The 57,671-nt window shown below is 41.9% G+C and carries 46 protein-coding genes (1 of these 46 running past the window's edge); 13 read left to right on the plus strand and 33 right to left on the minus strand.

Annotation, left to right across the window (positions count from 1 at the left end; all coding sequences use genetic code 11):
- Window positions 1-397: 397 nt before the first annotated feature.
- The 5 genes from B5X60_RS17460 to B5X60_RS17480 all read right to left on the minus strand — a co-directional run bounded on the left by B5X60_RS17460 (window position 398) and on the right by B5X60_RS17480 (window position 5,015).
- Window positions 398-1,285, minus strand: a complete 888-nt coding sequence (locus B5X60_RS17460; RefSeq protein WP_079704030.1) for a hypothetical protein — start codon at window positions 1,283-1,285, stop codon at window positions 398-400.
- A gap of 148 nt (window positions 1,286-1,433) precedes the next feature.
- Window positions 1,434-1,796: a hypothetical protein gene (locus B5X60_RS17465; protein ID WP_079704031.1), complete on the minus strand. Its 363-nt coding sequence runs from the start codon at window positions 1,794-1,796 to the stop codon at window positions 1,434-1,436.
- Window positions 1,797-1,801: 5 nt separating this feature from the next.
- Window positions 1,802-1,951 carry a DUF5989 family protein gene (locus tag B5X60_RS18350; RefSeq protein WP_170878492.1) on the minus strand — a complete coding sequence of 50 codons (150 nt, stop codon included), beginning with the start codon at window positions 1,949-1,951 and terminating at the stop codon, window positions 1,802-1,804.
- 28 nt (window positions 1,952-1,979) lie between these two features.
- Window positions 1,980-3,845: a carbamoyltransferase family protein gene (locus B5X60_RS17475; RefSeq protein WP_079704033.1), complete on the minus strand. Its 1,866-nt coding sequence runs from the start codon at window positions 3,843-3,845 to the stop codon at window positions 1,980-1,982.
- A gap of 42 nt (window positions 3,846-3,887) precedes the next feature.
- Window positions 3,888-5,015, minus strand: a complete 1,128-nt coding sequence (locus tag B5X60_RS17480) for a GDSL-type esterase/lipase family protein (RefSeq protein WP_079704034.1) — start codon at window positions 5,013-5,015, stop codon at window positions 3,888-3,890.
- Window positions 5,016-5,327: 312 nt separating this feature from the next.
- Here B5X60_RS17480 and B5X60_RS17485 point away from each other — a divergent pair, with 312 nt between their 5' ends.
- The 11 genes from B5X60_RS17485 (at window position 5,328) to B5X60_RS17535 (ending at window position 21,840) form a co-directional block, all read left to right on the plus strand.
- Entirely contained in the window at window positions 5,328-6,692 is a 1,365-nt protein-coding gene (locus B5X60_RS17485) for an O-antigen ligase family protein (RefSeq protein WP_079704035.1), read from the plus strand.
- Between the two features lie 28 nt (window positions 6,693-6,720).
- Window positions 6,721-7,848 carry a glycosyltransferase family 4 protein gene (locus B5X60_RS17490; RefSeq protein WP_079704036.1) on the plus strand — a complete coding sequence of 376 codons (1,128 nt, stop codon included), beginning with the start codon at window positions 6,721-6,723 and terminating at the stop codon, window positions 7,846-7,848.
- A gap of 63 nt (window positions 7,849-7,911) precedes the next feature.
- On the plus strand, window positions 7,912-8,892 hold the full coding sequence (locus B5X60_RS17495) for a GDP-mannose 4,6-dehydratase (RefSeq protein WP_079704037.1): 981 nt from the start codon (window positions 7,912-7,914) through the stop codon (window positions 8,890-8,892).
- 434 nt (window positions 8,893-9,326) lie between these two features.
- The gene (locus B5X60_RS17500) at window positions 9,327-10,076 is read left to right on the plus strand and encodes an acyltransferase (protein ID WP_079704038.1); all 750 of its coding nucleotides are present in this window, start codon (window positions 9,327-9,329) and stop codon (window positions 10,074-10,076) included.
- Window positions 10,077-10,530: 454 nt separating this feature from the next.
- Window positions 10,531-12,438 carry an asparagine synthase (glutamine-hydrolyzing) gene (asnB, locus tag B5X60_RS17505; protein WP_079704039.1) on the plus strand — a complete coding sequence of 636 codons (1,908 nt, stop codon included), beginning with the start codon at window positions 10,531-10,533 and terminating at the stop codon, window positions 12,436-12,438.
- Window positions 12,435-13,583, plus strand: coding sequence for a glycosyltransferase family 4 protein (locus B5X60_RS17510; protein ID WP_170878493.1), 1,149 nt, complete (start codon window positions 12,435-12,437; stop codon window positions 13,581-13,583). Before asnB (B5X60_RS17505) ends, B5X60_RS17510 begins: the two co-directional genes overlap by 4 nt.
- A gap of 512 nt (window positions 13,584-14,095) precedes the next feature.
- Window positions 14,096-15,220 (plus strand): DUF1972 domain-containing protein, encoded by a 1,125-nt coding sequence (locus tag B5X60_RS17515; protein WP_079704041.1) that lies wholly within the window; start codon window positions 14,096-14,098, stop codon window positions 15,218-15,220.
- Entirely contained in the window at window positions 15,217-16,614 is a 1,398-nt protein-coding gene (locus B5X60_RS17520) for an undecaprenyl-phosphate glucose phosphotransferase (RefSeq protein WP_079704042.1), read from the plus strand. The genes B5X60_RS17515 and B5X60_RS17520 overlap by 4 nt, the downstream gene beginning before the upstream one ends.
- The gene (locus B5X60_RS17525; RefSeq protein WP_079704043.1) at window positions 16,604-18,322 is read left to right on the plus strand and encodes a capsule assembly Wzi family protein; all 1,719 of its coding nucleotides are present in this window, start codon (window positions 16,604-16,606) and stop codon (window positions 18,320-18,322) included. Before B5X60_RS17520 ends, B5X60_RS17525 begins: the two co-directional genes overlap by 11 nt.
- Before the next feature lie 133 nt (window positions 18,323-18,455).
- Window positions 18,456-20,786 carry an SLBB domain-containing protein gene (locus B5X60_RS17530; protein ID WP_079704044.1) on the plus strand — a complete coding sequence of 777 codons (2,331 nt, stop codon included), beginning with the start codon at window positions 18,456-18,458 and terminating at the stop codon, window positions 20,784-20,786.
- 1 nt (window position 20,787) lies between these two features.
- Window positions 20,788-21,840: a hypothetical protein gene (locus B5X60_RS17535; protein WP_079704045.1), complete on the plus strand. Its 1,053-nt coding sequence runs from the start codon at window positions 20,788-20,790 to the stop codon at window positions 21,838-21,840.
- A 519-nt stretch (window positions 21,841-22,359) separates the two neighbouring features.
- Here the strand turns inward: B5X60_RS17535 and B5X60_RS17540 are convergent.
- A complete protein-coding gene (locus B5X60_RS17540; RefSeq protein ID WP_079704046.1) occupies window positions 22,360-23,292 on the minus strand; it encodes a glycosyltransferase family 2 protein in 933 nt (310 codons plus the stop codon).
- Window positions 23,293-23,393: 101 nt separating this feature from the next.
- Here B5X60_RS17540 and B5X60_RS17545 point away from each other — a divergent pair, with 101 nt between their 5' ends.
- Both B5X60_RS17545 and B5X60_RS17550 read left to right on the plus strand, forming a co-directional pair.
- Complete coding sequence (locus B5X60_RS17545; RefSeq protein ID WP_079704047.1) at window positions 23,394-24,548, plus strand: glycosyltransferase family 4 protein; 1,155 nt, start codon at window positions 23,394-23,396, stop codon at window positions 24,546-24,548.
- On the plus strand, window positions 24,548-25,792 hold the full coding sequence (locus B5X60_RS17550; protein WP_079704048.1) for a flippase: 1,245 nt from the start codon (window positions 24,548-24,550) through the stop codon (window positions 25,790-25,792). The genes B5X60_RS17545 and B5X60_RS17550 overlap by 1 nt, the downstream gene beginning before the upstream one ends.
- A gap of 809 nt (window positions 25,793-26,601) precedes the next feature.
- On the opposite strand, the gene B5X60_RS17560 is transcribed toward B5X60_RS17550, so the two are convergent.
- The 27 genes from B5X60_RS17560 to B5X60_RS17690 all read right to left on the minus strand — a co-directional run.
- The gene (locus B5X60_RS17560; RefSeq protein WP_079704050.1) at window positions 26,602-28,269 is read right to left on the minus strand and encodes a capsule assembly Wzi family protein; all 1,668 of its coding nucleotides are present in this window, start codon (window positions 28,267-28,269) and stop codon (window positions 26,602-26,604) included.
- A complete protein-coding gene (locus tag B5X60_RS17565) occupies window positions 28,266-28,946 on the minus strand; it encodes a hypothetical protein (protein ID WP_079704051.1) in 681 nt (226 codons plus the stop codon). Before B5X60_RS17565 ends, B5X60_RS17560 begins: the two co-directional genes overlap by 4 nt.
- Window positions 28,943-30,565 carry a capsule assembly Wzi family protein gene (locus tag B5X60_RS17570; RefSeq protein WP_079704052.1) on the minus strand — a complete coding sequence of 541 codons (1,623 nt, stop codon included), beginning with the start codon at window positions 30,563-30,565 and terminating at the stop codon, window positions 28,943-28,945. The genes B5X60_RS17565 and B5X60_RS17570 overlap by 4 nt, the downstream gene beginning before the upstream one ends.
- A 16-nt stretch (window positions 30,566-30,581) precedes the next feature.
- Window positions 30,582-32,549 carry a polysaccharide biosynthesis protein gene (locus B5X60_RS17575; protein ID WP_079704053.1) on the minus strand — a complete coding sequence of 656 codons (1,968 nt, stop codon included), beginning with the start codon at window positions 32,547-32,549 and terminating at the stop codon, window positions 30,582-30,584.
- 117 nt (window positions 32,550-32,666) lie between these two features.
- Complete coding sequence (locus tag B5X60_RS17580) at window positions 32,667-33,797, minus strand: DegT/DnrJ/EryC1/StrS family aminotransferase (protein ID WP_317043763.1); 1,131 nt, start codon at window positions 33,795-33,797, stop codon at window positions 32,667-32,669.
- Window positions 33,787-34,410, minus strand: a complete 624-nt coding sequence (locus B5X60_RS17585; protein ID WP_079704054.1) for an acetyltransferase — start codon at window positions 34,408-34,410, stop codon at window positions 33,787-33,789. The genes B5X60_RS17580 and B5X60_RS17585 overlap by 11 nt, the downstream gene beginning before the upstream one ends.
- Window positions 34,411-35,016 carry a sugar transferase gene (locus B5X60_RS17590; RefSeq protein ID WP_079704055.1) on the minus strand — a complete coding sequence of 202 codons (606 nt, stop codon included), beginning with the start codon at window positions 35,014-35,016 and terminating at the stop codon, window positions 34,411-34,413.
- Window positions 35,009-36,250 carry a glycosyltransferase family 4 protein gene (locus tag B5X60_RS17595; protein ID WP_079704103.1) on the minus strand — a complete coding sequence of 414 codons (1,242 nt, stop codon included), beginning with the start codon at window positions 36,248-36,250 and terminating at the stop codon, window positions 35,009-35,011. Before B5X60_RS17595 ends, B5X60_RS17590 begins: the two co-directional genes overlap by 8 nt.
- Window positions 36,247-37,929: an alginate lyase family protein gene (locus B5X60_RS17600; protein ID WP_221406280.1), complete on the minus strand. Its 1,683-nt coding sequence runs from the start codon at window positions 37,927-37,929 to the stop codon at window positions 36,247-36,249. The genes B5X60_RS17595 and B5X60_RS17600 overlap by 4 nt, the downstream gene beginning before the upstream one ends.
- Before the next feature lie 190 nt (window positions 37,930-38,119).
- Window positions 38,120-39,214, minus strand: coding sequence for a non-hydrolyzing UDP-N-acetylglucosamine 2-epimerase (gene wecB / locus B5X60_RS17605; RefSeq protein WP_079704056.1), 1,095 nt, complete (start codon window positions 39,212-39,214; stop codon window positions 38,120-38,122).
- A gap of 6 nt (window positions 39,215-39,220) precedes the next feature.
- Window positions 39,221-41,335, minus strand: coding sequence for a bi-domain-containing oxidoreductase (locus B5X60_RS17610; RefSeq protein WP_079704057.1), 2,115 nt, complete (start codon window positions 41,333-41,335; stop codon window positions 39,221-39,223).
- A gap of 2 nt (window positions 41,336-41,337) precedes the next feature.
- Window positions 41,338-42,171, minus strand: coding sequence for a class I SAM-dependent methyltransferase (locus B5X60_RS17615; protein WP_079704058.1), 834 nt, complete (start codon window positions 42,169-42,171; stop codon window positions 41,338-41,340).
- A complete protein-coding gene (asnB, locus tag B5X60_RS17620) occupies window positions 42,164-44,050 on the minus strand; it encodes an asparagine synthase (glutamine-hydrolyzing) (protein ID WP_079704059.1) in 1,887 nt (628 codons plus the stop codon). Before asnB (B5X60_RS17620) ends, B5X60_RS17615 begins: the two co-directional genes overlap by 8 nt.
- Before the next feature lies 1 nt (window position 44,051).
- On the minus strand, window positions 44,052-45,125 hold the full coding sequence (locus B5X60_RS17625; protein ID WP_079704060.1) for a glycosyltransferase family protein: 1,074 nt from the start codon (window positions 45,123-45,125) through the stop codon (window positions 44,052-44,054).
- Window positions 45,125-46,228 (minus strand): N-acetyl sugar amidotransferase, encoded by a 1,104-nt coding sequence (locus B5X60_RS17630; protein WP_079704061.1) that lies wholly within the window; start codon window positions 46,226-46,228, stop codon window positions 45,125-45,127. Before B5X60_RS17630 ends, B5X60_RS17625 begins: the two co-directional genes overlap by 1 nt.
- Complete coding sequence (locus B5X60_RS17635) at window positions 46,225-46,992, minus strand: AglZ/HisF2 family acetamidino modification protein (RefSeq protein ID WP_079704062.1); 768 nt, start codon at window positions 46,990-46,992, stop codon at window positions 46,225-46,227. Before B5X60_RS17635 ends, B5X60_RS17630 begins: the two co-directional genes overlap by 4 nt.
- A complete protein-coding gene (gene hisH / locus B5X60_RS17640; protein WP_079704063.1) occupies window positions 46,985-47,605 on the minus strand; it encodes an imidazole glycerol phosphate synthase subunit HisH in 621 nt (206 codons plus the stop codon). The genes B5X60_RS17635 and hisH overlap by 8 nt, the downstream gene beginning before the upstream one ends.
- A complete protein-coding gene (locus B5X60_RS17645; RefSeq protein ID WP_079704064.1) occupies window positions 47,602-48,711 on the minus strand; it encodes a DegT/DnrJ/EryC1/StrS family aminotransferase in 1,110 nt (369 codons plus the stop codon). Before B5X60_RS17645 ends, hisH begins: the two co-directional genes overlap by 4 nt.
- A gap of 4 nt (window positions 48,712-48,715) precedes the next feature.
- Window positions 48,716-49,186 (minus strand): acyltransferase, encoded by a 471-nt coding sequence (locus B5X60_RS17650; RefSeq protein WP_079704065.1) that lies wholly within the window; start codon window positions 49,184-49,186, stop codon window positions 48,716-48,718.
- Window positions 49,179-50,198, minus strand: coding sequence for a Gfo/Idh/MocA family protein (locus B5X60_RS17655; RefSeq protein WP_079704066.1), 1,020 nt, complete (start codon window positions 50,196-50,198; stop codon window positions 49,179-49,181). Before B5X60_RS17655 ends, B5X60_RS17650 begins: the two co-directional genes overlap by 8 nt.
- Window positions 50,199-50,274: 76 nt before the next feature.
- The gene (locus B5X60_RS17660) at window positions 50,275-51,294 is read right to left on the minus strand and encodes a hypothetical protein (RefSeq protein WP_079704067.1); all 1,020 of its coding nucleotides are present in this window, start codon (window positions 51,292-51,294) and stop codon (window positions 50,275-50,277) included.
- Window positions 51,291-52,418, minus strand: a complete 1,128-nt coding sequence (wecB, locus tag B5X60_RS17665; protein WP_079704068.1) for a non-hydrolyzing UDP-N-acetylglucosamine 2-epimerase — start codon at window positions 52,416-52,418, stop codon at window positions 51,291-51,293. Before wecB (B5X60_RS17665) ends, B5X60_RS17660 begins: the two co-directional genes overlap by 4 nt.
- 10 nt (window positions 52,419-52,428) lie before the next feature.
- Window positions 52,429-53,853 (minus strand): hypothetical protein, encoded by a 1,425-nt coding sequence (locus B5X60_RS17670; protein WP_079704069.1) that lies wholly within the window; start codon window positions 53,851-53,853, stop codon window positions 52,429-52,431.
- A gap of 39 nt (window positions 53,854-53,892) precedes the next feature.
- Window positions 53,893-54,669, minus strand: a complete 777-nt coding sequence (locus B5X60_RS17675) for a glycosyltransferase family 2 protein (protein WP_079704070.1) — start codon at window positions 54,667-54,669, stop codon at window positions 53,893-53,895.
- Between the two features lie 73 nt (window positions 54,670-54,742).
- Window positions 54,743-55,705 carry a class I SAM-dependent methyltransferase gene (locus B5X60_RS17680; RefSeq protein WP_079704071.1) on the minus strand — a complete coding sequence of 321 codons (963 nt, stop codon included), beginning with the start codon at window positions 55,703-55,705 and terminating at the stop codon, window positions 54,743-54,745.
- A gap of 39 nt (window positions 55,706-55,744) precedes the next feature.
- Complete coding sequence (locus B5X60_RS17685) at window positions 55,745-56,926, minus strand: glycosyltransferase family 4 protein (protein WP_079704072.1); 1,182 nt, start codon at window positions 56,924-56,926, stop codon at window positions 55,745-55,747.
- Window positions 56,926-57,671, minus strand: partial view of a class I SAM-dependent methyltransferase gene (locus B5X60_RS17690; protein ID WP_079704073.1) — the 3' portion only. Its footprint extends 25 nt past the window's final position; the window shows 746 of its 771 coding nt (coding positions 26-771); its start codon lies off the right edge, out of view; its stop codon occupies window positions 56,926-56,928. Before B5X60_RS17690 ends, B5X60_RS17685 begins: the two co-directional genes overlap by 1 nt.

Below are 57,671 nucleotides of genomic sequence, written 5' to 3' on the forward strand. Positions count from 1 at the left end.
ACCCGACTTTTATTACGCGCTTGCCTAAAATATCATCATGTTGTGCAACGGTCACTTAGGTCAAAAAGTATGCAAAAACCCCACCGCTGCGCCTGGCGCTATTAAAGCTTCTGCTGTGGCTTAGACTGTGGGTACCGCACCAGCCAATGCGGATTGACGGTGAACGGAGATTCAGTGGTTTGGCCTAAGAAACGTACACATAGCTTAGCTGGTGTAGAGGGGCTGGCCTGCGGCCCGCAGCCAATGTTTAGCGAGCGCGTTAGGCGCACAGTGTCCCCCGCTGGCGGGGGTAGGGGGTGGATGAACACATATAATACGGTAGCGGGTAGCTGCCTTAGTTGTTATTCAAGTCCTGCAAGTCCGCAGATTTGATCGGAAAAAATGAAATTAAATTCGATTACCTCCTTTTAAACCTCAATAAAACCGGATGCAAAACCCTAAAAACCCTTCCGGGCAAAACCATTTTTAAAATAAGCACCCAACTATGCCTTTGATAAATAACCTGGAAATCCCTTGCTATAAAATTTTTAAAACCACGCTTGATAATTTCATGGTTAAATGGAATGTGTTCACATATAGCTTCAAGCTGGTTTAAAGGGTTAGCTACGGTTTTGTAATGCAGATTCTTAATTGCCTGGTAATTGTAGACACCAACGCCACCAAAGGCCGAGATTACGGGATAAAAGGATTTTTTTTTAAGATTTTTATTAATTGATTTAAACGTTCGGGCCTGTGAGTCCCGCGAATGGCTAAACTCTCCCTCATAAGGATATTCCCACACGGCAAATATGTCATAGTACACCCTGGATAAACCAAAAGGAGTTTGCTTTACACTTACACCATTAGAGAAAATAGCACCTGTTTTATCATCAAAATGATTAATAACATCCAGCAGGCCTTTTATAGATATATCAATTATGTCGATATCAATTATTATCACCAGGTCAATGGGGTGAACGATTTTGCTGATGTGCTCCAAATAAAAATTCCGGTAGCGCGCCATTTTCTCAATCCGCCCGAAACTAGTCCAGGGATCTACCTCGACATCTTTTTTATCCGGAATAGTTTTGGTCCCAAAATCATTAGAAATTATAGTAACGTCTTTGAAATTGGCCTGCCACTCCGCCAGTAAGCTTTTAGTTCCATCTACACTGTCGTTTTCCACCACAACAACTGCAGACCATGAAAAGTGAGTTCTTAGCTCCTCGATCAAAGGGATATTGTTCCTCAATGAATCTTCGCAATCTCTTGCAAGAGCTGCAATTACAATGTTTTTACTGATCATTAAGCTCTCCTATCCGATTTCCAGCCGCTAGCTATCGGCTTTGCGTTCTGTGCAAAACCCTGCGCTCTCTGTGGTTGACCTTCCGTCCAGCCGTCGGAAATCCATCAGACTTCTGACCTCTGACTTCCGACCTCAGTCCTCAGATCTCCTACCACACATTTTCCAAACTCTCCTTTGTATATGTGAAGTTTCGATCTTTAAAATAAGTTTGTGCACCTGGCTTAAGACGGATCCCGTTCTTTTTACCAAATGCTCGGGATAGAAATGAAAGCGGCAGCAATACCACCACGTAAACGACAGTAAGTAAAACCTTGCTCATAACATAGCCCATCACGTGAGCAAGTTTCATCCATGCCCAATGTATTTTACCTGCAAGAAATGGGATAAATAGTCCTGCAAATGCAAGAATTCCCGCTGCAAGCAGCAAGTAAGCATTCTGACTTAGCCAAAAAAATATACCCAGCGCAAAAACCAATACCAGGATGGTTTCTAAATGCTTTTCCCTGTTCATCTGCTTTAAAATAAAGTATAGATAAACGGTGCAATTGCTGAACCTCCGCCGAGTACAAGTAAAGCTCCAATCAATAACAGAACAACGATCAGTGGTGCTAGCCAAAATTTTTTCCTGGCTTTCATAAAGCCCCACATATCAGTAAGAAAATCCATAGTATTATTTTTAAAAGTGATTTTTGTTTTAATCGAGAGAGAACTCATTTCTCCAGTCATCTTTTTCCTTCCATTCAGGTTGATCCTTTTTATCGAAAATGAAATTACCTATAATAAGGTAATCCATATCAGTTCGCATAAAGCAGCGATATGAATCTTCCGGAGTATTAACGATGGGCTCTCCGCGAACATTAAAGCTCGTGTTAACCATAACCGAATAACCTGTTATTTTTTTAAATTCATTCAGCAGCTTCCAAAACCTTAGATTTGTTTCTCTATGAACGGTTTGTATTCGGGCTGAGTAATCTATGTGAGTGATTGATGGAATATCACTTCTTAGAAAATATAACTTATCAAGTAATTCCTTTGCGTCGAAATTAGCGGGATAAGGGATTCTCCGGCTCTCTTTAACCTTTTTTACGAGCAACATATAAGGCGAATTTCCCTCATGCTCAAAATATTCGCTGACATCCTCGATAGGTACTACCGGGGCAAACGGGCGGAAACCTTCTCGATATTTGATTTTCAGATTCAGTTTTTTTTGCATTTCGGGATTTCGTGCGTCGGCAATAATGCTTCGTGCTCCCAGGGCTCTGGGACCGAATTCCATTCTCCCCTGGTGCCAGCCTATTATGTTACCATCAGCAATCAATGCGGCAGCCTTTTCCACAAGAGCATCTTCTGTATCAAATTGCTTGTATGGTGCACGGTATTTTTTTGCGACTGAAAGAATCTCCATATCAGAATGCTCAGTCCCCAGATAGGAACCCTTTAAAGCGTCAAGCTTAGCAGGATCAACCTTTCTTTCATTGCCATAATAAATATAATGGGCAGCGTATGCTGCTCCTAAAGCTCCTCCAGCATCTCCGGCTGCAGGTGTGATAAAGATCTCTTTGAAAATTTTTGCATCATCCAGCTTCCCATTCGCCACACAATTAAGTGCTACGCCACCCGCCATACACAGGTAATCAGCATTTGTTAGCTTTTTTGCTTCCTTACCAAGGTTAAGCACAACTTCTTCGGTTACTTGCTGGATTGCCAATGCAAGATCGCAATGATTTTGTTCAAGCAAAGATTCTGAATCGCGACGCGGAAATCCGAACAGTTGTTCCCATTTGTCATCATACACCATTCTTAACCCTGTCGCATAATTGAAATAATCCTGATTAAGGAAGATCGAACCATCTGCTTTTACTTCAACAAGATTGTTCTTGATAATATTTACAAAACGCTCTACCTGTTGAGAATTAGGATTACCGTAAGGTGCAAGGCCCATTAGCTTATACTCTCCGGAATTAACTTTAAAACCGCAGAAATATGTGACCGCAGAGTAAAGCAATCCCAGGGAATGAGGGAAGTCGAGCTCCTTTAAAATAGTGATCTTATTACCTTCTCCAAGACAAATCGACGCCGTGGCCCATTCACCTACACCGTCTATCGTCAGGATAGCGGCCCGATCGTATGATGATGGATAGAAAGCACTTGCAGCATGGGATAAATGATGCTCAGGAAACAGAAGTTTTACCTTCTTTCTGTCAACTTTCTCAATGGTATCCAATGCTTCCCATATCAGTGTTTTCAGAAATAACTTTTCTTTTAGCCACACCGGCATCGACATCATGAATGATTTCAATCCTTTCGGCGCATATGCATAATAAGTTTCTAATAAGCGTTCGAACTTCAATAAAGGCTTATCGTAAAAGACTACTGCATCTACTTCATTAATTGAACGACCAGCATATTCAAGACAAAAACGGGCGGCATTTACTGGAAAGTCAGGATCATGTTTTTTACGGGTAAAACGCTCTTCCTGTGCGGCTGCAATTACTTCTCCATCCTCTATAATAGCAGCTGCAGAGTCGTGATAAAATGCGGATATACCAAGTATTAACATTATGCGGTTTTATAGATTAATATTTCAGAAACAAAGAGACAATTAATTTACCGCTTGTTGATCTGATAAAATGTATTCACTGATCTTTTGCCCCATCATCTTATGGGTTTCTGCTGAAATGTGTCTGTGCCCACTTTTAACATGAATTAACGATAGCTTGCTGTAATCACTGATCATATTATCATAGTTAAACAATGTGTCGCAATTGTTTTTTACATCAGACACCATATTTTTTGAGATGGAGGATTTGGCTGGTGCATCTGGATCCAACTGGGGGATATCAATAATAATTAATTTAATTCCCTGTGCTTTACAATAAGTATAGAACCGGCTTATCAATTTTTTCATCAGCTCTTCAGAATATTTGGTATTGGCATTAGATGCAATAGCCAGTTCAGTGTCCTTACCCGCAGCAGCCTTTTGATTCTGTTTTTTATAAAAGTCCCACACGGTATTAAACGCAAAGCCATAGAGATACGATTTTTCTCCTAACCATCTGAATATACCATATTTATAGAGCTTATTCTGAATACTCACGCCCGGAATATATTCATGATTTTTAACCAGTAAAGAATCACCCCTGAGTTCAAACAGATCAGATCTCATATTATCTTCAAAATCATTTCCGAAAAGAGCTACCACTACATAGTCTGGTTTATATTTATACCCTTCATTTTCCAAAAAGACTAATTCTTCGGCCGTGCTGAATCCTGAAACACCAGCATTGATAACTGTGCCTTTCAAACCATTCTTATTCAACATCTTTTCTGCAACACTTGAAAAAGTTTCATTCTGGTTTACTTCATAGCCTTGCGTATGCGAATCACCCAACGCGATAACCCGGATCTCTCCCGGCTCCTTTTTGTAATCAATATTTTTATCGTTTCTAAATCCTTTATTGTTGGTTTTAAAATGGAAAGTGCCATCATAGCTTGTATGGGTGAAAGTCATCTCAGGTCTTACCCGTCTGATCTTAAAGTCTCCATATACAGCATCCGTATGATATCGCGGGAACAATACCATCTCCTTTTTATACAACAGCCTGATAATTCCCTCCCCAATCAACAAACCTATAATTATAGATATACTAAACATCAAAAGGCCTCCAAAAAAAGACTTTAACCTATTTTCTTTGCCAGATTCTGATTGTGAGGGCTTTTGTTTTTGCATACTGTTTTCTCGTCACCAAAAAAGCCGCAACGCTAAATCATTGAATTCCAGATTATAATTAGTCTGAAAAACAATATTTATTTGTTGGAACTTAACCTTTTTTCAAATTTTAAAAATAGATAAATTATTGTGTATTCTTTTAATAGCGCAGCTTATCTAATCAGCAAATTTATCTCAAGAATCAATTAAACTACGCATTGCGGAAGTCTTGATTCTTGGTTCTTTGTTCTTAGTTCAATTTTGAGTAGCCAAATATTTCCCTCAGCCTGATGATTTAATGTACTTTTATGCCGGAATTAGTTCCAATCTCACATGTTTGTATTTCCGCTTATTTATTTTTCTGCTTTTCTAAAAGCGATAAAGGATATTTTTAACAAGAATCCTCAGGGCGGGATGTTATTTATCATCTTCGGACTGCCCATTTACATTACCACACTTTCAATTCTTAATCAAACAGGGTATAAATCACTCGTTTCTGTATTTCAGCCTTTCAAGGAAATAATAATCATCGCCATGCTGGCCACTGTACTATGGGGCTTAAAAGAAAGGATCCGATTCCACGTCATCGATTATTGCATAGCAGGATACCTCTTGTATACAGCCTTATATATTTTTATCCCCCTGGGAGATTTCGGCTTCATGGAACGGATATTAGCTTATAAAAACACGTCATTTTTTCCATTAATCTATTTTGCAGGGCGACTGATAGATCCCCGAACTTTACAGATAAGAAAGTATTTCCACTTTATTCTCATACTTGCAATTTCCGCAGCATTACTGGTTATTTACGAGGCCGCATCCGATCAGCACTTTCAATCCTCAACCGGATATTCTGAATATGTTTCTATTTTCGGGCAGGAGCCAGAGGGAGATTATGGTTTGACATGGACTTTTCAACGAGACTCGGATGGGCTCAAGCGATTTGCCAGTTTTTTCTCTGATCCGCTGGAACATGCCTCAGCTACATTACTTTCCATTTGTGTTATCGCCGCTTTGTTTACCAATAAAAATAATGCTTTTAATCCAAGCAGGCTTGGCACAATAGCCTTAGCAGCATCTTGTATTTCTTTATTTTTTACCCTTTCCAGGTCATCAACTGTCAGTTATTTTGGGATCATTTATGTTTATGCCTTAATAACTCATAAAAAGTATATTCTACATACCGCCCATGCACTTATTGCATTGGGCTTTATCTACATTGGTATTCTCCTGGAAAATACAGATCTGTACGAGTATATATTAACAACAGTGACGCTACAGGAAGCGTCGGCAATGGGACACTTAATCGCATGGATTGAAGGTCTCACAGCAATTGCAAGCAACCCTTTGGGGCTCGGGCTCGGCATGTCTGGACGAGTAGCAACTGCGCAGGGGTCTACAATTGGGGGAGAAAACCAGTTTATTGTTCTTGGTGTACAGGTGGGTGTTGTCGCTGTCCTGCTTTACATCTTCATTCATTTCGCAGTAATTGCTTACGCCTACAAATGGTTCCGGCACCTTGAGGGCAAAGAAAGGATGGTAGCTTTATGCATATTCCTGCTGAAGGTCGGCATTACCCTGCCTCTTTTTACCGCCAGCTTGGATTCTTTTTCATATTTAACTTATATGAATTGGTTCCTGTCAGGAATTTTTGTTAACATGATCATGAGAAAGGAGAGGGTATATTTTAAGAATTAAATTATGTTTGCACTTTTTACCGATACTAATGCCTGAGAAAATAATTGTTGGAGTTGATATCCGCGATTTGAGAATTGCGAAAACAGGTGGGAAGACATACCTTGAAGAAATTAGCAAGCAATTCAAAACAAAGAATTATGACTGTAAATTTATATTTTTCGATACCACGATTCCTGTATACACCGGAAAATATAAGTTCTTCAAGCTCATCGAACATATTCGATTCTTTACCTGGAAGCAGGTAATTTTACCAATTAAAGCCTGGATCAATAAGTGTGATATCCTTTTTTGCTCTGATTATTTTTCGCCATATTTTTCCCCTGGCTTTAAAACGGTTGTGGTATTTTATGATTCCTTTTTTTATGAATATCCCTCCCATTACAATTCACAATGGTTACGGATTTTCAAAACATTGGGCGTCGGAGCTGCAAGGCGGGCAGAAAAAGTCATTACAATTACTGAATACACGAAAAAGCGGATCGCTCATTTTACCGGAATTAACCCGGAGAAAATCATAGCAATACACCTTGCTCCTAAGGGTATGGCAATAGCCGAACCCGACCCGTCCTACACACCCTCCCTCCATATTCCATCCTCAAAATTTATCCTGCATGTAGGCACCCTTGAAAAGCGGAAAAATCTTGTCAGACTGATCGAGGCCCTAAAGCTTTTGCATAACGAGGGATACACTGATTACTCATTAGTTCTTGTAGGCCAACCCAGTCCAAAAAATGATATGGATGGCAGTGCTGAAATTAACGAAGCAATCATTAAACATGGACTCCAGGATAGCGTCCTTCTTTCAGGTTATGCAAGTGATAACGACCTCGGATATTTTTATAAGAATGCAGAAATGTACGCTTTTCCTTCAATTAATGAGGGTTTTGGTCTTCCGTTATTAGAGGCATTTCATCATAAAATTCCAGTTATAGTCGCCGATAATACGTGCCTGCCGGAAGTAGGTGGTGAAGCGATCTTGTGCTTTGACCCCTTCGACACTAAGGATATCGCTAATAAAATGAAAATGATTATTAATAATCCTGCATTGCACGAAGATCTTGTGAGACGTGGCATTGAACGGTTGGAATCCTTTTCATGGAGCAGCAATGCCGACCAGTTAGTGAAAATTTTTAAAGGCATAGTCAATAAAAATTAGCATTTTCGTAAACTTTACCTGTTTTGGCGTGTTTATGCCTAATAAAACATTAAAACGATTAGTTTGAAGAAAGCTTTAATTTGTGGAGTTTCCGGCCAGGACGGTTCATATCTTGCCAAATTTCTCTTAGAACAAGGATACCGTGTTTATGGCGCTTCGCGGGATGCACAAACTTCATCCTTTATTAATTTAAGGAAGCTTGATATTAAAGATGAGTTAAACCTCATCTCCCTTAATATAACCGACTTCGGTAATACTCTTGAATGTATAAATAAGATCAAGCCTGATGAGATCTACAATCTTGCAGGCCAGAGTTCTGTAAGGCTTTCTTTTGAACAGCCCCATGAAACGCATGAAAGCGTTAGCACCGGAAACCTCAATCTTCTTGAAGCCATACGATTCAGTAACTTACCCATTAAGCTTTACAATGCCGGGTCAAGTGAATGTTTTGGTGACACGATCATACCTGCAGATGAAAGTACGATCTTTCATCCCCGAAGTCCTTACGCTATTGCAAAAGCGACAGCTTTCTGGCAATTAGATAATTATCGCGAAGCATATAACCTGTATGCCTGTACGGGGATTCTATTTAATCATGAATCACCACTACGGCCGGATCACTTTGTCACAAAGAAGATCATCACAGCAGCTTGCAGGATCAGTCAGAATAAATCCCGGAATCTAAGTCTTGGGAATATCAATATTGAACGCGACTGGGGCTGGGCTCCTGACTACGTGGAAGCCATGTGGCTGATGATGCAGCAGGATCAGCCGAAAGACTATATCATCGCTACCGGGCAAAGTCATACGCTGAAAGAATTTATCACCATCGCTTTTAACACGTTAAATCTGCACTGGGAAGAACACGTGGAGATCGACGAAGTCTTACGCCGCCCTACGGATCTCCAGATCGGCCGGGCGAATCCTGCTAAAGCAAATGAGGAGCTTAACTGGAAAGCAAAATTTGGTTTGAATGATATCATTGAGAATATGATTGAAGATGAGCTGGTTTCTTCGTTTAAATCGCCTACTTCGTATTTATAATCAAAGGTTGAGCGCTTCGCGCTTAGCTGCCGGCATATTTTAAACGCAAGAACGCAAAGTTTTCGACCTTCTTACTGTGGCTGCTTCGCATCCATTGTCTTGGCGACAGTTTTTACCACTGAGAGCACGGAGAAAAGGCACAGAGAGCACAGAGAAAAATGGCTATACTTTTTATTACCGGTGAAATACCTCTATTCTGAGTGTAAGCCTTCGTCTACTCCGTGGTAAAACCCAAAAATTCTCGGCCTCTGCATGCACTCTGCGAACTTGGCGTTAAAGCTTAGAGCGAAGCGAAATCATCAAACGCAAAGCCAGACTCCGACAATAACGTTCATATCTGCACCTCTGTGCTCTCCGTGTAAAACTCTGTGCCCTCAGTGGTAAAACCTACAGCCAGCCTTTCAAAAAAATATTCATAGTTTTGCCAACATTCTATGAGATCGGAAACATCTTTCCTGCACAGCTATAAGTTTATCCTCAACCGTTTCCCGGCCGAATGGAAGACCCGGGATATATTAACCACCTTCTTTCGCCTCTCTTCTTTTTACATCCGCGGGATGTGGGAACGCTTATTCTTTAAAAGCTCCAGCGGCTGGGTTCTGGTCGGTAAAGGTGCGTCTATTCGTTATGCACGGCACCTGAGTACGGGCCGCGATTTTATTGTTGAGGATTATGCCGAAGTCAATTGCATGACGTACAGGGGTATTGTTGTGGGCGACCGGGTTACTATAGGCAAACACGCTATTATCAGGCCTACAAATATTTACGGTTCAGCAATTGGCGAGGGACTAAAAATTGGGAACAACTCCAGCATCGGCCCTTACTCGTATATTGGATGTTCTGGATTTATAGAAATCGGCGACAACGTGATGATGTCACCAAGAGTGAGCATATATGCCGAGAATCATTTATTTGACGACCCTAACCTTACAATAAAAGAACAAGGGGTTAAGCGTGAATTTGTTAAAATTGAAGACGACTGCTGGATTGCGGCAAATACAATTATACTCGCTGGGGTAACAATAGGCAAAGGATCAGTGATAGCGGCCGGAAGCGTGGTTACCAAGGACGTTCCACCTTATAGTATTGTGGGTGGGGTGCCGGCGAAGGTTATTAAAAATAGGAAAGCGGTTGACGGTGGACGGTGGACGGTTGAGAGTGGAGAGTTAAGAGTTGAGAGTTGACGGGTGAAAGAGGAAGGTTGAGACGGTTTCACCGGCCGATGCTGCCTGTACCTGCAACTGTATTCGCTTGAGGTTCCTCGCTCCGCTCGGAATGACGGGTCATTTTTTTAATAGAAGGGAGAAGAAGCGGGCTTCTTCTCCCTTCTATCTTCTCCCAAAAGCGTTCGCCGTCATTCCGAGCGAAGGGAGGAACCTAAAAATGGGTTCAAATTGTCTTTAAGAAATAACGCGTCCTCCGATTGGACAGCGCAATTACCTCGTGATCATCCCGGGGTTGCCAAACATTTTATATAACAGAAAAGTCAATGGGTACAAGAAACGAGACATCAAAAACCATAGTGGAAACTCCACAACACCCGGGCCCAGGTCTTTGCTCTTTGCTCTTTGTTCTTTATTCTCCTATTTTCGCCTCGTTCTCAACAATCCATAATATTTCACCCTCCACCTCCCTCCCATGTGCGGTATAATCGGTGTCATTTCTAAAAAGGATATTCCTGATTTCAACGCAGAATATTTTGAGCCCCTGAACCGCGCTTTGGATTATATGGAATACAGAGGGCCTGATAACAAGGGACTTTGGAGCGATGAAGGGATATGCCTCGGCCACCGCCGCCTTTCAATAATTGACCTGTCGGATGATGGTAATCAACCATTCCACTATAAAGATGACAGGTACATCATCGTTTTTAACGGCGAGATCTATAATTACCAGGAGCTAAGAGATGATCTCGCCAAACTTGGCCACCACTTCAGCACGGAATCAGATACCGAAGTCATTCTCGCTGCCTTTATTCAATATGGGGAAGATTTTTGCAATAAATTTCGCGGGATGTTCGCTCTGGTCATCTTCGATCGACAGGAGAAGCGGGTTGTATTTACAAGAGACCGCCTGGGAAAGAAACCCCTTTTCATTTTTGAAGATGAAAACGTGATCATCTTTTCTTCAGAGATCAAGTTCTTCCATGCTTTTAATATCCCACTTGAGATAAATCCAGACAGTGTTCTTAACTTTCTATCATTACAATACATCCCCGGACCGGCTACGATCTACAAGAATATCCGGCAGCTTAAGCCCGCTGAGCTGCTGATCTATGACCGGCATAACAATAAAACTTCTGCATCTTCCTATTGGAACATGTTTGATTATGTTGGTAAAAGCCAGGCAATGCCTGAAATCGCGGAAATTGATGCTCTGCTTGAAGAGAGTGTCAAATACCGCCTCGTGGCAAATGTCGATATTGGGCTCCTCCTGAGCGGCGGTATAGATTCTTCCTTGCTTGCCACCTATATGCATCAGCTCGCAGGGAATAAGGTCAAGGCTTTTAACGTCGGATTTTCTGATAAATCCCTCGATGAGTCTGATTATGCAAAACAGGTTGCCAGTTCAATGGGGCTCGACCTAATCACGCTCAATGTGGAGGATATAAGCCCGGATAATTTCATTGAATCAATCTATCATGGGGATCAGCCACTCGGCGACTCAGCGATCATCCCTACCTACCTAATCGCTAAATCGATAAAGGAACATGTAAAGGTTGTGCTCTCCGGGGAGGGCGCCGACGAACTTTTCCATGGTTATGATCACTATAATTACGAAAAATACTATTACGGCTTGGGTAAGATTTCTTTCGATAGTGCAGCATCACTGCTTCAAATCATATCCGCTTCAGGCATAAACAAACTGGAAAAAGTAAAGAATAAATTAAAGAGTATAAAATCATTTAAGAAGGATACCGGTGTGTCCCGATGGACTTCCATTTTGAGTCCGGAACTTACTAAGGGATTTATCGGTACAAATCAGCGTCTCAGTGATTCGTATGAGCACCAATTCCACAGCTTTCTGCAGGATTTTCAAAAAAGTGCAGGAAAATTAGAATCCAGCCTGATGCTTGACCTGCTAACCTGGCTGCCCGACGACCTGCTGGTGAAAACGGATAGAATGATGATGGCTTGCAGTGTTGAAGCCCGAACTCCCTTTCTTGATCACAAGCTGGTTGAGCGAGTTCTCGCCTCGTCAGGGGATTTCAAACAGAGCCTGTTTCAGTCGAAAAACTATCTACGACAGCTGCTAAAACAGAGGCTTCCGGCCTCCGTAGCGGACATGATTTCAAAACGCCCAAAACAGGGCTTTGAGACTCCAAAAGTAAAATGGTTAAATGCGAACCTATCAGATATATCTTCGCTGTTGTTTTCTGAGGAAAATCTCAGGGCGAACCCCTACCTCAATAATAATAGGGTGTCTGAATTATGGAATGACTTTAAAAAACAGAAGGCCGGCATAAATAACCGCTTAATTTGGAATATATTCTGTTTCCTGGAATGGTACCGGCAGCACGAAAACAAATTTGGGTTGAAAGGATGAGTAAACGAGTATTATTAATTGGACATAGCGGCGATATGTACGGTGCGAGCCGTTCACTTGCAAAGCTAGCCCGCATTTTGGATAAGGAGCACCATGTTTTTGTCATGCTTCCTGAACGCGGGCCTTTGTATGATGTTTTAGCATCCATTATTCCCGCCAACCGGATCATCCTGTATCCCGAGCTGTATATTTTTACCCGGAAATCTTTCAAATTAAAATTCATACCTGGTACGGGTGTTAAATTTGTGAAGAATGTTGTGGCGATCAGGAATATGATTCGCAAGCATCGAATCGATATTGTTCATACAAATTCAGGAGTTGTGCCCGCACCAGCTCTGGCAGCGAAGCTGGCCGGAATAAAACATCTCTGGCATATCCGGGAATGGTTTGGCGATTTTAAAAAATTCTGGCCTCAGTATTCGGCTTATATGATAAGCCTTTCCGATAAGATCATCTGTGTTTCGGAAACGATGGCATCCCAGTTTAATAACACTGGAAAAATACTTAGCATTTACAACGGCTTTCCCATGCCGGAGATCACAACAAAACCGGAGATAAGTCCCGAACTGCAAAATTCGCTGAATGATGCTGATCTTATCCTGGGCTGCACGTCCCGTATCAGGCTCATCCGGAAAGGCCAGGAATTCCTTATCGAAGCCATAGGAATGCTGGCTAAAAAGACCGGAAAGAAAATAGACCTGGTATTAATAGGCGACTATGTTCCGGGGTATGAATTTGAACAGAGGATCATAACAAACCTTATCCAAAAGCATGATCTTGAAAAACATATTCATTTCTTAGGTCATTTAAAAGATCCACTCCCATATTATTCCTTATTTGACGTCTTTGTGCTTCCATCGGGGGAACCGGAGCCATTTGGCGGGGTGGTTATGGAAGCTATGAGCATGGGTCTGCCAATCATCGGCTCCAATTTAGGGGGTACCACGGAGCAGGTAAAAGATGGATGGAATGGGTATCTCTTTGAGAATAGAAATCCGGATGATCTGGCTAATAAAATCGAATTATTCCTTATGGATAAAGAAAAACTTAAGGTTTTTGGAGAAAGGTCAAAAGAGAGGGTGGTTGAAATGTTTAGTTTAGGTTTGCATGAGAGGAGGATACTTGAGCTGTATAATTCACTATAGTACATGCCAGACGCATATTTAAACCTGCCTGCCGGCAGGCAGGCGCAAAGAACGTAAGGATTCACTCCGAGTACGCAGAGAATTTTTGAACACGGAGAACACAGAGATTTTTCACAGAGGGCACAAAGAATAAAACCATACGACTCAGAACCTGCCTACTGGCGGGCAGGCAGGGTAAACCGAGCAAAGCGTTTATCAATTCTCTCCGTGCTCTTCGTGTCTTCTCAGTGCTCTTGGTGGTAAATTCACACAGCGTTTAGAAAATTCTGCGCTCTTTGCGTCTACTCTGCGGTCTCTGCGGTAAAAAATATTTCACTATACCGGCGCGAAGCGCCCTTCACTTCCATAACACAATTTATTTCGGTACTTTTACCCCCATCAAAATCAGTGTCATCCGATAGCTAGCAGATCCTCATCAATGATACCAGTTATGACCTTCACAATCTCAGTTCTTAATTGCACGTTTCGGTCGTTGTACACTTTCCCCAACAACAAACACTTCTAATTTTCAAATGAAAGTATCCATTATCGGTACCAGAGGATATCCTTATGTTTATGGTGGTTTTGAAACTTTTGTTAAGGAATTAAGTGAACGGCTTGTAAAACAAAATGTGGAGGTTCATATATACTGCCAGCGGGATCTTTTTAAAGAAAAACCGGAGCAGGTCAATGGAATCCATCTCCATTATATCCCCACTGTTCAAACTAAGTCCTTAAATCAGCTAATCCATTCTTTTCTATCGATAGTTCATGCAAGCTGTAGCACTGGAGATGTTATTCTCGTAGTGAATTTAGCGGCGGGTCCGATGGGCTGGATACCAAAGATCACCGGGAAGAAAACAATAATGAATGTGGATGGCCTCGAATGGCTTAGGCCCAAATGGAAAGGCCTGGGTGCCTGGTATTTCAAGTTTGCTGCTCGCCTTGCAACCAAACTATATGATGTGATTGTGACTGACGCAAACGCAATGCGGGAGGTGTATTTAAACGAGTTTAGCACTGATTCGACGGTTATCGCTTACGGTGCGCCAGAATTTAAAAAGGCAGATCAATCACTGCTGTCACTATTTAATCTGTACCCCAATGACTATTACCTCATTGTTGGGAGATTGATCCCTGATAATAATGCAGATCTGATCGTCAAGGCTTTCGCCCGGGCGAACTCAGCAAAAAAACTGGTCATTGTTGGAGATGTACCTTATCGGGACAAATATGCCGAGGACCTCAAGAAATACGAGACCGACAATATCCGTTTTGTTGGATATGTGAAAGACAGTAATGAGCTGATGGCGTTATACCAGAATTGCTTCGTGTATGTGCATGGCCATAAATATGGAGGGACAAACCCGGCAATGCTAAAAGCCATGTCTAATAATTGTGCTATACTTGCACTGGATACTGTTTTTAACCGTGAAATGCTTAACAATGGTGAATTTGGCGTGTTCTTTGAGGAAAGCGAGCAATCTGTAATAAATGCGATGGCCTTAATTGAATCGGAACCAATACGCGTACAATCATTGCAGAATAAAGTCGCTGAAGGCTTAACTGATAAATATAACTGGGATGCGGTTACGCAATTGTACAGGCAGCTGATGGAAGATCTTTCCAATAACAAAGAGAAAAGCAATTCTCTATGACGAGACCTTACTTTTTATACAATAGCTTAAGATACCTGATCGATACGCCGCTGCTGATCATTGCGTTTTTGCTGGCTGATCACTTTTCGTACACCCAGATTGCAGATGGTTCAAATCCATTTCTATTTCCACTGATATCCATTATTTCCTGGTATATAGCCGCCCAGGTTTCCCGTCTTTACACTGATTTAAGGTCCAATAAATTTGCCGAAGAGATCATTTACATAATAGTAACCATTATCCTTTTTGCAATATTGCTTACCTCATTTCTCTTCTTTTTCAGGAATAATATTAATCTGAATAATTATTTTCTTGCCATATACTTTCCATCATTATTTTTATTGATTGTTCCCTTCAAGTATATCCTCAGGAAATACCTGCATGCTGTTTTTTACAGTGGAAAGCTGCAGGAACAGATTGTACTTGTCGGATCAACCCCGGCCGCTAAAGATTTTTACGACACCATAACTCTTCATACGTATTACGGTTATAAATGCATCGGCTTTTTAGATGACGACAAGACCAAAATGAATGGCTGTCCCTACTTAGGAAAAATCGAGGATCTGAATTCCATCCTGGAGAATAATGAAGTGGCGGAAGTGATCATTGCGCTCCCCAATTCAAAACATCAGCAGATAAGTGCAACGATCGAGATCTGCGACTTTCATGCCACCCGGCTCAGAATGATTCCCGACCTTTACCTGTATGCAGCCAGTAATATCAGCATCAACACAATCGGCCTGCTACCGGTAATAAATTTACGCTCACTTCCCCAAGACCGCTGGACCAATAAATTACTAAAAAAAGCATTTGACGTTAGCTTCGCTTTATCATTTTTCATCCTGATTGGCTGGTGGTTCATGCCGCTGATAGCCTTAATGATAAAATTGACATCAAGAGGGCCTGTATTCTTTAAACAGGAGCGTTGGGGACTGAATAATAAAAAAATAATCTGTTATAAGTTCCGAACTATGTACCACGGCAGTTCAGAAACAGATGAGAAGGGCGGCTTTTTACAGGCCACAAAAAACGACAGCCGGGTAACGCCTATAGGTAGATTCCTGAGGGAGTGGAACATCGATGAATTTCCCCAGTTTTGGAATGTTCTATTGGGCAATATGTCGGTAGTAGGCCCAAGACCACATGTAACACCACTGAATATCTCATCCATCCAGCATGTAGATCGATACATGCTCCGACACCTTGTTAAGCCGGGAATCACAGGCTGGGCACAAGTCAATGGTGCCAGGGGTGAAACTTCTGCTCCTGGTGCGATGCAGCGACGCGTTAATTACGACCTTTACTACATTCACAGCTGGACATTTTGGATGGATTGCCAGATTGTACTTCAAACCGTTATCAATACCATCAAAGGAGATCAGGATGCATATTAAGAAGAAATTCAGCTATCAGCTATCAGCTATCAGCTATCAGCCCTCAGCCTTCAAGTTTGTGTTTTCAGCATTCCTGTTTCAGCTCTTGACTATTAGCATTATCCTTTTAGAAACAAAAAGCTCGACGGCCCAAATAGTTTGGGAAGACCCTAAAAATTCTATTCATCAGTTTTTATCCAGACAGGCCCAGAAAGGTAATATTGAGATTACGGATTTCATACTTCCGTTAAGCCGAAAGGAAATTGCTGCAGATCTAGCTATCCTGAAGGATTCAGTGCACAAATTGTCTGCAACTGAACAAAAAGAGCTGGACTTCTACCTGCGGGAATATTCAGAATTCAGCGGGCGGCCAGATGACACCACAACTTTCTTAAAAAAGGACCCGGCCGGCCGATGGAGGTTCCTCTCTGTCGATACCCGGGATTTCCTGGTGCGAGGTGATCCTGTAATAAGCCTCGAAACTATCCAGGGCAGAGAAAAAAGCATTATAAAGAATGCTGCAGGTATCCGCTTCTGGGGCCATGTCGGGAAAAGATTCGCGTTCCAGGCATACTTTGCAGACATCACCGAAACAGGTAAAGGGATAGACACGGTTAAACAGTTTACAAACGAAACCGGTATCGTACGGACTGCCAATGTAAATCCAGATGCCAAAACTTTGAATTATACAGAGCTACGGGGAAACCTTGCTTATAACTGGAATAATGGTTCTGTCAGTTTTGGAAACGACCAATTGCTTTACGGTTATGGCGAGAACGGCCGGATCATCTCCTCCGATAAAGCGCCAGCCTACCCTTTCCTGCGCCTTGATTACCAACCCTTGAAATGGTTCCGCTTTCACTATGCTCATTCATGGCTGCAATCAGGTATCGTAGATTCAAATAAAAGCTACCCAAAAGGAAATACGATCTATGGTGATGAACGGGAAATTTACCGACCCAAATTTATGGCTACCCATAGCTTTAACTTCTTTCCATTAAAAGGCCTCGCTTTGAGTATCGGCGAATCAATGGTGTATAGCGACCGCCTGGATGTAGGATATCTCATACCTGTAATGTTCTTCAAAGCATACGACCAATATGCCAGCAGGTATAAGATCAACTCCGGATCTAACGGACAATTTTTCTTACACGCGAGCTCCCGGAATCACATTCAGCGAACGCATTTATATGGCGGCCTTTTCATCGATGAAATCCGTCTCTCAGAAGTTTTTAATAAGGCTAAAAGCAGGAATCAAATAGGATTTAACCTGGGTGCTTCGGTCACGGATGTGCTTATTCCCTATTTAACACTGGGCATTGAATACACCCGGATCAATCCATTCGTTTACCAGAATTTAATTCCTGCCCAGACATACAGCCATCAAAATTATACTCTGGGAGACTGGATCGGGCAAAATGCTGACCGGACGACGGCCTGGGTGAAATATAATCCTATGCCGCGCTTAACGACCAGCATCCAGCTCAACTACACCCGCAAAGGCGAAGACGGCAGCCTGGAAAACCAATATTATGCCGAACCGCAGCCCAAATTTCTTGCGGGCAATGTGACTACTCAGAAGCAAATGCTTATCGAGGTTAAATACGAGATCATCAACCAGCTGCGGGTCAGAGGATCATACCTCAAACAGGCCGGGATAATCCGGCCGGCAATGCAGCCGAAAGCGGTAGCGAATGAGATTAGGTTGGGAATTTCGTATGGGTTTTAGACGCCCAATCTCCCCCGCTGGCGGGGGTAGGGGGTGGAATACGTTTAAACTGACAAACAATCACCCAGTTCGCGTTAAATGCATAAGCATTTAATAATTATATTTGCATTTATCATCAATTAGAATTGCTTTCATGCGCATCAAATTCATTCTTTATATACTTCTTGCCGGACTGATCTTTTCCTTTCAGCCCGCATCAGCCCAAAGCTTCTCCCTCGACCAGATCCAAAATGTAAAAGTAAGCCAGCTATCGGATGCTCAAATAATCGAGGCATGGAAGAAAATCCAGGAACTGGGCCTGTCTGAACAGGATGCCTATAAATTAATGGAGCAGAAGGGCATGGATCCAATAGAGGTGAATCTCTTTAAGCAGAGAGTGAGTCTTTTAGGTTTAAATAAAAGTGGCGCTAAAGTAACAAGCGGTCCTCAAAAGCCTGATATTGACTTCCGACGGGATACTGTTATAATTGCGCAGAAACCAGTTGCAGTTCCGCCTGCGAAAGTCACAGCCGATGCTCCTCTTAGCATCTACGGTACTGATTTCTTTAATCAGGCAAACCTCAAATTTAATCCCGATTTCAATGTCGCTACTCCCAAGGGTTATGTTATTGGCCCCGGAGATGAACTCATTATTCTTTTAACAGGTTTAAATGAAAGCACGCAAAGAACGAGGGTCAGCCCGGAAGGGAATGTCCAGGTTCAGTATGCAGGTATTACCTATGTTAATGGATTTACCATTGAGCAAGCTACAACCCTTCTCAGAAATAAAATGGCGAGGATATACCCGGCTTTAAATGGCGGCCAGACTCAGCTTGCAGTAAACCTCGGCAATACGCGGACAATCAAAATTACACTTGTTGGAGAAGTTAAAACACCTGGTTCATATACTATCTCTTCCTTGTCTACCCTTTTTAATGCCTTATATCTATCAGGAGGACCAAATATCAACGGAACGCTCCGAAACATAGAGATCATTCGTAATAATAAAGTCTACCGAACAGTGGACTTTTATGCCTTTTTGCAGAACGGCTTGCTTGACGGAAACATCAGGTTGCAGGACCAGGACGTAATTAACTTCCCCGTTTACCAGAAAAGAGTAGCAATCGACGGTGAGGTGAAACGTCCAGCCATCTACGAACTTAGAGCAGAAGAACAGCTAGATGACCTGATTCGCTATGCAGGCGGATACACCGACATAGCCTACCGTAGTATAGCTAAGATCGACCAGATCAATGAACTGGAGAGAGAAGTCAAAGATATCCCATCTAATCTTTTCTCTAATTTCGTGCCGCGCAATGGAGATAAGGTAACGATAGGATCTATTCAAAACAGGTATGCTAACCGGGTTGTTCTTGAGGGAGCCGTCAACCGCCCTGGACCTTATGAATTAAGTGCGGGTCTTAGTCTTGCCGCTTTGCTAAAAAAAGCTGAAGGATTAAAACCGGAGGCTTATATGGAAAGAGGCTACATAAAAAGAACACTGCCGAATCTAGATAAGGAGCTTATTCCCTTTGTGCCATCAGACATAATTAATGGCCGAACGGACATTCCTTTACTAAGGGAAGACTCGATTGTAGTGCAGAACCGTGCTGAATTTATGACGGATCAGTATGTAACTATTGGCGGAAATGTCCGGAACCCCGGACCAGTAATCTACAGAAAAGGCATGAAGCTTGCAGATCTGATCGCTATTGCCGGTGGCCTGAATGAACAGGCTGCAGGTCACCGGGTTGAAATTGCAAGGATCATTAAAAATAATACCGATAGTGTCGCCAACCAGCTTGTTGAAACATTCAATGTCGATCTGACCAGCAGTAACCAAGACCTGGAGCTGCAGCCTCTTGATTATGTCACGGTTCCCCGACTGGTAAATTTCAGGCCACTGGGCAATATCAGTATAAGGGGCGAAGTTTTGTTCCCCGGAGAATACGCAGTCCAGAAAAGGGATGAAACGGCCCAGGACTTTATACAACGGGCAGGGGGACTAAGTCCTTACGGATCGTTAGAAAGTGCACAGATCTACAGAAATGGTGTACGGGTCAATCTTGACCTGACGAAATTAAATGTAAACGACAAGAGCAATATTCTCTTACCGGGCGACAGTATTTTTGTGCCAAGGATCATCTCCTTTGTACAGGTGTCCGGCGCAGTTAATAATCCGCAATACATTAGCTACCTGGGCAGCAGGTTTAAATATTATATAAATGCAGCGGGAGGAGCTTTAGAGGATGCCCGGCTTAAAGGAGCGTTCATTCAATATCCGGACGGCTTAAATAAGCCCGTTCGCAATTTCCTGTTCTTCCGCATCTATCCCTCAGTTAAACCTGGCAGTACGATTTCCGTCCCGAAAAAGAATCCGGATTTGAAACTTAAACTAGGGTTCGCTGAAATATCAGGTATAATTTCCGCCATTACCGGGCTTGTGGGCTTGATTGCTATCGTTTATACCAATACTAAACCCTAAGATGAAGCAGGATCAGTACCCTTACGAACCGGAATTTTCTTTCAAGCAGGTTATACTTAAACGCCGGGAAGATCTCCAGCTGCTTTGGAAACACCGCTACACGTTGATTATCGTCGGGATCATAGGTGCCGGTTTGGGGGCGTTATACGCCTGGACGCGTCCTATAACGTATACCGCGAAACTGACCTTTGTCGTGGAAGAAGGCGGAGCGGGAGGAGGTTCCCTTTTATCCGGTCTTGCAGGCCAGTTCGGAATTGATATCGGGGGTATGTCCGGCACTGGGGGTGTCCTGGCGGGTGATAACGTGCAAGAACTGTTGCGCAGCCACAAGATGATTAAAAACACCCTGCTGACGCCATTTGGTGAAAAAAGTACCTTAAGCCTTGCGGATAAGTATGCGGAAAGCGCTGAGATGAGTAAGCGCTGGGCAGATAAATATAATAGCGGTAAAACGATTCGATTTCCCGTAGACGACAGCAAATACAGCCGGCTGCAGGATAGCCTCCTGCAGGTCATGGTAAAACAAATTACAGAAGAGGAATTATCAGTCGCCAAAACGGATAAAAAATTAAGTTTCTTCGCGGCATCTGTTACGATGGCTAATGAGCAAGTCGCACAACTCTTCACGACCCGATTGATCGATCAGGCAACACGGTTTTACATCGATACCAAAACCCTCAGGCAGCGTACCAATGTAAACCGCTTACAGACCAGGGCAGATAGTATCGGAAGATTACTAAACCGCAAAACATATTCAGCATCCGCAGCGAACAGTATTCTGCTGGATGCAAACCCAGCTTACCCAACTGCTAACGTTGGAGTGGAATTAAAAGAGCGGGATAAAATGGTCCTCCAGACCATCTACGGAGAAATTGTAAAAAATCTTGAAATTAGCCGAACGATGCTGATCCAGGAAACTCCTACCTTCCAGATCGTGGATGAACCGGAATTGCCGCTTAAAAAGAACAGGACGGGGTATTTAAAGTCTGTTGTATTGGGGGGGCTGATACTGGGGTGTTTGTATGCGTTGTATTTGATGTTGTTTAAAAAGTAACATCAAACGAGCTACCGCTCGGAATTTTAAACCGGCCGGCAGGCAGGCGCAAAGGTTTTTAGAGGTTCCTCACTTTGTTCGGAATGACGACACGATTTTTTTATGGGGAGAGGGGGTGGGAATGAAGCTGCGCTTCATTTCCACCCCCTCTAATAATAGACTAGGCCCGTCATTCCGAACTAGTCTTGCCGGAGGCAGGCGCAGTGAGGAATCTTCTGTCAAGTTAAAATTTTTAAGGGTTCTGTTGAAATGCGATTCCCGCTTCGAGGGAATACGTGTTAATTAACCACTGAGGGCACAGAGGAAACACGGAGAACACGGAGTACTTTTGTTCTCATTTAAATCTCTGTTTAAACTCGGTGTCCTCCGTGCCTGCCTGCCGCCAGGCAGGTTAAAAACTCTGTGCTCTCTGTGTTAAAAACTATCAGAAATGAGATTCCCGCTTTCGCGGGAATGACATGACTAGGTTGGGAATTTAGGAGATTCCAGCTTTCGCTGGAATCTGAGTTCCCCCTTTTGTTACTTCCACTTCCCCCTAAAAAACCCCCTCAACCCAAGCTTCATCTCCAGGTAGCTCTTACCCTTAAGTTTCAAAAATTTTAAGATCAACTTTTCCTGCTCCGGATCAAGTTTATCAGAAAAAGTCTCATAGAACTTCCCAACACAATCAAACTCCCTTTCAAAAAGATCATTATTTTTAAAAGCAGAGCTGATTTCTGATCGAATCCTTCCAAATCTAGTTTTCTTCTCAAGCCCCAGCAAATCAGTCGCATTATTGTTATGCCTTCGGTAATGTATCAATGCCTCGGGTACCTGGGCAACATTTCCAAAACTATACGCAATCAGTGCTATCCAGGTATCATGGGTAATGTGCTCTCCTCTCGGTATCGTTTTAAAATACTTCACCATTTCAGGGTTCATCAGCATGGTACACCCATTTACAAATCCGCCAAAAAGCAGAGTATTTAAACAGTGCTGATATCCATCCTGGCCCAGTTCATTGCGAAAAGATGTATTCAAAAGTTTCCCAGCCTCATCAACAAGAATCAGGTCCGAATAAACCATTGCCGGGGTACCACTTTCTTCTGTAGCCTGCATAGCTCCCATAGCCGCTTCAAGTTTGCGGGGCAGCCAGATATCGTCCTGGTCTGAAAGTGCTATATAATGGTCTTGTTGCGCCATTGAAACCGCGTTCTGGAAATTTCCGACATAGCCCAGCCTTTGCTCATTGACATGGAAACGCAGCAGCCCTTTAGCCTGATACTTTTCAAGGATCTCCGTAGTACCATCATCAGAGGCATCATCACTAACTAAAATTTCGGCGGGAGATAAGGTCTGTGCGAGTATAGAATCTAATTGTTCTTCAAGATATTTTGCACCATTGTAAGTTGCCATAGCAACGCTAATGGGAGGGCAAAACTTATAAGGTGAGGACGGTTGATCCGTTGACATTTTGATCGAAATAAGACTTGTGATACGTCCGGCATTAGTTAAATTGCAACGGAAAAATACCTCCCAAAAATAAGAATTAAATTAAGCTTGCCGGGATCTCAATGACGTCTAGAAAATCATTTGTTACCATCTTTCCGGAAGCTGAAAATTTCCACCTTGTAAAAGATGTAGGCCAAATTCCCTTTTTTATTGGTAAAAATGACGAATATGATGCTGAACTGATCACTTATAAGAACAATCCCGACTATCCTTACTTAGAAGATGAAGTAAAAGGATTAAAGCTAACATTTATAAAAAACGCTGGGCGATATTTCTCTCATCACAAGGCTATCCTTAAATTTCTTCTCTCCTCATCTAAACGGATCGACATCTTAAATCTTTTCCATTTTAAAAGAGAGAACGTTCTGTACCTGTTTCTTTATAAAAAGCTTAATCCAAAAGGAAAAACTTACGTCAAACTGGATATGGACATCTTGTTCTTCAAGAATTACAACAGCTTTTTCTTTTCGCATTACCGCTTAAAAAACCTTCTCTTAAAAAGATTGGCGCGCGTTCATTTCAAGCTGACCGACCTGTTTTCTGTAGAAACAGATGAAGCCGCGGAATACCTGGTAAACGTGTATCCTGAATTAAAAGATAAACTGATCTGCATCCCTAACGGCATTGATGATGACTATATCGATCGCAATGTCACCCTAAAAACCTTTGAGCAAAAAGAGAACATTATACTGACCGTGGGAAGGATCGGGACAGAACAAAAAAATACAGAATTGTTTCTCGAATCGCTGCGAATTGCAGATCTGAGGGATTGGAAGGTCTATATTATCGGACCTGTGGAAAGGACTTTTGATCCCTATATAAAATCGTTTTTTGAGGATAATCCCGTCTTGAAGGAGAAGATCATTTTCACCGGCAACATTACGGACAGGACAGAACTGTTTGAATGGTATAACCGCGCAAAGATATTTTGCCTGAGCTCACGCTATGAAGGTTTCCCGATAGCATTTTCAGAAGCGCTGCATTTCGGCAATTATATCATAACAACGCCCCTTTCGAGCTCATCTTTTGTCACTGATCGTGGAAGAACAGGAAGCGTAGCGGGCGGAAACCGATTCGAGTTTGCAGCGGCTATTAACAGAACACTGGTACCTGGATTTCTGAATGCAGAACGCTACCAGCAGATACGCAGTTTTTCAAAAAATAAGCTATGCTGGCCGGAAATCGTTAAACGAATCCTCACACAGCTCGAGAATTAATGCAAAAGCAGTTACTAAAAGATTCAGCGGTTTATTTAAGCGGGAGTATAGTCGTCCAGGTAATGGGATTTGCCGGACTTGTATGGTTAATGAACTATTTGCCTGTAGCAGAATACGGTAAATATATTTACATCGTCGAATTTATCTCAATCTTTGCCTTTTTTGCAGATGGAGGTTTTTCTCAGTCGATCGTCAAGGAGACAAGCCAGAACCCGGCGGAAATACAGAATATCTACAATAGAGCCCAGTCCTCACAGATCCTGATCAGCATCATCATGCTCCTGCTGATCATCGTGGTTTCCTTTCCGCTCAACTCAACGGAAGATTTTATTTTCCTGGTCATTTATGGGCTCAGCGTGGTGTTATCTGCTTATTTTGCCCCAATGCTGGCCATCCTGGTAGCATCTGGCCGCAAGGACCTTATATTTTACAAGGACGTTGCCCTGAGCACCTTGAAGCTAATCTTTATGGGCCTGGGCATCCTATTCAAACAACCGGTCATCTATTTTATCTTCCTTGGTTTTCTTAATTGCCTGGTGCTATTGCTCCTTCATTTTTATATTAAATGGAAAAAAGAGTTCATTTATTTTTTTAGAAACAAAGTTGACCTGTCGAACAGTCTCGCGTTTATGAAGCAGGGACTTTTATTCACTACTCTAATGGCTGCGAATATCATCTACAATAAGATAGACATTGTCATGCTCGAAAAAATGAGCGGCAGCGTGGAAGTAGGGTATTATTCCGGAGCCACCCGTTTCATTTACCCTTTCATGTTCATTTCCACCGCATTCATGACTGCCATCTTCCCTAGCCTGGCAAAACACTCGAAAAACACGGAGAATTTTAAAAAGATCCAGTATCTGGCGCTTTATTACCTCGGCGGGATTGGCATTCTTCTCAGCACTACGCTGTTCTTCGGCTCGGATATTATTTTCAGTACCTTCTTTGGAAATAAATATGATGAATCGATACCGGTCTTTAAGGTTTTGGTATGGTACCTAGCAATAGTATTTATCTACGGCTCTATCAGCAATAGCCTGGTTGCACAGGACAAGGTTAAGTTCCTGGTTTACCTGAACCTGCTTATGATTGCGGTGAACGTCGTGATCAACCTGATGCTTATTCCGGTTTATGGGGCTTTGGGGGCAGCGGTTGCGACAATTGTTTGCGAGGTTGTAATTTTGGTTACGGCGGGGGGGTATTACGCTTATGTGGGGAGGACAGAATTAAATAAAGAGAATTAGCGCTACGCGGGTGACTGCGTCACAGATTTTTTAACCGCAGAGAGCGCAGAGTTTTTCGCGGAGGACGCAGAGGGGTGGCGGAAATATTGCCTGAAAGGTTCCTCAATTCGCCTGGCAACGCCGCAATTTAAGCTTATTGAATAAATCGCTTGTTGCAGAGCAATTTACTAAACGTGAGGACAGAGGTTCCTCACTACGCCTGCCTGCGGACAGCCTTGTTCGGAATGACGGGAGCTGTGTATTATTAGAGAGGGGATCAAATGAAGCTGCGCTTCATTTGATCCCCTCTCTCCATTTAAAAAACTCTGCCCGTCATTCCGAACAACTTGAGGAACCTCGCCAAAATCTCGGTGCTCTCCGTGCAATCTCCGTGTCCTCGGTGTTATTCTTTCGCTCTACTAGGCGTTCGCGTAAGTCGAAGGACCCTCTCAATATCGACTGAAAGTTTCCTCACTACGCCTGCCTGCGGACAGCCTTGTTCGGAATGACGGAAGCTGTGTATTATTAGAAAGGGGATCAAATGAAGCTGCGCTTCATTTGATCCCCTTTTTCCATTTAAAAAACTCTGCCCGTCATTCCGAACAACGTGAGGAACTCCTCTAAAACTTGGTGCTCTCCGTGTGTCCTCTGTGTCCTCAGTGCCTGCCTGCCGGAAGGCAGGGTAAAATGCTATCTCCTTCATTCTAAGCGAAGCGCGGAACTCTCTCCGTCCACTGCGCGTGCCCGCCTGCCGGGAAAAATCCGAGCTAGCGAGGATCAAAACTTTGCCCTCGTTGGGTTTAAAGTCCGCTTTGCAGTGCCCCGTTCAATCAAAAACGATACGTCACTCCCACCTTCACCTGATAATTCAGAAAATCCATTCCCGGCACATAATACCCCCCGGTAACCGGTGTATACAACACATAATTATAATTCAGTGTTCTTACCATGCTCCCGTTAAAGCTGACAAGTAAATTCTTATAATTCCAATCCGCGTATAGCGAATAACTCATATCCACCCAGTGTTTGCCCGGGTCCAGTGTCTCTGTAAAGATCGGGTAGTACAGATCATTATTATGCAGATAACGTTCAACCTGGAACCCAAAGCGCTTAATATCTTTTACCCAGCCAATATTCAGGGACTGCAGGTTACTACCCGGCCCGATACCAGCACCCAGCACCTGTCCCTGATTAGTGTGTCCCTGGCGGATTTTGTTACTTGTGTACCAGCCACCCAATGCGGGTATATCTGTCTGCTGTATTTCTGTAAGTTCGATGCCAGCCTGCAGGTATTCGCCGGGTCGGCGGGCAAGCGGGACCAGTTTGCGCAGGCCGATAAGCCATGCTGCATTATTGTCCGGACGATATAATAACTCCTGGAAGCTTGTCGGTGAATTATGCCCATATTCACCATATATTTCTGCGTTTGCTTCTTTCCACACCCAGCGGAAGAACATAGAAGACATGTACTCCCGCGTCTCACTCCCATTTTTCCTTTCGAAGGGTTGCAGCAGCGGTATAAAATCCCCTGCTTTATTACCGAAACCATTTTCATAGACCTGGGAAGTACGGCTTGCCCCTATAAATAAGCCTGGTACCACTTTTGGATTATAAGTGAGAACAAAACCTGTAAGATATCGCTGATCCTCTGGCTTAGGGACATATAAGGTCCGTCCTAAATAGATGCGGTTAATTTCTGGCGGAGTAAATCCCGAATTATCCAGCATGCCGATCACCATCTGTCCTTCAAAGGAACCAATCGGTGTGTTGACCGGCCGCGTAGTGTTTAGGGTGATGTGTTTAAAGCCCGGCGCATTATTGCTCATAAGTAATGAACTCCGCATTCCTGGTCCCCAAAATAAATTTTCTGCAGACACCCCAATTGAAACAGGATCAAAGTTCAGGCGGATGCTGCTTTGTCCCCAGAATGCTTTCGAGTAGGCCTTATCACCAAATCGCTCCGGGATGTCAGTGACATTAAAATATCTGTCGTAATAATGAGCCCATATCACGTTGTGGTAATCCGTAGGAAGGCCTTCGAACTCTTTATTTTGGGCTGATACAAGCTCAGGCTTTAGCTGAATGCTGAGGGGGCCGTATTTTCCATATACGCCTAAACTTAGCTGGTTCTGATATCCTGCAGCAGGAATCATCGAGCCATCATTCCAGCCATAAGGCACCTTGGAATTATATTGCTGCAGCCAGCTCACAGGCATTAACTGCAGGTAGCCATTTCTAGATCCAAGGCTGACAGTACTTGCGAGTTTCGTAAATCCACGTTCATCGATAGTATCCAGGGCAAGACCTCGTTGCCCTTGCTCAAGGCCTGTAAATAGTGGCCGGACCGTAAAAGATATGGTGGAATCCACCCTGCCTATTAATTGCTCTCTCCGGTAAACATCTTCAAGAATATGCATACCTACAGGCAAGGATTGAGAAAAGCCCCGAAAATTGCTAAAAAAGAAAACTATACAGATATAAAGAAGTCTCCTGTTCATTCGCGGGTATCAATAGCTGTTATACGCATGTTATCTACCGACCAGCTTTCATTGCAACTTTTATTTGCTTTGTCCGGGTCTTCCAATCCAGCAAAACATCCCAGATCAAGGGAACTGGACGTATGATGAAAGGTACGCTGGATCCGGTACATGGAGGTACCGCCTTTAACATCTTTGAGTTTACATGCCCCGGGCAGATCAGTTTTAATAGCATTGCTGTTAGGCCGGTTAAGTGCAAAATTAAAAGTACCGTTAAAAAAAGGAGGCTGTAATTCCGGGTAAGACTGCGTGCAATTGTTGCAAGTCCCATTTGCGAACGAGGCATATACATTACTGCCACCGTCAATATTCATGATCCAGATGTCTTTTCCATCCGGTCCAGCAGCATTCCCATCCCATGTATCGTGGATATACAGGTCGAACGTAATTTTGATCATATCATGATCTTTCATACCGCGAACTTCGACATTAAATCCGCCCTCTGAGTACCTTCCCAATACTCCGCCGCCGTTGTATTGCTCAACCTTTCCGTTAATCACATTGACTGGAACCCCGCGTTCAAAGTCGCTGCTGAAGACCTCTGTTTCTCGGGGAATGCCCTTACAGGCATTAAGAGTTAACGTTCCGTATATCAGAACAGCGTAGCAGAAAATAAATTGCAATGATTTTATCTTCATTTCCTTTTGTTAGCCCCGGCTGAAAAACTATACATGATCCCCAACTGGGCATTAACATTAAATACATTGGCCTTTGGTCGTCCATTAATCCCATCTTTCCACTGGTAGTTAATCGACTGTATCCCCTGCAGTTTGCCGCTTAGCTTAAAATTATCGAATGTCCAATCAGCTACGGTGGCCATACTAATATCTATCCAGGGGCTAAATCCGTAAGCTGTTGCCAGATCCCCGTTGTGCTCAAAGCGTTCCAATTGTAGTCCCAACTTTTTAATCTCATTTACCCAGCCGATTTGCAGAGACTGGAGATTACCCCCGGGGCCTATTCCCGCTCCTAGTACCTCACCTCGATGAGTATAACCATGTAAGACTTCGCTGTGGGTGTACCATTCTCCTGCTTCGCGAATCGTACGGTCTACAGATTGTTCCATCTGGGTAATCTCTGCTGAAAATTGAATAAATTCATCCGCTCGTCCTCTGTAGGGAACCAATTTTTGAATACCCAAAATGTAAGATCGCGAATGCTCAGGAGACATTACGAAGTCGCGGGTGTTATACGAATGATCATTGAGACCGTATTCAAAATAAACCTCAGATTTTGCAACAGGCATTAAAAAACGACCTGACATCGAAATTAGCTGATCCCTGCGCTTTATGTCCTCAGTCGTATTAATCTTTTGAAAGGCTTGAAGAAACGGGAAGATATCACCAAAGCTGCCATCCATATCCTTATGATAAATTTGGAAGCTCCGCGTTAAACCCAGAAATAGCCCCGGTATCCATTTAGGCTGGTAGGAAAAGACAAAGCCCGAGAAGTACCGCCAATCGTCTGATAGATCTGTGCTGAAGTCGGATCCCTCAAGTCTGCCAGCTACAACTTGCGCCTCAAAGTATCCCGCCGGCGTTTGAACTGGTCGATTGGTATTTAAAGTCAAATGTTTAAACCCTGCAGCGGAACTAGACATCAATAAAGAGTTTTGGATTCCCGGCCCCCACCATAGGTTTTCATTAGAAAAACTAACCGACACTGGATCAAACTCCAAGCCGATGCTACTTTGGCCCCAAGTTGCTTGAGAGTATGCACCACTCCCAAAACGGGACGGTAAGTCAATGCCGCCTGTATGATAAGACTTAACTTCGTGGCGCTTATTTTCTGCAAAAATGAATTCTGGTCTGAGATGAACACGAAGCGGACCGAACTTGGCGAAAGCTCCCGCACTAATAAATGTCTGGTAACCCTTAGCCGGGATAACTAAACCGTCATTTCGATTAATTGTGGGATTGCCATGATATTGTTGCTGCCAAAAGACTGGTAAAATTTGAAAATTATTACTGCTGCCCGTAGAGCCGTATATAAAATGCCTTTGTCTTCGTAAAATCGTGCCGGTATCGCTAATGGCCGAAAGTGATAATGGCCTCAGCGCAAAAGAAATTGTGGAATCCACAATTCCTACTAACTGACTTCTACGGTAATATTCACTGAAAGAAGATGGGTTCGCACTCAGATTTTGCGCGCAGGTTTTGAAAATCACAAAACTTAGTGTAATAAAGAACAGCAACCGTCTTAATACCTGACTTAATGTAAATATTTTGCTGACATCTGCACTACTTGTTTTATACATATCAGTGGTTAGTGCCCTAAAGATCAGACAACGATTTTAGAGGTTCTTCAGCATGAATGTCTAACTCCTCATAGATGGAGTTGTTACTCTTAAATTCGGGTACAATTTCTTTCATTTTTATAACCACCTGCCGGTCCTTATACTCACAGCTCAATTGGATCAGTTCTTTAATATGCTTGGAAATACTCTGGAAATTGTACTCCCTCACTTTTGCGACCATGATCTTTTCATGGTGCGTTGGGATTGTATTTTCAAGATCATTGAGGAGTTCTTCATAAAGTTTCTCGCCAGGTCGCAAACCCGAATATTCTATTGCAATATCCTGATTGGGCAGCAGGCCTGAAAGACGAATCATTTTCTTAGCAAGCTCAATGATCTTTACCGATTTTCCCATATCAAATATGAAAATTTCACCTCCCTCTCCCATAGACCCTGCCTCCAATACAAGACGGCACGCCTCGGGTATAGTCATAAAATACCTTGTGATATCCGGATGAGTTACTGTGATCGGACCGCCCTTCTGGATCTGGGCCTGAAATCGTGGAATAACAGAACCACTTGACCCCAACACATTACCGAAACGTGTTGTAATAAATCGGGTTTTTGCCTTTGAAGGATCAACATTTAAGTGACTTAACCCATTCGTATAGGTGGTAGGCTCCTTGTATTTAAATGAATTAAATAGGGATTGAACATAAATCTCTGCTATCCTCTTGGATGCTCCCATAACATTAGTGGGATTAACCGCCTTGTCGGTTGAGATCATTACAAATTTATGAACACCGTACTTAACAGCCAAGTCAGCTACAACCTTGGTTCCCATCACATTGGTTCGCACCGCCTCGCCAGGGTTATGCTCCATCAAAGGTACATGCTTGTATGCAGCGGCATGGTAAACGTAATGAGGTTTAAATGTCTGGAAGAGAAGTTCCATCCGGCACTGATCACGAACATCTCCAATAAATGAGTGAAAATTATTATCAAGTACATTTTCCTGCAGTTCCAACTGTAGTTCATGTAACGGTGTTTCAGATTGATCATTTAAAATGATCATTTGCGGTGAGAATTGGGATACCTGACGTACAATTTCTGATCCAATTGACCCGGCGGCACCTGTAACCAATACACGTTTGCCTTTAACTTGCTCAGCGATAATATCATTGTGAATTTCAATCGGTTCCCGTTCTAAGAGATCTTCGATTTTAATATTCTGCAGCTGCTTCGCAGTTGGCTGACCGTTAATCCAGTACCTAACCGGAGGAAGTGTTAAAACTTTGACACCATTTTCGAGACATATGTCAACAATACGATTTTTCTGATCAGGCAAAAGGTTTTGTGTTGCGATAATCAGATTGTCTATTTTTTCTTGCTTAAGTAAACTGACAAAGTCACGCGTATGAAAGATCTTGATACCGTCAATAGCTTTCCCTGCTTTCCGTTCGTCGTCATCCATAAATGCGGCAAGCAGCATATTTACTTTGTTATCATGATCCAAGGTACGCTTAGCAGCGATGCCAGCCTCCCCGGCACCATAGATAATTACTTTCCGCTTGTCCATGCGAAAATTCTTTATATACATAAAGAAATATTTCACCATTACACGATACGTTATTAACAGCAAAAATCCCGTTAATCCGTTGATAATCAAGATAACATTTGAAATATACGGCTCCTTATTAAAACTTATAAGGAACAGGTTAACAAAGAAAAACAACCCATTGCTTATTATAATTGAGAATAGGATACGGAAAGAATCCTGGGCGCTTGTGTAACGAATTATACCTGCATAAGTTTTTATACTTAGGAAAACAAAACTGTTCAGGACCGTAAATACAAGGATATTCCGGCTTAATTCATTTATTTCTATTTCAGAAGAATTAAAATTATACTTTAAAAAATAAGCGAAGCAAAGGGAAAATATGCAGACAAGCAGATCAAGACAAAAAATGATCCAGCGGGGTACAATGTTAATGAGATTAAACAAAGCGACTTCTTGGTTTAATCACAAATATAGCTAATTACTATTTTATTTGTTACAACCTGATAAGATTATTATCGCAATAAAAATAACATCGTTCCGTTCTATCACCCCTCGACTGAACTACCTGTAAATTTCAGTGATTACCCTGGTAATTTTACTCAGATCATCATTAGCAAGGTTTGATCCTGAAGGTAAACAGATTCCCTTATTAAACAGCTCTTCACAAGTGTTTTCTCCATAATAAGGAGCGTTCCGAAAAATTGGTTGGAGATGCATAGGTTTCCATAAAGGCCTCGATTCGATATTCCTTGCGTTCAGCTCAAAACGTATCGTTTCTTGCGATATACCGCTTGAAGGGTCAATCACAGCACAAGATAACCAACGATTGCTTTTATATCCTTCAGGCTCGTCGAGAAATGATATTTCCTTAATATGCGATAGTGCCTGTCTATAATACTCAAGATTAGATCTTCTCAGTTCAATATGCTTATCAAGCACTTTCATTTGGCCCCGTCCTATTCCAGCACAAATATTACTCATCCGATAATTGTAGCCAATGTGTGTATGCTCGTAATGTGGGGCTTGATCTCTGGCTTGAGTGGCCAGGAACACAGCTTTTTCAGCCATTTCATTGGCCTTTGCGACCAATGCTCCGCCACCAGAAGTAGTAATTATTTTATTACCATTAAAAGATAAACAAGCAATATCTCCAAATGTGCCGCAAAATTCGCCGTTAATACTCGATCCCAATGCTTCTGCTGCATCCTCTAGAACCGGAATCTCATATTTATTTGCGACTGCTAAAATTTGTTGCATTTTTGCAGGCATTCCATATAAGTGTACAGGAATTATGGCTTTTGGCTTCTTGCCATATTCGAGTCTGGCAATTATAGCCTCCTCAAGGAATTCTGGAGACATATTCCATGTGTCAGGCTCAGAGTCTACGAATACCGGAGTGGCGCCCAGATATGCAATGGGATTTGCCGACGCAGAAAAAGTCATGCTTTGACATATAACTTCGTCTCCCGCGACCACACCCAAAAGTATCAATCCTAGATGTATCGCTGCAGTCCCAGAACTTAAAGCCGCTACATACCGTTTATTATGGAGATAAGCTTCAAGATCCTGCTCAAATCCTGTCACATTAGGTCCTAACGGAGCAACCCAGTTACTATCGAATGCTTCTTTGATATACTCAATTTCTTCCCCTCCCATATGCGGCGAGGAGAGCCAAATTTTATTATTCACCATAAGTATTATTATACCTTATCACTTTCCCGGGAACCCCAATAACAACTGCGAAGTCGGGAACATCTCTAATTATTACAGCGCCTGCACCGATTGTAGCCCATTTCCCTATTTTTATGCCAGGAATGATGGATGCCCCAATACCAATATGGGCTCCTTCACCCACCTGCACATTACCAGCAAGAGTCGAATTCGGGGAAAGATGGGCAAAGTCTCCTACATAGCAGTCATGATCGATCGAGGTACTGGTATTTATAATACAATGTTCCCCAATCGAAACGCCAGTGTTTATAACCACGCCAGGCATAATGACTGTCCCAACCCCGATCGATGATCTGCTTGACACAATTGCCTTTGAGTGAACCAAACGACCATAACGGTACTTGTTTTTTGATCGATCCGTTATGATTTTACGAATATGATTTGCACCAATACTGACAATAACCTTATCCTCTTCGATTCTATATATGTCCTCAAGGCCTTTTGTGACAGGATAGTCTAATAATTGTGTAATTGTGTTATTTGTGTCAACTAGTCCACCTATTAATTCCATCTGGTCTTCCAGGATTTCCAGAATGACTTTAGCGTGACCGCCGGCTCCGATTAGATAAAACATCTACGCGTTTCCTCCGAATTTTTCTGTGGTGACATGCCCGGATTGGTTAACGTCAGCTCCTTTAAAGACTTTCATCATTGTTAACAATACAATCTTAAAGTCCAAACCTAAAGAAATATGATCCACGTACCAAATGTCACAATCAAATTTCTCTGTCCAGGTAATAGCATTTCTGCCGTTTACCTGCGCCCATCCTGTAATCCCCGGCCTTACCAGATGTCTTCGATTTTGATCTGCACTGTACAGGTGCAAATACTCTACTAAAAGGGGCCTCGGTCCTATCAGGCTCATGTCTCCAATAACAACATTGATCAATTGCGGGATTTCGTCTAGGGAACAGCGCCTAATTAATTTGCCCAGTTTGAATAATCGTTCATCATCCGGCAATAATTTCCCGTGATTATCAAAAGTATTGCGCATTGTCCTGAATTTAATTATACGGAAAACCTTGGAATTAAGCCCAGGCCTGGGTTGAATAAAAAATGGATTGCCTCTTAAAGCTATTGCCAGTACTCCAGTAACTAAAACAAAAATCGGAAGCAATACTATTATTACAGTGATGGATACCAGTAAATCGACGCCCCTCTTAAAATATCGTCTATACACCCTTGATAGAATTTTGAATTGCAGTCAAATATCTTTCACTAAGAACACGCCGGTCAAAGTTCTTCTTCGCAAAAAGATAGCCGTTGTCCCCTTCTCTCCTTAACCGGGCGGGATCATTTATGTATAAAACAACATTTTTAGCAAAGTCCTGAGGGTTTTCCGGCTCAATAAATGTACCTGCTTCGGCATCATTTACGAGATCCCTTGACACGCCATCTATGGCCATTAATATAGGCTTCTTACAGGAAAAATAGTCGAAAGTTTTGTTTGAATATACTGTTTTGAATGTATCCGCTTTTTTCAGGACTGAGGTTCCCATATCAGAAGCCAGAATATATTTAAAAACATCTTTTTTTGAGACTGGGTCACGGAAAACGACATTTTGGATATTTTCATTTCGCGCTACCTCCATCAGTTTTGATTTTTCCATTCCATCCCCAATCAGTTGAAAGACGACTGGCAGATCCTTTAAAAGTTTCGCTGTATCGAGAATTTGCTCAAGTTTATTCGCTATTCCATGTGCACCAACATATGTTATTACAAATTTTTCTTCAAACCCCAGATTCCGCCTAAAATTGTGAATATCAAAGTCGGCTAACAATTCTTCAGATAAGCTAAAATCAGCGGCATTAGGGATAAAAACGATTTTTTTGGGACTTACATTCTTCTTATTTATAAGGCTATCTTTGAATGCCGGAGTAAGAACGTTTATCAGCGTTGCCCTTTCATAGCTTAATCGTTCAAGCGAGTAAGCTGCTTTGATAATCGTTCTATTGGATACTACACCCGTATCAATCGCCGACTCTGGCCATAGATCCCGGACTTCGAAGATCATCGGTACTTTTTTTATAGCAGAGTAAAGCATAGCTGATATCGAGATAAACAAGGGAGGCGACGTTACTAAAATACAATCAAACTTGCCTTCCACTTTAAAAAACAATGCCCAGATAGAAGAGAATACAAAAGAAAAGTAACCCCAAAGCCTGCCCAAGAAACCTGAATTATATGATTCAGAAACATGTGATCGCCACACTGTGACGGGCCCTAACGATTTTTTTACGAAATATTTACCTTTATATTCAGATTTTTTTGTCAGGCTGTTTGCATGCATCATGCCGGCTACTACCGTAACTTCATGCCCTTTTTCGGACCACATCCTCGCCATTTCATTCCACCTGGACCCCCCTCCATCATTCTCTTCCAAAAAGTACTGATGCAATAACAGTATTCTCATGTTGCAGTTAACATAGTTGAAATTTCCGAACATGAAACTTCCAGTGTAATATCCTCGGTTGCTTCTTTATTTCCGTATTTACTGCTATACCAGCCCGCCGAGCTTCGTCTTTCTACTTTAATATCTGTAAGACTTGTTATTTTTATCAAGCTGGCATCGGCAGGATGCCACATTTGCCTCATCATCACGCTGTCAGGTTTATTTTTTACCCGGTCGTGTACTATCCATTCCGGTTTGCTTTTTTGCTTTACAACTGTTCGAAAGTGCCGGATCCCTGGTCTTAAAAATCGGAACGCTGATATTGAACCTGAAAAAGAATAGGTTAAATCGTCCTCCTCGACAATCACCTGCCCAGCCTGACTCCAATAGTACCAAATGAAGCGCCGTCCTTTTTTCATCTGATCGTACTCGTCAAGCATAACTGTATTATGACCCGCACTTCCAAAAAAATACTTAACATCCTCAGGTTGGGCATTGTATTGATAAGTGCCAGAATCCCTCATAATGTTTACTCCCTTATGAAACAGGTCAAGATGAAGATTATCAGCTTGAGAAGGTCTGTCTTTGTGGTTGCCGCACCTTATAAATGTTAGAGTTTCCTGCTCCCTTAAAATATAATACCCCCCATCAGGATAGCAACGCCATCCATATTTATGAGCCAACGCTGGAAAGGTCTTAATATTCCTTGTCTGGTACCAGAAAAGATCTTCTTCAAATGGTCCTTGTCCATACAAACTTGCACCTGTAAGTATGAAGTGCAAAGCATTCAGCTGAGGGCGATAATCCCTGTAATCGCCACTGTTAAGCTTAAAGAACAATGCTCCGTCATTTGCACCATAATTCGGAAGATTTCCAGATTTCAAGTCTTGACAATCGAATAGAAACTTTAACGATTTATATGCTCTTTCGTAAACTACTTCCTGGAATGAATCCCCAGTTTTTTCGGCAATAACAAAAGCCCATGTTAAAAGCTGGATAACCACTCGATGATAATTCATACTGAACTGCAGAAATGTACCATCAGGATAAATTTGGTATTCGATTTCCTGTTCAAACCACTTCATTCCCTCCCTTTTCCATTTTTGGGCTTCCGGAAAAAATGGAAAAAATACTCCGGATAGATATAGCATCAAGGTTTCAGTAATTGCATGATTATTTCGAACTGCAATCCTGGAAAACATAATATTGGCATGAACATGTCTCATCTGCCAATATATGACATTCATAATTTTCTGAAAACGCTCTTCTGTGAGCGACTTACTGTGCCTATAGAAATTAAGACAGAAAACCCAATTTAATACGCGAATGGAGATTTCCTGGCTGCACTTATAATTTGGTCCAGAATTGATGGGATTCTGTTCAATCCATGACATAATTTCGGAAAAAATAAATTCTGAGCGATCAGTTCCAAGGCCTTTGTCACTTCGGATTATTTCGTAGATCCAGGAAAATCTGGATTTCTCCCAAACATACTTTATATCGCCAGATTCACTTCCGAAATCCTCAACATCTGACCAATGAAGATTTTTGTCATATTTATACTGGTTACCGGGATTGGTGATCCAATCATAATTATTGCCTAAGTTGACATGAAAACTGTTGAACATGAAAATCTCGCCCGCAATAATTCGCTCTGCCTCTGAGTGATCGGGCTGAAAGTCATATAAGTTCCTTGTCATGGATTTTAGGGTTGGAAAGAAAATTGGCGTAGTTAGTTTCCAATTCTCAAGGCTAATAAAAACTTTCTTCTCGCAATTTTGCGGAAAATTTCTTTTGAGCACACCCATATTACGTTGCGCACCGTAAAAGACCCTAAATATTATGTATCGCAGCCCCATATTTTTCAACAGCTGCGCAGCCTGCAAAATTTTATTCAACTCCTAATGTTAGTAAAATGTCCACTATCCGCTTACCAGTCATTCCATCCCAAAGTTCAGGGATTTGGCCCTTTTTCCAACTTCCTGAAAAAAGTTTTTCAAAATTGGGTTTTATAGCTATTGGGTCGGTGCCTATTAGTTCATTAGTCCCGATAGTTACCGTTTCCGGTCTTTCTGTGCTATTTCTTAACGTAATACAAGGGACACCCATAACAGTCGTCTCTTCCGTAATACCTCCGGAATCTGTTACAACCGCAAATGCCCGTTGCACCAAATAATTAAATTCCAGATAACTCAAAGGCTCAACGTAATAAAGATTGTCAGATTTTGGCCCGATAGCCTTTAAGATTTTTGCAGTTCTGGGATGTACAGGGAATATCACCGGCAGTCCTCTGCTATTGCCAATTATCTGGTCCAGTAATGCCTTCAATTTCTCTTCTCCATCGACATTTCCTGGTCGATGGAGCGTTAGAACAAAAAATTCTTTTTCTCTTAGCTCAGCTTTATCCCAGATTAATGGTTTCATAAAACGGCTTTGGTTTTTCAGCAGCGTATCGATCATTGTATTTCCAACAAAAAATATTCGCTCATTGGAAACCCCCGAGGCCGTTAAGTTAAAATTTGCTGTTTCAGATGTGGTGAAAAAATAATTCGTAATACTATCAGTTACTAAGCGATTGATCTCTTCCGGCATTGACCAATCACCCGACCGGATACCTGCTTCTACATGAGCAACTTTCACAAATGATTTTTGAGCTACTATCGCACATGCCATTGTAGATGTTACATCACCAACTACTAAACAAATATCCGGCTTTTTTTTCCCTAAAAGATTTTCATAGCCAAGCATAATCGCAGCAGTTTGTTCAGTACCGGTGCCGCCACCACCCTCCAGGTTGATGTCTGGCTGAGGAATTCCTAACTGCTCGAAAAAACTATCACTCATGTTTTTATCGTAGTGTTGACCTGTGTGAATCAGTCGGAAATCAATATTTCTATTGTCGGCCCGGGCTAGTTTAATATTCTCAACAATTGGGGCAACCTTCATGAAATTTGGTCGGGCACCCGCTATAATATCTATTAGCATATTAATTTAAATTTCTATCCATTTCCCTTGCTTAAGGCTTTCCACAGCCGCAAATGATGCCTTAGTTGTATTTACTATATCTTCGAATGCTATCAGGGGCGGACCTCCAGTTTTTACCCTGTGTATTAACTCCCTAAATTGGTTTTTGTGTCCCTTGTCCAGTTTAGTGCGCAGTTTCGAAAAGCCTTTGAAGCCATAACCTTCGGTGATACGGAAATTATCAATTATCGCGGTTCGTTCTTGAGAATATATTTCAATCCGTTCTTTCGAGTAAGACTTCGATCCATTAGAAAAATAGTTTATCACCCCTGTTGATCCATTTTCATATTTCAGCAAAATGGAAGCATTATCTGTATTCTCTTCCGGATGCCTTCCTAACGCATTCATGCACACTGATTTAACTCTGCTTCCAGTGAAAAAAGATATAAGATCAATAAAATGGCAAGCCTCTCCAATAATACGGCCTCCCCCGATACTCATGTCATGTATCCATACAGTCGAAGGAATTGAGCCAGCGTTCATGGTAGCTATTATATTCATAGGCTCATCGCCAAGGATAGACCTAACTTTTATAGAATGTGGGGAAAAACGCCTGTTAAATCCTACAGTAAGCGTTCCCTTATAATCTTTCGAAGCTGTCAGAAACTCATTTAGCTGTTCTCTATTCAGTGCTAAAGGCTTTTCCACGAATACATGTTTGCCCGCAATCAGAACTTCCGCAGCTAGAGCAGAATGTTTGTCATGCCTGGTGGTAATAAAAACGAGATCAACTTCGGGGTCATGAATAATTTCAAGATAATTAGTTGTGGAAACTGAAAACCCGTGCTTTTTCGCAAGTGTTGTACCACTCAGACCACCAGCACTGGCAATATATTTGAACTTTGCCCCGGAATTACTCAACGCCGGGAGCATGGTCATTTTGGTAAAATTCCCAGCTCCTATTATACCAATAACGCCTTTTGAGCCGGCAAATGACAAATTGTTTAATACAATGCTGTTACTGGGGGAGAATTCCTCGGTTTCAGGATATTTTAAAATTGAAGCAATGGATTTTGATGCGCCAATATTACCATAGATGCTATTAAATTCGTGTAATTCGTAACTCTCGGTTATGAGTTCCTTTACCGAGATTTTTCCGGCTGAAATCGTTTGGAGAAAAGCTTCAAAATTTCGTTTTTCTGTCCAACGCACGAATGGCAACGGATAGTCTATACCTCGTTGTTCGTAAACATCATCATAGCGTCCAGGGCCATAAGAACAGGACACCTGGAAACTTAACTCCTTTTCATAGAACTCAGCCCGGCTCAGATTCAAACCAACCACCCCAATTAATACGATCCTTCCCTTTTTTCGGCTCATCCGGGCCGCCTGGGATATAATTTCATTAGATTTTGATGAAGCGGTTATTAGCACTCCATCGCTGCCTACAGTATTTGTATATGATTCAACGAATGAAACAACGTCGCCATTCGCCGGGTTAAATGGAACAATCCCCCACTGTTTTGCTATTTCCAACTTCCCCTCATCGATATCGACCCCAATGACATTACAGCCTGCAGCGATTAAAAGCTGCGCACTCAGTTGTCCTATTAATCCCATCCCAACCACTACAACTGTCTCACCTAAGCTGGGATTCAACAAGCGTATTCCCTGTAATCCTATTGATCCTATAACCGTAAACGTAGCTTCTGAGTCCGACACATTGTCGGGAATATGGCAAACGAGATTTTGTGGTATACAAACAAATTCGGCGTGGTTCCCATTAGAAGCAACACGATCCCCGATACTAAAACCATGAACCCCTTCACCTACCGCAATTACTTTTCCTACATTACAGTATCCCAGAGGAAGTGGTTGTTCTAGCTTATTGAAAACAGCTTCGAGTGTTGGCAATAACCCCTCGGTTTTTATCTTATCTAAAACCTGCTTTACTTTATCCGGTTGCTGGCGAGCTTTAGAAATCAAGTTCGATTTTCCAAATTCGACCAACATTTTCTCAGTACCGAGAGACACCAAAGATCTGCTAGTCTGAATAAGAATTGAACCTTTTTTAACTTGTGGAGCCGGAATCTCTTCGAGAAGTGTTTCGCCGGTTTTAAAGGATTGAATTATTTGTCTCATTATCAACTTTTATACAATGTGACCATAAGTTCAATCCCATTTGACGGAAAGAATTTTTTAATTAATGTCCTTGGCCATATTTTAGTCATGATGTTGAGAAGAACACCCCTATGACGTTGGCCAACAGCTGAAGTAAGCAGATCTGCATGATTTAAAGGTGTACTAATTGACTCAATACGAAATTTCTTGAAAAGCACTTCCGCTTCCTTTCGGGAATAGGCTTTTGTTCCCGGGCTTTCCAGATACTTGGAATATATAGTTTCCATCGTAATTAATGGCTTAAACCTTAAAAGACCATACCGTAGCCAAAGCATAAGGCCGACTATGCTGTATTTATGGTATATCATAATCTTGGCAAAGCCTCCTGGTTTTAAAACACGATATACCTCATCGATAGCCCGTTGCGTATCGGGGCTATGATGCAGAACCCCCCACGAGTATACAGCTTCGAAGGTTTCGCCCGCAAATGGCAAATTTTCTGCATCTGCTATCGCCAATTCCGAGGTCAAGCCATTTAATTCAAATCGGCGTGTCGTATGATTAATTGCTCTTTGAGTAAGATCAACTCCGCTTAATATTGCACCTGCCTCAGCCAACTTTTGATGATCAGCTCCCAGTCCCACTCCGATCTCCAAAGTTTTTTTATTTCTGAACCTCTCAAACTCACCGAATGCTATAATTTCAGGCTCTAGCTGATACCTTTTTGCTGAATGCGATGTATAATCCGCTTCAGTAAAACCTGCGAGATATAGATCCTCACCGCACGAAGCCTCGTTCCAAAAATCTTTTACTTGATCTTTTTCTGAAAAAGTGCTTGACTCTAATTGTTCATTCATTGTCTACAAATTGTTTAAACCAGCTTTCTATCGCCAACAAAGCCCATATCGTGTAGGAAGCATCGATTACACCTGCTTTGTTTTGCTCAATAAGCATGTCAATCTCCTTACTTACAAATATGGAGCGCTTAGCAAGCTTTTCCTGAGAGAGATTTGATTTAATTTTATCACCCAATTCATCTATCACCCAGTCCCGGACCGGCGCTCCAAAGCCAGTCTTTGGTCTATAAATAACTTCACGCGGCAAGTACCGCTCTGCAACCTTCTTCAATAAGTACTTTGTTTCGGTACCCTTCATCTTTAAAGACGGTGGAATACTTGCACTAATATTAACTAGATCAATATCTAGAAATGGTACACGAACCTCGACGCCGTGCATCATACTCATTTTATCAGTATAATTAAGATTATGGTCGGTCAAAAAAAACTTCAAATCCCAAAATAACATTTGATTTAATGGTGATTTTTCATCGGGTATACATGTTAGGGACGAAATTAAAAAGTCATTCGGGTTGAACGCAACTTCATTACTAAAAAGCCTTTTCACACGCTCTACGGGCAGCCAGCCGTATAACGAGGCACTTCGGGATTCTTTGTCAGGATATCTGTAGGTCGAAAAAAACTTCTTGAACCTACGGAATGATGCTTTCCTGCCTGGTAAATTGGAAGATATCCTGTACAGCAATTTTTTAAGCGCGAATGGAACCAACGACATCTTATTTTCAAAAAATAGCGACTGGTGCCGGCGATAGCCGGAAAATAAATCGTCTCCTGCAGTGCCGCCCAGAAGCACGACATAACCCTGAGCACGTGCACTTTCGCATATGTTTGAGATATTCAGAGGGGCTGGGTCGGCCTGCGGTTCGTCCAGATGATAAATCATTTGATCGAAATCCCGGACAATCTGAATATCCGATTTTACTATTTCCAGATCAACTTTTAAATAGTCAGCAACCTTCTTTGCATAAGAAAGGTCATCTTCAAATCCCTCACGTTTACTGTTTACGTCCGTCTGGATTGTAAAGCATTTGAATTTTTTATCGGGATATAATTTTTTCGCAATGGCCACTATCAAACTGGAATCCAAGCCGCCTGAAAGAAAAAACCCCACAGGAACGTCAGATAGCAACTGCCTCTCCACCGCTTTGGTTAACTTCTCATCGAGCAGATCTATCCACTCGGTTTCAGTCTTCTCCTCATAGACTCCCGTAAAAGGAAGTTCATAATATTTATAAATTGCAATCTCCTGTGGGCTTTTGATATTGGTCTTTAAATAATGGCCAGGCAAAAGTTTTTTACAATATTCAAAAGGCGTCTTTTCGCCCGGCGACCAAAGGAAATAAAGATAGTTTGGAAGGGAGCTTAAATCTATGTCTTTCCTGAACTTTGGGTATTCAAGGATTGACTTTATCTCTGAACTGAAGAGTAAGCATCCATTTGAGTGTGAATAATAAAGAGGCTTGACTCCGAACTGATCCCTGCAAAGAATTAATTCTCCTGTTGTCCTGTCGAGAATTGCAAAAGCAAATATCCCATTGAGCATGTTAAATAACTCAACTCCATACTCCTGAAACCCATACAAGAGGGTCTCTGTATCTGAGTTGGATTTAAATGAATACTTATCTTTAAGTGAGTTCCTGATGTCCCAGTGGTTATAAATTTCTCCGTTAAAACACAACACAAAACGATTGTCACCGCTAAACATAGGTTGGTGACCATTCTGTGTGAGATCCTGAATAGCAAGTCTCCTGTGACCCAGGCCTATATCACCTTCGCTAAAAACACCCTGATCATCAGGGCCCCGGTGAGCGATGATATCAGTCATATTTTGTATGTATTCAGAAGCCTCCTGAGAAATAATTCCAGCTATACCGCACATATTAATTCTTTGAAGTTAGTCGAGTGATGAGGCTATTTATGAAGGAAAACCTTTGTCCTTCAGTGTGTCTTAAAAGGAATGATCGTATATCTTCCTGAACCAGATCAAAATTAGTTTTAAAATAGTCAATGGCGTCCGGAAAAGACTCCGGCAAAGAGCATTTTCGAATGACAGTATCTGGTGCTTCTATCAAATTCGGCATGTTGGGGTAAACAAGTGGGATACCCTTTGACAGCAATTGAAACAGCCGGTTACTGGCAGTAATGGGCAATGTAGTAGCGTCATTAAGATCGTACAAAGCGACGGAGCAGCACACATCATCAAAGTCAACTTCCGATAAAGGCCTGGCAGCAAGAAATTCAACATTGTCAAATCGCTCGTATTTATGCTTGATCTTCACACCATCACCAAGTACAGGTCCTATAAACCTTACTTTAATATTCCTCTCGCATAAGACATCCAATATTTTTGTATCTATCCGGCTGATAAACCCGAAATAAAGGACGACCTGCCTATTTAAGCCTTCGGGAGGTTTTGAATAGCTGTCAGCCGACCAGGGAAGGAAAAGGTCTGACTTATCCGACAGTTGCTTTAATTGCTTTTCCAAAGAATAAGAAACACTTAAAACGGCACCGGACCTTTTACATGTCGCAGCAAGCTTTTTCTTTACTGAGTGCCGCATCCATGGGGAAGCTGAGGCAATGAAATCGTCGTTTATAACACTTATCACAGGTGCGTGAAATACTGATCCAAGAAAGTCAAAATCATAATTAAAATTGAAAATTATGTCAAACTTGATTTCTGCAAACATTTTCTTCAATTGTACCTTTAAAATGACCGCAGCAAGTCTATCCTGGAACACGAATGGTTTTAACTGATGATGAAAGGCTTCACTTACACGATATACGTAAATCCCCGGATCAGATACTACCGATTTTGGCTTTCTGCCGAAAATAGTTTCGAGATAATGCACATTATACCCATTGTCCCTCATCATCCGAGCAATTTGGTGCCTGAGTCGCGGAGTTTCGTACCAGGGAGTCCTTGAGACCACCAATACATTTTTTTCACTCATCAGGAAAACCGTTTGAAAAACTGGAATAAAGCGTTATTATTTGGATAGTCCAGGTGGCTCCTTACGGGCTCCTGCATTATCTTCTTAAAGGCACTTTCAGTAATTCCCAATTTTTTCAACACATATTCCATATCATTATCAAGCTCATTAGCGGTGTAGATATCACTCCGGAGTTTTAGCAGGGCATCTTCTCGGGTCATATTTCCGGAGCAAATTAAAGTAGAGTAGTGAGCCTTCCTCTTATCTACTCCGAACTTCTCTGGCAGGATGTAGCCCTGGTAGAACTTAGTAAAAATTGATTCATGATGTTTTCCACCGTAATATTTCCATCCCATGTCATTTTCCATATCCTGAATAGCGGTGTCAACCTTATAATCGATTAAATTCAGCACATCAATTGGCTTTATTTTCGCAAATGCCCGGTAATAAATATATTTTCCCAACGACATTCCCGGGAATGTCCTGTGCCGTCTGGCACCAAAACGACGACTTATTGATCGTATATTTTTATAATCGAGCTTATTATATACCCACGAATTCGGAAGGATACCCTCAGTGGTATAATTTGACCCGCTAAGATTGTATTCGATTTTATATTTGTCCGTAAGTTTATAAATAATTGACCGTATAGCATGATCCGTTAATGCCTCAATGTCTATCACCCCGGCTTTAAGATAGGCAACCTGCATGCTTTTAAACTCTTCCCAATCAATTACATGAGTAAAGAGGTCCGCGCCGGCGTACTTAATACAGTTTTCTATGTTCTTAACAGATAGTTCTGAATTCCAACCGTTATCAAGATGCACTGCGAGAATTCGTAATCCAAAATGTTTTGCGCGATACGCGACATAGGAACTATCCATTCCCCCGCTGACGCCCATAATAACATCATATTTCTTACCCTGGCCTGACTGACGTGCTCTCTCCAGCAATTTATCCAGTTCCGCCAATCCTTCAGGTCCTCTAATTATAGTATTTGGTAATTGTTCAATATATTTATTACAGTGATTGCAGTTACCAATCTCATCAAATTCTATTAAAGGGTCGCTCGTATCCATTACACAACGGTTACATTGCTGATATGCTGCACTACTATTCTTCATAGCTTAAGTAATTTTTCATTTTCTTCCGGAGAAATGTAAGTGATTAATACCGCATTATGTTTCCCGTTAAAAACAAATTTCGATCCGGCAGCTACGGCTGAGGCACCGTGTTGAAATGCCTTCACGAAATCGTCTGTATCCATAGCACCGCCACAGGAAATAAGCGGAATATTAACTGAGGATGATAAAGACTTGATTAGGTCAAGGTCATACCCGTTCTGCATCCCGTCTCTGTCGATCGAATTTAGCAGGATTTCCCCTACTCCGCATTGTTCAAATAATGATATGATTTCTAAGGGGCTCTTCCCGGTATTTTTGCTTCCATATGACGTATAAACCCGCTGCTTTCCCCAAAAGTCTTTTTTGACATCGATACTTCCAACGATTGTTGAACTGCCAAAAATATTGCAGGCTTCTCTTAAGAATGTCGGATTTTCTATCGCTGCACTGTTAATTATTACTTTTTCTACCCCTATACTAAGTATCTTTCTTATTTGCTGAATGTTCGTCACTTTGCCGCCATAAGAAAGAGGGCTAAAACATTCAGATGTTATATCTTTCAGAAAATCATAATTCGGCTCAGGTCGTTCCCGTAAAGGCGTTATATCGATAAGAGCCAGTTCGTCAACTTCTTTCTCATTAAATATCCGGACCGCATTTATAGCATCGCCGATATAGGCCGGATTTTTAAATCTCTTAGTTTTGACCAGCCCTTCACCCCGCAATAATAAAACCGGTATTACACGCTTCCTCCAACTATACATAAGTATCCACGAATTTCAAAAATCCCTTCATTAAAGTCATGCCATATCTGTGGCTTTTTTCAGGATGAAACTGAACTCCTAAAATATTTCCCTTTTCGAAAGCGGAATCAAATTTCATCGAATAGTTACTTGTAGCCGCTACATCGCCCCTGTTTACACATTGCACATAATAGGAATGTACAAAATAAAATTTAGGCGTTTCTTCAAAAGTGTCAAAAAGCACACTATTTTTTTGCTTTTCTACGAAATTCCATCCCATATATGGAATTTTGAGATTTTCATCCCCGGAGAACTTCTTTGCCAGCCCATCTACGAGGCCCAGCCCCTCTGTTTTACCTTCCGCACTACTCAGCGTCATTAACTGCATCCCCAAACAAATCCCTAAAATGGGTTTTTTCTTATGTATGGCGGAATCTTTTATATAATCAAAGAGTTCATACTTTTTAAGATTTTCAACTCCGGCATCAAACGATCCTACCCCAGGCAATATTATGCCGTCTGCTTCATCAATAATTTCTCGATTATTGGTTATGATACTATCACCACCTACTTTCTTGATCATATTCTTAATAGAACCAAGATTTCCCATATCATAATCAATAATCGCTATCATGATTTAGCAAAAAAGCTCTCTATTGAGTCAGCAACGTGGTCGATCATCTCGTTAGTTAATTCGGGGTACATTGGCAGAGAAAGTATCCGATCCTGATAACTTGATGCTACGGGAAAATCTGATTTTTCATGGCCTAAATAAGAATAGGCTTCAAGATTTGGAAGGGCCGTAGGGTAATGCACAGCGGTTTCAACACCATTTGCCTTCAGGTGTGCCGCTAATTCGTCCCTTTTTTCCGTTCGTATTACATACAGATGGAAAGAGTGCTTGGAGTCAGGCCTGACAACTGGAATTTCTATATCTTCCAATCCCTTTAACCGTTCCGTGTACCTGGCTGCATTTTCTATCCTTCGCCTGGTCCAATCCAATATATGAGGAAGCTTGGCATTTAAAACGCCTGCCTGTATTCCGTCTAGACGGCTATTAATTCCTTCAATGACATGGGCATGTTTTTTCAGAGCACCGTGGCGGGCGAACATCCGGAATTTTGTGCTTAAAGCTTCATCGTCAGTAAGAATGCATCCTGCGTCCCCGTATGCACCAAGGTTCTTGCCCGGGTAAAAGGAGAATGATGCCGCATGTCCCCTCAAACCAGCCCGAACACCGTTAAGTTCTGAAAAATGCGACTGCGCACAATCCTCAATCACAAACAAATTATGCTTTTTCGCGAGCTCCATAATTTTATCCATTTCACACATCTGACCATGAAGATGAACAGGAATAATAGCCCGCGTATTCGAATTTATCCTCTTTTCGATGAGGTTCTCATTCATGGAATAGTACACGGGGTCAATATCGACAAATACTGGCTTTGCTCCGGTTTGGGTGATAGTTTCGGATGAAGAAATCCAACTGTTAGAAACCGTAATTACCTCATCTCCTTCTCCTATTCCAAGCATCTTCATAATTATGTAGAGAGAATCTGTCCCGTTCGCCACAGAAACGCAATGTTTAGCCCCGTATAATTTAGCGAATTCAACTTCAAATTTATCGACTTCGCTGCCCCCGATAAAAGAGGTTTGATTTATAACATTCTGAATTGCGGCATCTATCTCGGATTTAATAGACTGATATTGTATTTTCAAGTCAACAAAAGGTACTTTCATCTTTCTAATTTGATTTTCTTAAAAATTTTGCAGGATTACCCGCATAGATCCCCGGTGTCGTTATATCTTTTGTCACAACTGAACCAGCTCCAATGACAACGTTATTACATATAGATACAGGAAGGATAGTTGAATTACTTCCTATAGAAACTTTGCTTTGAATCCGAGTGCCAGCCCACTTGCTTACATCGCCATTTGCGGGTCCGCCGTCTCTGAAAAGATCATTTACGAACATAACTCCATGACCGATAAAGCAATCGTCGCCAATTTCGACGAGTTCACAAATAAAAGTATGGGACTGAATCTTTGTTCTACTTCCAACAATTACGCCTTTCTGGATCTCTACAAAAGGGCCAATAAAGCAAGCATCTCCGATCACACATTCATACAAGTTTACCGGTCGTACCACTGTGCATGATTCTCCCATCTCAACATCACGAATTCCTGCGTCATGGAATTTTATGTTTCTATCCATTATTGAGCTGTTTGGCAGAGGCGTATATTTTGTCAATTATCTCTACAGTTTTTAACCCTTCAAAGGAATTAGCGGAAATCGCAGCATTTGACTGGAGCACGTCTACAAGATTTTCATAAACTTTATCATGATTGGACATAGACCCCATGTAAGTTCCATAATTATTTGCTTTATTTCCCTTGGGAAGGTCACCAAATTCAAAATCTTTAACACATTGGTATTCAAGTTCATTTAGATACTGACCGCCAATTTTAACTGTCCCTTTCTCAGCAAAAATAGTTAACGATCCCTCCATATTCTTCTGGAAACTATTGACTGAATAGTTGATAGTCCCAATTGTGCCTGAATAGAACTCAAGTGCAACAACTCCTGTATCTTCAAACTCTATGATGTCTTTATGGGAAAAATTTCCCGTGAGTGCATAAGCTCGCTTTACATCACCAACCATCCAGTAAAGAAGGTCTATAAAGTGGCTAAATTGTGTATACAGGGTTCCGCCATCGAGTTCAAGTGTACCCTTCCATGAGTTATGATAATAATCCTCATTACGATTCCAGAAACAGCTTAACTGAATACTATAAATTTTCCCAAGCTTACCTTCGTCAATAGCCTTTTTGACCGCGGCCACAGGAGGATTAAAGCGGTTTTGTTTAATTATAAACAAACGCTTGTTATTCCGCTCCGCGGCTTTAATCATTTCCCCGCAATCGTACACAGAAGTGGAGAGCGGCTTCTCACACAGAACGTGAAATCCAGCATTCAGGCTTTCAATAGAATGTTTGGCATGAAGTCCGTTGGGACTGCAAATGGCGATCACGTCAAGGTCTTCCCTGGTTAACAGGTCATCCAGGCTGAGGGTTGCTACGGTTTTATGTTTTTGCGCGAAGTCTTGGGCTTTTGAATAGTCTATATCATAAACCGCGGTAAGAGTCCCAAATTTAATTATGTGTTCGGCATGTCTGTTTGCAATTCTCCCACAACCAATAATTCCAAATCTAATTTTTGTATTCACGTAATTTTATATAATTTTTCTCGTTTTTGACCCTGACAATTAACCCTTCTTATGGCTGCCTACAAAGTTGAACTATTTAATTGATTTTATAATCTTCAATTTCATTCTCGAAAGAATATTCTTCATTTATAAGCGCCTCCGTTCGTTCAATCTTCATACCCTCTGTAAGCTTATTAATTGGAATTACTAATGGCTCGGTACTATGCTGAACTTCGGCAAGCATTCCAGGATTATCAGATGCGATAATAGTCTTATTAATCAGCATAAATTCAAAAAACTTGCTGGACGCGGACAACCTCTGGTTACTAGTGGCATTATGATACAGGCATAATCCTGCCAGGCATCGCGACGAAAGGTACATTACAAATTCATTGCTGATCTTTCCTAAACTAATAATAAGGCCCGGGAACTTGATTACAGATCTTTGCATCATGTCGAATTGACCCGTAGCAGCCAGCACTTTCAAATTATTTTGTGAGGCGAAGGCACATACCGTAAAAAATTCTGTCTCAACGTTGATGCGGCCGCCAATAAAAATAAAATTACCACCAGCTACAATTTCTTTTACCTGCTCCGTCTGTGACTCAAAATCAATCGGCACTTTCACTTGGAACTGTTTTAAAATAGGCTTATTCCGGAGTACAGTATAAACTATATTTTGCGACAGACGGGTCTTTAAATAGTTGACCCGCAGCTGACTTGGAATGATTGCTTCCGTAGAGCCAAAACTCAAAATTCCCTGAATTAACCGGATTTTTAAAGGAACTACGAGCAAAAAGTAAAGTATAGCTTTCCAGTTTGACCGGGCTTCAGATTTAAGAAGAAAAGTCAACTCTTCCCGCCAGGCCTGAAAATCTACGTTGAAAAGTTCGAGAATAATGACACTAACTTTAGAAATCTTGCCATTTTGTTGAGCTCTTTTGATCTTCAACAGCGTTTTGGTGTCACAACTGTCAGAAAATAGCAATTTGGCTGCGCTCGCATGATCAAGTACGCTTAGATCGGAAATCACTTCATGCCCAAGAGCGTTTGCCAGCAGTAAATGTCTTTGAAGGTCTACGTGATGCGTATCACGACCGAAAAATGCATATCTCATTTCCGGGCCCAGTGTTTTAGAACTTTGACTATCCTTGCACAGGCTTTGCCATCACCGTAAGGGTTCTGAGCCACACTCATTTCAGAATATATTTTCTCATTGGTTAATAATATTCTCAGGTTCTCTGTGATAAGATCTACGTTCGTTCCAACCAGTTTAACAGTACCGGCAATGACGGCCTCAGGGCGTTCAGTGGTGTCCCGCATTACAAGCACAGGTTTTCCCAAAGACGGCGCTTCCTCCTGAATGCCCCCGGAATCGGTAAGGATAATGTGAGAACGATTCATTAAATAAACGAAGGGCAAATAATCCAGCGGTGCTATCAAATGTATGTTCGAAATTCCAGATAACAACCCGGTAACGGGTTCCAGGACATTAGGGTTTAGATGGACGGGATATACGATATCGACCGAGGGAAACTCACTCGCGATAGTTTTGAGACTTTGGCAGATGCGTTGAAACCCATCTCCAAAACTCTCTCGCCTGTGACCTGTAACTAGTATAACTCTATTTCCTGCATTAAGAAAAGAAAATTGATCCGCAAATTTGAGCTTTAGCTTCTCATCTTCATTTAAAATTTGGGAAATGTGAAGCAACGTATCAATAACCGTATTCCCGGTAACAAAAATTTTATCGGGTGTGATCCCTTCATGAAATAGATTAGATCTGGCAGCTTCTGTGGGTGCAAAATGAAGAGTAGCCAGCGCTCCGGTAAGTTTCCGGTTTGCTTCCTCAGGCCATGGGGAATAAATATTCCCTGTCCTCAAACCAGCCTCGACATGACCCACCGGCACCTGGTGATAATAGGCGGATAGGGTGGTTGCAAGGGTGGTTGTGGTATCACCATGTACGAGCACTATATCAGGTAAAAAATCTGCAAACACGCTTTTCATTCCTGCCAGTATCTGGGTGGTAATTCCCGTTAAGTCCTGACTCTGCTTCATTATATCCAGGTCGTAGTCGGGGACAAGGCCGAACAGTTCCAAAACCTGGTCAAGCATTTGCCTGTGTTGTGCAGTTACACACAACCTCGTGACAAAATCGGGGCATCCTCTAAGTTCTTTTATAAGGGGAGCCATCTTAATAGCCTCGGGCCTGGTCCCAATAACGATTAGTATCTTCAAGTGATAGAATTTAAGAGGTTAACATTTTCAATCCGACATATAAAAAACACATGACGCCAATAATACCGCCCATTCTGAAAAAGGCGTTTTTATGGACTCCACGATAACGTGAGTACCCCAAAGCTGTAATAAGCACCGCCAGGGGTAAATATTGGGTAATATGCCTGCTTGTAAAAGTAAACATTGCCATTCCTATAAACAACATAACTAAGCCGCTAAGAACTATCCACCAGGATTTGTTTCGTATTGATACAGAGATACCTTTAAAGAAAAAAGGCAAATAGAATATGTGTACAATTGTACCAATAGATAGCCATATCACATATAATTTATAGCTAATTACAGGGAGGGGAGAAACCAATGCGTATGCAGTCCGAAGGAAATAGCTCCACGGGGGCGACGAGGAAAACACAATAGTACTTAGCCCCCCGCCTCTTTCTTCTGTCCTATAAGTACTGTATGCATCCGAAGACATTAATATAAGCTTGAAATCGCTGTTAAGTATGGCTGAAAATTTGATGACCATCCATATCCCTATCAATGACATTAATAGGATCCAGAGGATACGGACCCACCTGTATCTTTTGTCCGATCCGGTTAAAAGTCCGATAGTAGCAACAAGCAATAAAACAAATGCCTGAGCCCTGCGCAATTCAAATAAGAAGAGAGCGAGAAAGAGAGTGACAACCAGGATGTAAAAAAGGGGGTATTTTTGTTTACCTGAATGATCCGGCGACCATACAAATATTCCAATGAACAGCAACATTGACACTAGAATATCCCTTAAGGATTGACCAGCAGTCCACATCATCAGAGGAAGGCAGCCGGCAAACATGGCTGCCCAAAAGGCTATATTATTCCTCAAATCCAGGCGCTTTGCAAGGCAATACACCATTACCGAAATCATTGACAAACAACCGGAGTTGAAAATCCGGACGACCATAGTATGTTCACCACCTAGGGTCTGACTTAGCTTCGTAAGCAGTCCTACCAAATATATGTAGCCAACAGAATTGTGCCACAGAGGCACCAGGTTTCCTCGTATGCTGCCATATTCCAAAATCCCGTACTTATCTGCAAACTCTTTACCCAGACGCTCGTATTCTAATTCATCAGATCCACCGCTCCAGTACGGGGTACCATAAATATTAAAGTAATGGAAATATAGAAGCGTAGCAAAAAGAGTGCACAGGGCGTATACAGTCAGGAATATCCCCGTTGCTTGCCTGTCGATTTTAAAAGTTATTACTAAACCAGCAAAACCGAAAATAATGTAGGATAGTAAAATAGCCGGCGACAATTCATATACCGAAAATCCCGCCATCATCAGGTAGGATAACAGAACGACAAGTTTGCAAACAACCCGGCTGCTTAGGCTTTTTTTTTCTGTGGGGAAAAATAAAGGGTCGGAAATAAGAATTGACTTTGCTTTCATTGATTGCAATCAGCATTTTGGATCATCATCAATAAATACTTACTTTTTTTGTATAACTTTTAAACGTGCAGCCAGGAAATATGGCAGACGCAGGTCGCGGTTCGCAATTCTGTAAGACACCTTTCCGAGTAATGAGCGAAGCCAGTATGCAAGTCGCTGCCTCCTGTTAAAATACTTCGATAAATAAGATTCTCTCTCTTTACGAAAAATCGTATGATCAGCACTTGCTCCCCCCCCTTCATAAACGCAGATAATTTCAGGCACGTGAAAAAACGAAATTCCGGCGACAAATGCTCGTGCCACCCAATCTGAATCACCATACAAATTAGTACTGAGATCGAAGTCTCCGATCCGCTCAAATACCTCCCGCCTTGTGATCATAGCCTGATGGCAGATTCCGGACTCATATAAGCTATATTTCCTTAATATTCCGGGCGAATGAATAATGCCAAAATCTCCTTTATCAACGTCACCATATAAAATACCGGCATTACCATGGTTAGAAAGTACAAGACTTGCTAAAGATTGGCTGTTGAAAAATGAATCGCCAACATTCATAAAGCTTATCCAAGTTCCTGTAGCCAACTTGATCCCTTTATTCATTGCATCGAAAATACCACGGTCCGGTTCGCTGATAAAGCGGTCTATTCTATTCAGATAAGGTTTGATTGCCGAGAGGGTCTCTTCTCCTGAGCCGCCATCAACTACAATGAACTCGATTGCATCAACCTCCTGATCAAGGACGGAGTCAAAGGTGAAATTTATCTTTTCCGCAGGTTCATTGTAACAAACTGTTATTACTGATATTTTATTCATTATACGATATTGGGCGCTCGCACTAAAGCGACCGCTAAATTACGATTAACCAGAACTAACCTGCGAAGTCGGGCTATTTTTTTTGAAGAATGGCAAACAGGTGATAAGAGCCCTTTCGGTTATTAAATTCGTAAGCGCGTTTTAGATATAACCTCTTAAACTCATTGGCCATGTGCACCGGATAAAAATCCTTTAAACGCGTCTTCAATTTAGACATCGCGGTTGTCATCGCCGTCTGAGGCGCAACCAGATCGCCAAGTGCAGGAAATCCATAACATTCTAAATGTTCAATACTCGCGTTTAACTTACTAGCAAGATATGCTATGCTTTTAGTAGTAAAATATTGCATGTGCTCAAGGTCAACACGAAAGGTCGTCGAATTGGGATCTTTTTTGCTGAAATCTCCATTTGGGGTCCAAATCAATATCCTGCCACCCGGATTGAGCCTTTCGAAAGCCTCATTCAATAAGTCCAGGGGATTTAACGGGTGCTCGATCAGATCATTCATCGAGATTACGTCGAATTTCAGCTCTTTCGGCAGATCCGAGATCTTACCGAAAAAAACGTTATCCAGCCCGGATTGCCTGGCATAGTCAATTGCTTGATTATCATATTCCACGCCAAACACGTTGCCCCCAAGTTTTTGTAAATGATAGAGAAAATATGGAATTCCAAAACCTACATCGAGGAAACTTGAATTCTTGAAATCAACCATTGATGCCAGCTTCCGAATCCTCAGATCACCGAAATGATCCGTTCCGAAAATCAAATCCAGTTTAGACTTATTTATTCGCAGGTCTTTCGTTTTGCGATGATTACTATCATACTGGGCATAAAATTGGTTAATTTGCTCTGGAGAAGGTGAAGGTGATATATAGTAGACACTACATACTCCACAATTTTTAACAACCAGGTTGTCCGGCCGTAAATAGAGCTGTTTATTCTCCAAAGTACCGCAGATTGGGCAATGTCTTTCCTGCAAATCAGTCATATCCCATTTCGGCAACCTGTAATCGAGTTTCTCGAGCTTTTTCATTATGTCTTTAGTATTCGAAATGATGTGAATTAAAATATATTATGCCCAGCACTTTCGCCGGTTTTTAAACTTAATCAGCCTTTCCAGTAGTTCATGCTCACACTTCACGCGCTCGTCCTCAACAGCCTTTAATCTTAAATATCCGCGGGAAACAAGATCTTTTCTAACATCCGGATCTAATACTGTTTCCATTGCTTCTGCGAGAGATTCAGCATTATCGGGGTCGATCAATAATGCCGCACCGCCTGCCTCGCCTGCTAGGTGACTAGAGTAAATGACCGGAACTCCCAGCGACCATGATTCGAGAGGTGGCAAATTAGTAGGCCCGAAATAGGTTGGCATGACCAGGGCACAACTTCCCTGGTATAAGCCTTTGATATGTTCGGAAGGGACCAAGCCTAAAGTATGAACCTGACTATCTACCGATAATTCTACTGCGCAATTCAGGATGTGCTGAATGTTGCCTTTGTCGCCCCCGGAAAAAACCACATGGTAATGTTTTCCCTGATTGTTTAACACGGACAATGCCTCCAGAACTCGAATATGATTTTTATGTGGCCAGAATTGAGCCGGGTAAAAAAAATAAACCTCAGGCAATTTGTAAAATTGAATAACCTCGGTCACGGTTGTTGAATTGCGTTCCAGATCAGGAGAGGGTCCGTATGGCATGTGCAGCAACCTTCCCGGATTTACCCCGTAAAATTTACCCGCATTGTTGGAAAGCTCTTTTGAATCTGTGAGAGTAATATATGAGTTCGATATTGTCGAGAAGTAAAGTGCGTCGCGTTTCTGAAATTCTCCAAGTGCACTTACTTCCGGAAATTCGGGAAAATCCCGGTGCGCCAAGTCAAAAAGGGTAAATATATAATTAGTCTTTTTTAAATGTGTCGCCCATAACGATGGGCCTGTGAAATAAACCAGATCTGTTTGGCAGGATATTAATTTTTTCTCAAACGTAAACAAGGTTTTTGCAGAAAGAATATATTTACCGAAAAAAGAATTTAGTATCCGCACCTTGATTTTGTCCAGCAAAGAGAATTGCACCAAAACACCATCAAAACCCTTGTCGATCAGTACCTCCACAGTTTGCTTATCAAAGGCAATAACCTGCAGGTCAAATTGCCCTTCACAAATACGTTTCATCTGGAACAATGCATTCAGGGACTGATTATGCGCCCCTCCAGCCTTCAAAGTAGTTTCCAGGACAGCGACGATCCTCATCAATTAAGCTTCAGTATTGAAATGGCAGCCCAATCGTCAGCGGTGGGCAAGTCATCAGACATCCATGCTCTTGTCTCCAACACCTTAAACCGCGTACTTATTAATTCCAACTCAGGCAGAAAAAAATATCGCATTAAATGTGATTCTTCAACAACATCGGTTTTAGCCCCCTCATGCTTTTCAGTGATCATCACTGTAAAATTTACCTCTACCGAATTTGATAAGGGATTTAGTACAGGTTCGGCGATCCTTAGAACATCAATTTTCTCATCATTTATCCTTCTGATCTTTACTTCCGGCTTTTGAGTTAGAACAGCAGGCCCAAACCAATAATCAAAGATGAAAATGCCGCCCGGCTTGAGATGTTTTGCTGCCGTTTCAAATGTGGCTCTCAGATCCTCATTGCTTGTTTGATAACTCATCACGTGGAATAGGGAAATTACAACATCGTATTTAACTTCGGTGTTGTAATTTCTAACATCGCCTGTTTCAAAGCTCAATCGATCCGAAACATCCCTGGACAGCCCTTCTTTTCTCGTATTTGCCCGTTCAACCATGTTTGGGCTAAGGTCAATGCCGTGCACGGAAAATCCCAAACGTGCCAGATGTTCCGCATGAGCTCCAGTTCCCGAGCCCAGTTCAAGAACAGCTGCAGCCTGAGGCGAAAACTCGTCTATAATTGAATGAATATATTTCGATTCTGCGGTATAGTCCTTGTCCTTATACAACAGGTCATAATACCGGG

Origin of the sequence: Daejeonella lutea (genome assembly GCF_900168015.1) — a bacterium.
Classification (GTDB): Bacteria; Bacteroidota; Bacteroidia; order Sphingobacteriales; family Sphingobacteriaceae; genus Daejeonella; species Daejeonella lutea.

Excerpts from the sequence above, each read along its gene's own strand:
- B5X60_RS17465 (WP_079704031.1), bottom strand. The coding sequence starts at position 1,796 with ATGAACAGGGAAAAGCATTTAGAAACCATCCTGGTATTGGTTTTTGCG.
- B5X60_RS17535 (WP_079704045.1), top strand. The coding sequence starts at position 20,788 with ATGAAGCAGGATCAGTACCCTTACGAACCGGAATTTTCTTTCAAGCAG.
- B5X60_RS17595 (WP_079704103.1), bottom strand. The coding sequence starts at position 36,250 with ATGAGAATACTGTTATTGCATCAGTACTTTTTGGAAGAGAATGATGGA.
- B5X60_RS17475 (WP_079704033.1), bottom strand. The coding sequence starts at position 3,845 with ATGTTAATACTTGGTATATCCGCATTTTATCACGACTCTGCAGCTGCT.
- B5X60_RS17615 (WP_079704058.1), bottom strand. The coding sequence starts at position 42,171 with ATGAATGAACAATTAGAGTCAAGCACTTTTTCAGAAAAAGATCAAGTA.
- B5X60_RS17670 (WP_079704069.1), bottom strand. The coding sequence starts at position 53,853 with ATGAAAGCAAAGTCAATTCTTATTTCCGACCCTTTATTTTTCCCCACA.
- B5X60_RS17540 (WP_079704046.1), bottom strand. The coding sequence starts at position 23,292 with ATGTCAACGGATCAACCGTCCTCACCTTATAAGTTTTGCCCTCCCATT.
- B5X60_RS17520 (WP_079704042.1), top strand. The coding sequence starts at position 15,217 with ATGACGAGACCTTACTTTTTATACAATAGCTTAAGATACCTGATCGAT.
- B5X60_RS17515 (WP_079704041.1), top strand. The coding sequence starts at position 14,096 with ATGAAAGTATCCATTATCGGTACCAGAGGATATCCTTATGTTTATGGT.
- B5X60_RS17645 (WP_079704064.1), bottom strand. The coding sequence starts at position 48,711 with ATGAAAGTACCTTTTGTTGACTTGAAAATACAATATCAGTCTATTAAA.
- B5X60_RS17565 (WP_079704051.1), bottom strand. The coding sequence starts at position 28,946 with ATGAAGATAAAATCATTGCAATTTATTTTCTGCTACGCTGTTCTGATA.
- B5X60_RS17490 (WP_079704036.1), top strand. The coding sequence starts at position 6,721 with ATGCCTGAGAAAATAATTGTTGGAGTTGATATCCGCGATTTGAGAATT.
- B5X60_RS17685 (WP_079704072.1), bottom strand. The coding sequence starts at position 56,926 with ATGAGGATCGTCGCTGTCCTGGAAACTACTTTGAAGGCTGGAGGGGCG.
- B5X60_RS17585 (WP_079704054.1), bottom strand. The coding sequence starts at position 34,410 with ATGTTTTATCTAATCGGAGCCGGCGGTCACGCTAAAGTCATTCTGGAA.
- asnB (WP_079704039.1), top strand. The coding sequence starts at position 10,531 with ATGTGCGGTATAATCGGTGTCATTTCTAAAAAGGATATTCCTGATTTC.
- B5X60_RS17560 (WP_079704050.1), bottom strand. The coding sequence starts at position 28,269 with ATGAACAGGAGACTTCTTTATATCTGTATAGTTTTCTTTTTTAGCAAT.
- B5X60_RS17650 (WP_079704065.1), bottom strand. The coding sequence starts at position 49,186 with ATGGATAGAAACATAAAATTCCATGACGCAGGAATTCGTGATGTTGAG.
- wecB (WP_079704056.1), bottom strand. The coding sequence starts at position 39,214 with ATGCTAATAGATATTATAGCGGGTGCCCGACCAAATTTCATGAAGGTT.
- hisH (WP_079704063.1), bottom strand. The coding sequence starts at position 47,605 with ATGATAGCGATTATTGATTATGATATGGGAAATCTTGGTTCTATTAAG.
- B5X60_RS17500 (WP_079704038.1), top strand. The coding sequence starts at position 9,327 with ATGAGATCGGAAACATCTTTCCTGCACAGCTATAAGTTTATCCTCAAC.
- asnB (WP_079704059.1), bottom strand. The coding sequence starts at position 44,050 with ATGTGCGGTATAGCTGGAATTATTTCTCAGGAGGCTTCTGAATACATA.
- B5X60_RS17610 (WP_079704057.1), bottom strand. The coding sequence starts at position 41,335 with ATGAGACAAATAATTCAATCCTTTAAAACCGGCGAAACACTTCTCGAA.
- B5X60_RS17580 (WP_317043763.1), bottom strand. The coding sequence starts at position 33,797 with ATGGTGAATAATAAAATTTGGCTCTCCTCGCCGCATATGGGAGGGGAA.
- B5X60_RS17600 (WP_221406280.1), bottom strand. The coding sequence starts at position 37,929 with ATGACAAGGAACTTATATGACTTTCAGCCCGATCACTCAGAGGCAGAG.
- B5X60_RS17460 (WP_079704030.1), bottom strand. The coding sequence starts at position 1,285 with ATGATCAGTAAAAACATTGTAATTGCAGCTCTTGCAAGAGATTGCGAA.
- B5X60_RS17660 (WP_079704067.1), bottom strand. The coding sequence starts at position 51,294 with ATGAGATATGCATTTTTCGGTCGTGATACGCATCACGTAGACCTTCAA.
- B5X60_RS17625 (WP_079704060.1), bottom strand. The coding sequence starts at position 45,125 with ATGAGTGAAAAAAATGTATTGGTGGTCTCAAGGACTCCCTGGTACGAA.
- B5X60_RS17545 (WP_079704047.1), top strand. The coding sequence starts at position 23,394 with ATGACGTCTAGAAAATCATTTGTTACCATCTTTCCGGAAGCTGAAAAT.
- B5X60_RS17530 (WP_079704044.1), top strand. The coding sequence starts at position 18,456 with ATGCGCATCAAATTCATTCTTTATATACTTCTTGCCGGACTGATCTTT.
- B5X60_RS17480 (WP_079704034.1), bottom strand. The coding sequence starts at position 5,015 with ATGCAAAAACAAAAGCCCTCACAATCAGAATCTGGCAAAGAAAATAGG.
- B5X60_RS17525 (WP_079704043.1), top strand. The coding sequence starts at position 16,604 with ATGCATATTAAGAAGAAATTCAGCTATCAGCTATCAGCTATCAGCTAT.
- B5X60_RS17630 (WP_079704061.1), bottom strand. The coding sequence starts at position 46,228 with ATGAAGAATAGTAGTGCAGCATATCAGCAATGTAACCGTTGTGTAATG.
- B5X60_RS17635 (WP_079704062.1), bottom strand. The coding sequence starts at position 46,992 with ATGTATAGTTGGAGGAAGCGTGTAATACCGGTTTTATTATTGCGGGGT.
- B5X60_RS17675 (WP_079704070.1), bottom strand. The coding sequence starts at position 54,669 with ATGAATAAAATATCAGTAATAACAGTTTGTTACAATGAACCTGCGGAA.
- B5X60_RS17680 (WP_079704071.1), bottom strand. The coding sequence starts at position 55,705 with ATGAAAAAGCTCGAGAAACTCGATTACAGGTTGCCGAAATGGGATATG.
- B5X60_RS17550 (WP_079704048.1), top strand. The coding sequence starts at position 24,548 with ATGCAAAAGCAGTTACTAAAAGATTCAGCGGTTTATTTAAGCGGGAGT.
- B5X60_RS17570 (WP_079704052.1), bottom strand. The coding sequence starts at position 30,565 with ATGTATAAAACAAGTAGTGCAGATGTCAGCAAAATATTTACATTAAGT.
- B5X60_RS18350 (WP_170878492.1), bottom strand. The coding sequence starts at position 1,951 with ATGGATTTTCTTACTGATATGTGGGGCTTTATGAAAGCCAGGAAAAAA.
- B5X60_RS17510 (WP_170878493.1), top strand. The coding sequence starts at position 12,435 with ATGAGTAAACGAGTATTATTAATTGGACATAGCGGCGATATGTACGGT.
- B5X60_RS17485 (WP_079704035.1), top strand. The coding sequence starts at position 5,328 with ATGTTTGTATTTCCGCTTATTTATTTTTCTGCTTTTCTAAAAGCGATA.